Raw genomic sequence first — 56,311 nt, 5'->3', positions numbered from 1 at the left:
GCACCGTTCCGCAAATTTTTGTCGGTGATGATCATGTCGGAGGTTGTGACGATCTTTTTGCCTTGGAACGTCAGGGTAAACTGGATGCGCTACTGGCTGCCTGATGAAATCCGCCCTGCTGCAACTGAACGTCGGGGATGATCCGGCGGCTAATTTGATCGAGACCACGGCACTTCTGCGTGCAGCCGTGGCTGATGGCGCGCAGTTTGTGTTGACGCCCGAGGTGACAAACTGCATCTCGACCAATCGCGATCGCCAGCGGGCAGTTTTGCAGGACGAAGCATCGGATATCACGCTGGCCGGTCTGCGGGCCGAGGCCGTCACGCTTGGCATTTGGCTGCTGATCGGCTCGCTTGCGGTCAAGACAGACGATCCCGACGGGCGCTTTGCCAACCGCCAGTTTCTGATCGGACCGGATGGCGGGATCCGGGCGCGTTACGACAAGATACATATGTTCGACGTGCAAATCGCAGAGGGCGAAACCTATCGCGAATCTGCGGGCTACCGGCCGGGCCGTCGGGCGGTGGTCGCTGATCTGCCAGAGCTCCGGTTGGGCATGGCCATCTGCTATGATATGCGTTTTGGTCATCTGTCGCGGGCTTTGGTACAGGCGGGTGCGCAGGTTCTGGTCTATCCTTCGGCGTTTTCGCCGGTCACGGGTGCTGCACATTGGCACAGCCTGCTGCGGGCCCGCGCGATTGAAAGCGGTGCGTGGGTTCTGGCGCCCGCGCAGACCGGCACACATCGCGCGACGTCGGGTCCCCAGCGCAGCACTTTCGGCCATTCCCTTGTGATTGACCCATGGGGCGATGTAGTAGTGGATGCAGGAACGGACCCCGGTTTCCGGGTGTTCGATCTGGAAATTGACAGGGTCGCGGACGCCCGACGCCGTATTCCGGCGCTGGAAAACGCCCGTGAATTTGACGGACCATGATGTACCAGTGACCACATGACCCAAGACAAGGACGCATTGGCCATCGCGCTGTTCAGCGAGGTTTTGGCCGCCGATCAGACTGTACGCAACCGTCTGGGACGGGTGCTGCCCAAAGGTATGGAAATCTCGCATTTTTCGGTTCTGAACAGTCTGGCGTGGCACCACGGCGAACGCACGCCCGCGCAACTGGCCGAGACGTTCAACGTGACACGCGGGGCAATGACCAACACGTTGCGCAAGCTGCAATGGCAGGGCTATGTCCACATTCGTCCCGACTGGGACGATGCGCGGCGCAAGCTGGTGGCGATCAGCCCCGCAGGCGCGCAAGCTCGCGAAGCGGCGGTGTCCGCCATTGCGCCGCTATTTCGCGATCTGGTGGACAAAGTGGGCGAAGAACAGGTGCGTGCGGCCATTCCCACCCTGCGCGAATTGCGCAACCAGCTGACTGACAAGGCTTAGCGTGGCTTCACGCTGGCCGTAACATAGTTCACGCTTAGATCACGTTCAGACAGCCGCCAAGCCCAAGTGAGCGGGTTGAAAACGAATCCCTGACGATCCACAGGATCAAGCCCCGCCTGCTTCAGCAAATCAAACAGCTCGTCCGGTGTGATGAACTTGGACCATTCGTGGGTGCCCTTGGGCAGCCAGCGCATGATGTGTTCGGCCCCGATGATCGCCATCGCAAAGGATTTCGGGTTGCGGTTCAACGTGGAACAAATGTGCAAGCCGCCGGGTTTCAGCAACGCGTGGCACGCGGTCAGATAGGCCAGCGGGTCCGATACGTGTTCGACCACTTCCATGTTCAATACGGCATCGAACTGTTCACCCGCCGCCGCCATATCCTCGGCGGTGGTGTGGCGATAGTCGATTTGCAATCCCGATTGCTGGGCATGAACCTGTGCCACGGGTATATTGCCCGCAGCGGCATCTGCACCCACAACCTCGGCCCCAAGCCGTGCCATCGGTTCGGCCAGCAATCCGCCACCACAACCGATGTCCAGAATGCGCAGGCCCGCAAAGGCGTCGGGCATATTCAGATCGCGGTCGAATTCGGCGGCGATCTGGGTGGTGATATAATCCAGCCGGCAGGGGTTCAGCATGTGCAGTGGCTTGAATTTACCCGTGGGATCCCACCACTCGGCGGCCATTGCCTCGAATTTAGCGACCTCTGCGGGATCTACGGTGCCGTGATGCGCTTGCATTCTGCTCTCCATATGCTCAATTGTTCCTTGCACCCTATATAGGACGGTCATGGACAAGTACCCGGATCAAAAACGCGCAGTGCAATATCTGTACCCGCCGGTTGACCCGTTCGACCATCGGATGATGGATGTGGGCGACGGGCACAAGATTTATGTCGAGCAATGCGGCAATCCGTCAGGGATTCCTGTCGTTGTTTTGCATGGTGGTCCCGGTGGCGGATGCAGCCCTGCGATGCGGCGGTATTTCGATCCTGCTGTGTTTCGTGTGGTGCTGTTCGATCAGCGTGGCTGCGGGCGGTCGCGCCCCTATGCAGCGATCGAAAACAACACAACATGGCATCTGGTGCGCGACATCGAAGTGATCCGTAGTGCACTGGGCATCGACAACTGGATCGCCTTTGGTGGCAGTTGGGGTGCCACGCTGGCGCTGATCTATGCGCAGACCCATCCCGGCCGCGTCCGCGATCTGGTGCTGCGTGGCGTATTCACCATGACCAAGGCCGAGATCGACTGGTTCTACGGCGGCGGCGCAGGCAAATTCTGGCCCGAGGTTTGGGCGCGGTTCATCGCCCCAATCCCCGAGGACGAGCGGGGCGATTTGGTGGCGGCCTATCACAAGCGGCTGTTCAGCGGGGACCGGATGGTGGAAACCAAATTCGGGCGTGCTTGGGCATCGTGGGAAAATACGCTGGCGTCGATTCACAGCACTGGCACCGGTGGTGAAGCGCCGGGAGAATATGCGCGGGCGTTTTCGCGGCTTGAGAACCACTATTTCATAAACAACGGGTTTTTAGAGTTCGATGGCCAGATTTTGGCCAATATGGACAGGATTGCCGATATCCCGGGCACCGTGGTGCAGGGACGATATGACATGATCTGCCCACCGCAAAGCGCCTATGCCATCGTGCAGAAGTGGCCCAAGGGCAATCTCAAGATGATCCGCAATGCGGGGCATGCGCTGTCCGAGCCCGGGATCAGTTCGGAGCTGGTGCGCACAATGGATCGTATCGGCCAGACGGAGCAGCACGTATGAAACGCATGGACCGTCGTGCATTGTTTGCTTCGGGTGCGGCTGCCGCGTTGCTGGCGGCGACAGGCGTGCAGGCGCAGATTGTGCCGCGCTCTGGTGGTCGGTTGCGGGCGGCCCTTTCGGGGGCGTCGCGCAATGATGGTTGGGATTTGGCGCCAAACGGTTTGTTCATGATGGCCGCGCAGCACACGGTGTTCGAGGCGCTGACCGAAGTGGCCGCTGATGGCAGTTTGCGCGGTGCGCTGGCGACCGGTTGGTCGGGTTCGGATGGCGGCCAGACTTGGGCGTTTGATCTGCGCCCGGGTGTGATGTTTCATGACGGCAATCCGCTGCGGGCGCAGGATGCTGTGACCAGTTTGGCGCCATACGTGGACGGCAGTGTGCGCGCCGATGGCACGACGCGCGTTGTAGTGCGGCTGGTGCAGGCGCAGGCCGATCTGCCCTATGTTTTGTCAGGTGTGCTGATCCGTCCGGTGGATGCCGATGCGCGGGCGCAGGGTGTGGGCACAGGGCTGTACCGCGTGCAGAAATTTGATGCGGGCCGCCAGTTCATCGGCGCGCGGGTGCCCGACCACTACAAGAGCGCACGCGCGGGGTGGTTCGACACGGTCGAGTTTGTGTCGATCCCCGCCCAAGAGGTCCGCGCCGAAGCGCTGCGAGCCGGTCTGGTGGACGCCGCCGACGTGTCAGGCGCAGATGTGCTGGCGGACGACCGCGCCTTTATGCACCTGCCCGATGCCGCGCGCTGCCAGCAAATCGTGCATCGCGACATTGGTGTTCCGGCGGAAATTGGCACACGGCACGCGCTGGATGATCTGCGCATGGCCGAACGCTGGTGGCGGGTGTAGATCAAGGGGGCTTGCAGTTGCGGCCACCTCGGCGTATATGCCCTTCAACAGCGGCGCGCTGGGGTCCAAACCCGACGCTCCACCGAGAAAGAGCAACGGGCCGCGCGCCCGTTTTTTTGTGTCCGCTTGAATGTGCTTGGAAATGATCACGTGACCGTAAATGACCTGATAGCCAAAGCCGCCATCGACCGCCGCATGGCCGAGATCATCACTCCGGTGATCGAGGATTTGGGGTTTGAACTGGTGCGCGTCCGTCTGATGAGTGGCAAGGAATCGATTCTGCAGATCATGGCCGAACGTCCCGAAGGCGGGATCGAGGTGGATGATCTGGCTGAAATCTCGACCGCCGTCAGCGCCACACTGGACGTCGAAGACCCGATTCTGGATACCTACACGCTGGAAGTCTCCAGCCCCGGTATCGACCGCCCGCTGACCCGCCTGAAGGACTTTGCGACCTTCGAAGGCTATGAGGCGAAGCTGGAAACCGACGAGCTGATCGACGGTCGCCGCCGCTTTAAGGGCGAGTTGGCCGGTGTCGAGGATGACGAGGTTCTGATTAACATCGAAGAGGGCACGATCGGCCTGAAGTTTGAATGGCTCAGCGATGCCAAACTGGTGCTGACCGACGACCTGATCAAAGAGATGCTGCGCCAACGCAAACAGGCGGGCGTTCTGAATGAAGATGCATTTGACGATATTGAGACCGAAGGGTCCGATGAGGAGAAAGACTGATGGCTATTACATCTGCAAACCAGCTTGAGCTGCTGCAAACCGCCGAGGCTGTTGCCCGCGAAAAGATGATCGACCCCGGTCTGGTCATCGAGGCGATGGAAGAGTCGCTCGCCCGTGCTGCCAAAAGCCGCTATGGCGCAGAGATGGACATTCGTGTTGCCATCGACCGCAAGACCGGTCGCGCCACCTTTACCCGTGTGCGTACCGTGGTCGAAGAGGATGATTTGGAAAACTACCAGTCGGAATTCACGGTCGCGCAAGCCAAGGAATACATGGACGACCCCAAGGTCGGTGACACTTTTGTCGAAGAAGTGCCCCCCGTAGAAATGGGTCGGATCGCTGCGCAGTCTGCCAAGCAGGTGATCCTGCAAAAGGTCCGCGAAGCCGAACGTGACCGCCAGTACGAAGAATTCAAAGACCGCGCAGGCACGATCATCAACGGTCTGGTCAAGCGCGAGGAATATGGCAACGTCATCGTCGATGTCGGCGCAGGCGAGGCGATTTTGCGCCGGAACGAAAAGATCGGCCGCGAAAGCTATCGCCCGAACGATCGTATCCGCGTCTACATCAAGGACGTGCGCCGCGAGCAACGCGGGCCGCAGATTTTCCTGTCGCGGACCGCGCCCGAGTTCATGGCCGAGCTGTTCAAGATGGAAGTGCCCGAAATCTATGATGGCATTATCGAGATCAAGGCAGTCGCCCGCGACCCCGGTTCGCGCGCCAAGATTGCCGTGATAAGCTATGATAACTCGATTGACCCTGTCGGTGCCTGCGTTGGTATGCGCGGCAGCCGTGTTCAGGCCGTCGTGAACGAGCTTCAAGGCGAAAAGATTGATATTATTCCGTGGAACGACGACCAGCCCACATTCTTGGTGAACGCGCTGCAACCGGCAGAAGTGTCCAAAGTGGTTCTGGACGAAGAAGCGGGCAAGATCGAAGTTGTGGTTCCTGAAGAGCAACTGAGCCTGGCCATTGGCCGTCGTGGCCAGAACGTGCGTCTGGCCTCGCAGTTGACCGGTCTGGACATCGACATCATGACCGAAGCGGAAGAATCGGCCCGCCGTCAGGCCGAGTTCGAGCTGCGCACCAAACTGTTCATGGACACGCTGGATCTGGATGAATTCTTTGCCCAGCTGCTGGTCGCCGAAGGGTTCACCAGCCTCGAAGAGGTCGCTTATGTCGAGCAGGACGAACTGCTGGTCATCGACGGCGTCGATTCGGACACCGCAAACGAGCTGCAAGCCCGTGCGCGTGACGTGTTGGCCGAGCAGAACAAAGCCGCACTTGCAGCGGCCCGTGAGCTGGGTGTTGAAGACAGTCTGGTTGAATTCGAAGGCCTGACACCCCAAATGATCGAGGCGCTGGCCAAAGATGACGTCAAAACGCTGGAAGACTTTGCTACCTGCGCTGACTGGGAACTGGCTGGTGGCTGGACCACGGTGAATGGCGAGCGTGTCAAAGACGATGGCGTGCTTGAGCCCTTTGATATCAGTCTGGAAGAAGCGCAGACCATGATCATGACTGCGCGCGTTTTGCTGGGCTGGGTTGACCCGACCGAACTGGAGTCTGACGAAGAAGAGTCGGACGATACAGACGAGGAGGCCGAGGCCTGATCGCGGGTCTCGGGATTAGCTGATGGGACGCGGTGGCGCCTCGAAAGACCGAGAAGACGGTCCGGAACGCAAGTGCATTGCCACGGGCGAAGTCCAACCTAAATATGGGTTGGTCCGGTTCGTGGTTGGTCCGGATATGCAGATTTTCCCGGATATTGCGGGCAAACTGCCGGGCCGTGGCATTTATGTCGCGGCAGATCGGGACGCGATACAAAAGGCCGTGACCAAAAAACTGTTTTCGCGTGGTGCGAAAATGCAGGTCACGGTGCAGGAAGATCTGGTAGACGAGGTTGAGCGTCAGTTGGCGCGGCGTGTCGTCGACCTGATTGCGCTGTCCCGCAAGTCCGGCCGTGCGGTCGCGGGCTATGAAAAGGTTAAAACCTGGCTTCAAACCGAAGAGGCCGAAGTGTTGATCCAAGCTGTGGACGGATCGGCCCGTGGCAAGACTAAATTGAGCACTCCGCACTACGGCAGCTACATTGGCTGGCTTAGTGCGGATGAATTGGGTTTGGCATTCGGACGTCAAACTGTGATACATGGGGCGCTCGCCTCTGGTGGACTCACGCAACGTGTTGTAGAGGAAGCCCGAAGGCTGAAGGGTTTGCGCCCAAACGCATAGATGGCAGGGGCCATCTGGAAGGATAGACGAGCTAGATGAGCGATACAGACGGTAAGAAGACATTGGGACTGCGCGGAGGCGCGCGTCCGGGGAATGTGAAACAGAGTTTCAGCCACGGGCGGACCAAGAACGTCGTCGTCGAAACCAAACGCAAGCGCGTTGTGGTGCCCAAGACAGGTGCGTCCAAGGGAGGCGCCAGCGGTGCTTCGCTGGGTGATCCTGCAAAACGTCCCGCAGGTATTACCGATGCGGAAATGGAACGTCGCCTGAAGGCCGTTCAAGCTGCACGGTCGCGCGAGGTCGAAGAGGCCGCTGCACGCGAAGCGGAAGAAAAGGCACGCGCTGAAGACCGCGAGCGCCGCCGCGCCGAGCAGGAAGCGAAAGAGCAAGAAGAGCGCGATCGCGAAGAAAGCCTTAAGGCGAAGGCCGAAGAGGAAGAGCGCAAGCTGCGCGAGGCTGAAGCCGCCGCACAAGCGGCTGCCGCACCGGCGCCTGCTGCTGCCGAACAGCCGCAGCGCGCTGCGCCTTCGCGCCCCGCGCCGCAGGATGCAACAGCCCGCAAGAAAGATCGCGACGCCGATCAGCGCAACAACCGCAACAAGGGCGCTGACGATGGTCGCCGCTCTGGCAAGCTGACGTTGAATCAGGCTCTGTCCGGTGGTGAAGGTGGCCGTCAACGTTCGATGGCCGCAATGAAGCGCAAGCAAGAGCGTGCGCGTCAAAAGGCGATGGGTGGTTCGGTCGAGCGTGAAAAGGTTACGCGCACCGTCAATCTGCCCGAAGCTATCGTTGTGTCCGAGCTGGCCAACCGTATGGCAGAGCGCGTGGGCGACGTTGTGAAGTCGCTGATGCAGATGGGCATGATGGTTACACAAAACCAGACCATCGACGCCGACACAGCCGAACTGATCATCGAAGAATTTGGCCACACCGTGAACCGCGTGTCCGACGCCGACGTCGAGCAGGTGATCCACGAAGTCGAAGACAAACCCGAAGATCTGCAACCGCGTCCTCCGGTCATTACGATCATGGGCCACGTTGACCACGGCAAGACATCGCTGCTGGATGCAATCCGCAACGCCAAGGTTGTCGCAGGCGAGGCCGGTGGCATCACCCAGCACATCGGTGCCTATCAGGTTGTGACCGACACCGGTGCTGTCCTGTCGTTCCTCGACACACCGGGTCACGCGGCGTTTACGTCGATGCGTTCGCGCGGTGCTCAGGTGACGGACATCGTGGTTCTGGTGGTTGCCGCAGATGACGCCGTGATGCCGCAGACGGTCGAGGCGATCAACCACGCCAAGGCCGCTAAGGTTCCGATGATTGTTGCGATCAACAAAATCGACAAACCGGGTGCAAACCCTGACAAAGTGCGCACCGATCTGTTGCAGCACGAAGTCATCGTCGAGAAAATGTCGGGCGAAGTGCAGGACGTTGAAGTGTCGGCCATCAATGGCGACGGCTTGGACGATCTGTTGGAAGCTATCGCGTTGCAGTCCGAACTGCTGGAGCTGAAAGCAAACCCGAATCGCGCCGCCCAAGGTGCCGTGATTGAGGCGCAGCTGGACGTGGGCCGCGGCCCTGTTGCCACGGTTTTGATCCAGAACGGGACATTGCGTCAGGGCGACATCTTTGTTGTGGGCGAGCAGTACGGCAAGGTCCGTGCGCTGATCAACGACAAGGGCGAGCGTATCAAGGAAGCGGGCCCATCGGTGCCTGTCGAGGTCCTGGGCCTGAATGGAACACCCGAAGCGGGTGACGTTCTGAACGTGACATCGACCGAAGCCCAAGCGCGCGAAATCGCTGAATATCGCGAGAAAGCCGCCAAGGACAAACGGGCCGCCGCCGGTGCCGCCACGACGCTGGAACAGCTGATGGCGAACGCCAAGGAAAACGAGAATGTCAGCGAATTGCCGATTTTGGTGAAAGCAGATGTTCAGGGCTCCGCCGAAGCGATCGTTCAGGCAATGGAGAAAATCGGCAACGACGAGGTGCGCGTGCGCGTGCTGCACTCGGGTGTTGGTGCCATCACAGAGACCGACGTGGGTCTGGCCGAGGCATCGGGTGCGCCGATCATGGGCTTTAACGTGCGGGCCAACGCATCGGCACGCAACACCGCCAACCAAAAGGGCGTCGAGATCCGCTATTATTCGGTGATCTATGACCTTGTGGACGATGTAAAAGCGGCCGCCTCCGGCCTGCTGAGCAACGAGATCAAAGAGAACTTTATTGGCTATGCCAACATCAAAGAGGTCTTCAAGGTCACGGGTATCGGCAAGGTCGCGGGCTGTCTGGTCACCGAAGGCGTCGCACGTCGCAGTGCTGGTGTGCGTCTGCTGCGCGACAACGTTGTGGTTCACGAGGGCACGCTGAAAACGCTGAAGCGCTTCAAAGACGAAGTGTCCGATGTGCAGTCCGGTCAGGAATGCGGTATGGCGTTCGAAAACTACGACGACATTCGCGAAGGCGATGTGATCGAGATTTTCGAGCGCGAAGAGGTGACACGCACACTTGCGTGATCCATCTGCTCAAACAAATAAAAAAAGGGGCCTATATACTTAACTAGCCACGAATGCGGGTTCGACTTACGCCATAACGGCTAGAACGGTTTCTCTGGACAGTCGAGTCCTCGTTTTGTACTCATTTTGTTAAGAGGTGACGGCTACCATCTTCTTACAAGCGTCTAGGGCTGCAACCCATTAACGACGCGGCCAAGAGCGGCAATGCGAAATTACGCGCTCCCATCTACCCAACCGGAACCGGATATATGAGCATACACTCACCGGTTTCGGCCAACTGCAAGTTACCATCTAAGGCACCTCCTATGTGGATTGTTGGAAAGCAGTCCAACGCTCCGAAGGCGCACCCTACGCCCTCGCCGCGCATCAAGGGCGGTTCAGGTGCTAAGGAGTATGACGGTAGCCGTCTTCCTTCTTGTATCGAATCGGCAGTCAGTGAGTCGAGTCTCTTTTTGTTCTCCATTAATTAATCTTCCCCTAGGTCGAATTCCATCTGGTCGCCATACGCGCGTTTAAACAGCGCTTTAAATGCGCTTGGATTGTTTGCAGGTGAGGCACGCAAAAGCGCCATCACGCCAGCCAGTTGGGATTGAAGGTGGTTTTTCCCCACGTCCACCGTCAGGTGCTGAAAGTGCTTTCTCTTCCGTTGATAATTGCTGTCCGTAGGGTTTTCCTTGTCCAACTGGGGCAGCACGGGGTCAGGGAGTTGTTCATAGATAAGCTGTCGTAGAAGTTTGCCCGCGTATCGCGGTCCCCGGTTGTCCGAACGTCTCTCCCAGCCGTAAACGCGATACAACTCATCGAAGAACTCTTTTGGAACGCTTTGCAGATATGGGCGATGTTCTGGCAATACGTAAGCCGATAGAATTTGCTGTAGGGCGTCATGGCGCCTGATCTCTTGATAACCCGTCGCCTCGTCGATCAATGCGACGATGGCGACCTCATCAAGTCCTTCAAGCAATCTCTTCGCTTGCTGCCCTATGTGGTATTGGACAGGCTTTAAGGCGCCAGCATCATATGCTTCCTGCCAGACCCTGAGAACCTTGGGAAAGGCAGTAGCCAACAATCCGTTACCTATGGCGCCTGACTTGGTGGCTTTGTACTGAACGGGATGGGTCAGTATGTATATCAAATCATTGGGAATAAATGGCCTTAGGTTGTTAGCGGATAGATAAGGCGGCAAGTTTAAGGCGCCATCCTCTTTCTTGCGAAGCCAGTGAGAACCGCCACGCTTAGTTCCCATCGCCTTGCTTACGCCACGGTCGGATATTAGCCGCGTCTCATCAGCTAGAACAACGCAGTCAATCTCGACGTCTGCGATACTCATTTTACCCTTAACGATTGCAACGGGAACCTCATCAGGCATATCGAATGCGGGCAAAGGCGTTGGCGCCTTCATCTTTCCGTTGTCAGCCTTAGGTGCCACGGCATCAACAACATCCTCGAAAGCGGCGTCTATTGGGTCAATCTTTTCTGGGATTTTAGCCATTAATCAGGTCCTTATAGGTCAGACGCTTATCAACCATCCGGTCAATCGTCATGTTGATGAAGTTAATTGTGCCAACCTTGGCAGTGTTGTGGCGGAACGAGAACTCATTGATATAGCGGTGCAGATGGTCTTCGCTCATGTAGTGGTAAACGCCGATGTAGCCGCGCTTAAGCAATGACCAGAAGCTTTCAATGCCGTTTGTGTGGGCCATATCACGAACATACTCACCAGCGGAGTGACGAACTGTCTTGTGGGTGTAGCCCTTGGCGGCAAGGCCATTGTAGGCGCGGAATTCATCTGTGACGACTTCGCCGCCTACGGGTGCGTTGTCCTGCACGAAGCCAACCAGCGTTGCGGCATCGGTGCGCTTTACCGGATTGGCGCGAACCACGCCATTCTGGTCACGCATACCGACCACTGCGGTCTTGCCGACAGCGCCGCGACCAGCGTGAAGCTTCTTGTCGGCGTGTTTGTTCTTTTCTTTGCCGCCAACATAGGTTTCATCGACCTGAACCTGACCGTCCATTTTGTCGTTGTTGCCGTTCATCCATGTTTCGCGGATGCGCTGTGCAAGGAACCATGCGGTTTTCTGGGTGACGCCCAATTCGCGGGCCATCTGGGTGCTGGGGATACCCTTGCGGGCACTGGTGAGCATGTAGATAGCCAACAGCCACTTGAGTAGGGGAAGGCGGCTCTCTGCCAACACGGTGCCTGTGCGGACGCTGAAATGTTTGCGGCAATCCTTGCAGCGATAAGCCATTGGCTTGTGATCTTTGCACTCCGTAACGGAGACTGAACCGCAGTGACCGCAGACAGGTTCATCATTCCAGCGGCGCTTTTCGAAAAAGAGACGGGCCGCTTCCTCATTCGGGAATTTCTGGAAGAACTCAAATGTGCTAAGTGTATCAGTCATGGGCCTAATCTCTCTTGTTGAGATTAAACTAGCCAAGAGCCGATCTTGCGTCAAGCCATTTTTGGCTAGTTAAGTATATAGGCCCCTAAAAAAAGGGACGGCCCGCAAGAGCCGTCCCTTTTTCTTTTTCGTGAGTTCGGTTCAGATTGCGGGGCTGACCGGCGCACCCGAAAAAACGCGCCCATCGACATCCACGCTCATGCGGCCATCTGGCAGCATCGCCACAAATCTGCCCTGAACGAACACGCAACTGCCCAGCAAAATCGTTTTCAGCATAATTTTCTCTCCCCCGTGTTAAACACAGCTCTATTAAGAGGCAGTTTTTAAATTATGTCATGAGAAAATTACAAAAAATGAAAAAAGGGGTGATCCTTTCCAAATCGATGACATTTGGCCCCGTTTTTTACAGCCAATCGCGTAAAATCGGGATCAACGGAACGTCAGCAGCGGGCATTGGATAGGATTTAAGGTCATTTGGCCTGACCCATTTCAACGCTTGGTTCTCTTTTGACATCGGTGTTCCGCCCCACTTGCGGCAGGCGAACAGCGGCATCAGAAGGTGGAAATCGTCATAGCTGTGGCTGGCAAAAGTCAGGGGAGCGAGACAGCTTTGCCATGTCTCGATCCCCAACTCTTCGTATAATTCACGGATTAGGGCCGCCTCGGGCGTTTCGCCCGTTTCGACCTTGCCGCCCGGAAATTCCCACATACCAGCCATCGATTTACCCTCTGGACGCTGTGCCAACAGCACGCGCCCATCCACGTCGATCAGGGCAACAGCCGAAACAAGCACAACCTTCATCTTAGGACCGGTAGTCGGCGTTGATGTCGATATAGGCGTGGGTCAGGTCGCAGGTCCAGACGGTGGCCGTGGCCTCGCCCAGACCCAGATCAACGGCGATGTTGATCTCGTTGCCCTTCATGTGCGCGGCGGCGTCAGCTTCGGAGTATTGCGGGCTGACCCAGCCATCTTCGGCTACGACCACGTCGCCAAATCGGATGCTCAGCAGGTCGCGGTCTGCCGGTGCGCCGGATTTTCCGATGGCCATGACAACGCGGCCCCAGTTGGGATCTTGACCTGCGATCGCGGTTTTCACCAGCGGCGAGTTTGCGATGGCCATCGCGTGGATTTTGGCATTGGCGGAGGTGTCTGCGCCAGACACGGTAATTTCAACGAACTTGGTAGCCCCTTCGCCGTCACGGACGACCTGAAACGCCAGATCCTGCATCAGCCGGTGTACGGCGTCGGCAAAGCTGGCGTCACCTGTCACGTCGACGCCCGAGGCGCCGGTGGCTGCCATTATCACGCTGTCGGACGTGGAAGTGTCACTGTCTACGGTGATGCAGTTGAACGTCAGGTCGGAGGAGGTGGACACGATTGCTTGCAGGTTGTCCTGTGCGATCCGTGCATCTGTAAAGATATAGACCAGCATCGTCGCCATATCGGGCGCAATCATGCCCGATCCTTTCGCGATGCCCACGATGGTAATGGTCTGACCGTCCATCTCGATGGTTTCCACAGCACCCTTGGGGTAGGTGTCCGTGGTCATGATCGCGCGGGCAGCGTCCGAGATGCCGTCCTCGCGCAATGCGTCGTTCAGATCGGGCAGTTTGTCCACCACGCGGTCATGGGGCAGCGGTTCGCCTATGACTCCTGTAGACGAAGTAAAGACACGCACAGAGGGCACGCCACAATTGATTGAGACGGCCTCGACGATGGCAGAGACAGATTCAGCGCCATGTTTGCCGGTAAATGCATTGGCATTGCCCGAGTTTACAAGGATGGCCGCACCGCCAGCCGGATCACCACCCAGTTTTGCCTGACAATCCAAAACCGGCGCCGCGCGGGTCGACGAACGGGTGAACACGCCTGCGATGGTCGTGCCGGGCACCAGTTTGGCCAGCATCACGTCGGAGCGTCCGGCATATCGGACGCCGGCGGCGATCGTGGCAAAAGTCACACCGTCCACCACAGGCAGATCGGGAAAGCGTGCGGGCGCTAGCGGGGACAGTGCGGTTTTGCCAGCCATCGTTATTCGCCCAATGTCAGAGTGCTGAGAACCGATGGGTCGATACCGTCGGCGCCATCGCGGTTCACATCGGCGTCGGCCACAAGCGCATCAACGGCGGCTGTCACCGCCTCCGAGCGCACTTGCTGCTCAAGTTCGGTGCGGACGTCTTCCATTGCGGGTGCTTCGGCGTTGCGCACTTCATTCAGTTTGATCACGTGCCAGCCAAACTGTGTCTGTACCGGATCGGAAATCTCGCCCGCTTCCATTGTCGCAACGGCAGTTTCGAATTCGGGCACCATCGCGCCCGGCCCGAACCAACCCAGCGAACCGCCACCGGGCCCCGACGGGCCTGTTGATTTTTCGCGCGCTGTGGCTGCGAAATCGGCGCCGCCTTTCAGCTCTTCAACCAACGCTTTGGCTTCTTCTTCGGTTTCTACCAGAATGTGGCTGGCGTTGAATTCTTTGGTCGGCTCGGCGTTGGCATATGTCGCGTCATATGCGGCTTGTAGTGCTTCGTCGGTTACGGCTGTGGCCAGAATTTTCTCGATGGCTTCGCCCGCGACCAGCGAACGGCGCTCGTTTTCCATCGACAATTCAACGCGCTTGGGCAGGTCACCCTCAAAGCTTTGTTCCAGCGCGGTCTGCTGGACCAATTGGTCGAGGATGCCGGGAAACAGCACTTCGTCGGGCAGTTGCTGGTATTGCTGGGGCAGGGTGGCCTTGGCCACCAGCATGTGGCCCAAGGTGATTTCGACGCCGTCTACATTGGCGACCACGGTAGACAAGGAAGGTGTTTCATCCTGCGCGTGCAGCGGTTGGGATAAGGTAAGTGCGACCGCAATGGCGGGCAGAATGGCAAAGCGTTTCAGCATGGAATGGTCCTGTTCAGTTGTTGCCGCGTGTTCTGCGACCCCTCGTGGCCGGACGCGACATTGACACGGTTTCATGTGACCCTTACATCGCCCTATGGGCGCGGCCAGGATCGGCTTGACCCTGTATCTATGGGCTGCACGTGGCGCCGACAAGCAGATGCTGCGCAACCTGACACAAGATCGGCTGGAGAACGCATGCTCGGTATCGGAACAATCGCCAAAAAGGTCTTTGGCACGCCCAATGATCGCTTGATCAAATCGGTGCGGCCGCTGGTCGAGCAGATCAACGCGTTGGAGCCTGAATTCGAGGCGCTGAGCGACGAAGGTTTGAAGGATAAAACCGAAGCACTGGCCAAACGGGCGCTTGAGGGCGAAAGCCTTGATGACCTTCTGCCCGAAGCCTTTGCAAACTGCCGTGAAGCGGCCCGTCGTGCTCTGGGCTTGCGGGCCTTCGATACCCAGTTGATGGGTGCGATTTTCCTGCACCGCGGCAATATCGCCGAACAAAAGACGGGTGAGGGCAAGACCCTGACTGCCACCTTCGCGGCCTATCTGAATGCGCTGACAGGCAAGGGCGTGCATGTGGTGACGGTTAACGAATACCTTGCCAAACGTGACGCCGAATGGATGGGCAAGGTGTTTACCCACCTCGGCCTGACCAGTGGCTGTGCCTGGAATGGGATGGGCGAAGACAACAAACGCGCGGCCTATGCCTGTGACGTGACTTACGCCACCAACAACGAACTCGGGTTCGATTATCTGCGCGACAATATGAAAAGCGAGCTGAATCAGATGGTCCAGCGTGGTCACAATTTCGCGATTGTGGACGAGGTCGACAGTATTCTGATCGACGAAGCACGCACGCCGCTGATTATCTCGGGTCCGTTGGATGACCGGTCGGAACTGTACCAGACCATTGACGCCGTGATCCCGTTGCTGGACCCCAGCCACTATTCGGTCGACGAGAAAACCCGCAATGTATCCTTCACCGAAGAAGGCAACGAGTTTCTCGAAGAGCAGCTTTTGGCGCGTGGTCTGATTGAAGAGGGCATGACCCTTTATGATCCGGAAAGCACCTCGATTGTGCACCACGTCAACCAGGGTTTGCGGGCGCACACCCTGTTCCAAAAGGACAAAGATTACATCGTGCGCGACAATGAGGTCGTGCTGATCGACGAATTTACCGGCCGTATGATGTCGGGCCGTCGTCTGTCCGAGGGGCTGCATCAGGCGATCGAGGCCAAAGAAGGCGTCAAAATCCAGCCTGAGAATGTGACGCTGGCCAGCGTGACCTTCCAGAATTATTTCCGTCTGTACAACAAGTTGGCAGGCATGACCGGCACCGCCCTGACAGAAGCCGAGGAATTCCGTGAAATCTATGGTTTGGGTGTAGTCGAAGTACCGACAAACCGTCCAATTGCCCGCGTTGACGAAGACGACCGCGTATACCGCACTGGCACCGAAAAGTCTGCAGCCATGATCGAAGAGATCAAAGCGGCCCACGAAAAAGGCCAGCCCGTGCTGGTCGGCACCACGTCGATCGAAAAATCCGAGATGTTCAGCGCGATGCTGACGGAAAAGGGTATTCCCCACAATGTCCTGAACGCGCGCCAGCACGAACAGGAGGCGCAAATTATCGCGGATGCCGGCAAGTTCGGCGCAGTGACCATTGCCACCAACATGGCCGGACGCGGCACCGACATCCAGCTGGGCGGCAACGTCGATCTGAAAGTACTTGAAGCGCTGACCGCAGACCCCGACGCCGATCCCGAAGCGATCCGCGCGCGGATCGAGGCCGAGCACGAAGACGAGAAGCGCAAAGTGCTGGATGCGGGCGGGCTGTTTGTTCTGGCATCGGAACGCCATGAAAGCCGCCGCATCGACAACCAGTTGCGGGGCCGTTCGGGTCGTCAGGGTGATCCGGGGCGCACGTCGTTCTATCTGTCACTCGAAGACGACCTGATGCGTATTTTCGGTTCGGACCGTTTGGACAAGGTTCTGAAAACCCTCGGGTTGGAAGAAGGCGAAGCGATTATTCACCCTTGGGTGAACAAATCACTGGAACGCGCGCAGGCCAAGGTCGAGGGCCGCAACTTTGACATGCGCAAACAGTTGTTGAAGTTCGACGACGTGATGAACGACCAGCGCAAAGTGGTCTTCACCCAACGCCGTGACATCATGGAAGCCGACGACCTGTCCGAAATCACGTCGGATATGCGCGAACAGGTGATCGACGATCTGATTGACCAGTATATGCCGCAGGGCACTTATGCCGATCAGTGGAACACCGAAGGGCTTTATGCCGACGTTATCGAGAACCTCGGCGTGGATGTGCCGGTGATGGCATGGGCCGAAGAGGACGGCGTGGACGACGAACAAGTCCGCGAGCGTTTGATTGAGGCCACCGAAAAGCTGATGGCACAAAAGATCGAACAATTCGGCCCCGAAAACATGCGCATGATCGAAAAGCAGATTCTGCTACAGGCGATTGATGGGAAATGGCGTGAACACCTGCTGACACTGGATCACCTGCGCTCGGTCGTCGGTTTCCGAGGCTATGCACAGCGCGACCCGCTGAACGAATACAAGAACGAAGCCTTTCAGTTGTTCGAAGTGATGCTGGACAGCCTGCGCGAAGACGTGACCCAGAAACTGGCGCAAATCCGTCCGATGACGGAAGAAGAGCGCGCCGAGATGCTGGCACAGGCCGCGGCGCAACAGGCCGAACTGCAAAAGGCTGCACAGCAGGCACAGGATGCGCAAATACCCGCCCCCTCTGCTGAAGCTGTCGCAGACGGTTTCGACGAGAACGATCCGACCACATGGGGCAACCCGGGCCGGAACGAACCCTGTCCATGTGGTTCGGGCAAGAAGTTCAAACATTGCCACGGGCGTCTGACCTGACCGCAAAAAAGCTGCGCGCGTCACATTGACGCCGCAATGACTCCGCAACCGGGCCATAAGTCGGCCCGGTTTCTCTGCCAGAAACGATCCGGACCCAAAAGTATAAGGGATTGGATCAATGGCCTATGTTAAAGAAATCGCGACTGCAGCTGGTACGCTGATTTGTGCCGTTGGTATCGGGTTCATCATGCAAAGCGGTGACACGGCGCAGGAACTCTATGGCTCCGGTGAGACCGTCGAGACGCCGGTTCAGGCACCCGTTGCGACGCCCGCCGCCGAAATCTCGGCGCTGGACGGGCCGGTTCTGGTTGTGCAAGACATCACTTTGACATCCGCATTGGATCACGACGTGTCAAAGACACAGGACACAGTGGTTGCACTGGCGCCCGCAGACATGCTGGACGCACCAGACACCAGCGACGCGGCCCCCGGTCAATCGTGCAGCGTGTCGGCCACGGCCACACCTTCGGGGCTAGGGTTGGTTGATCTTACTGTGACGGCCCCCTGCTTTCCCAATGAACGTCTGACCGTGCACCACAGCGGCCTGAAAGTGACCGAGACAACAGATGCAGACGGCACCCTTGATATGTCGGTGCCTGCGTTGGTTGACCCGGCCGTGATTGTCGTTGCCTTTGCCAATGGCGACGGGGTCGTCGCACAAACCGATGTTCCCAGTTTGGCTGATTTCGAACGTGTCGCCCTGCAATGGAAAGGTGCTGCGGGTTTTGAAATTCATGCGCGCGAATTTGGCGCGGACTATGGCAGCCGGCGCGATATCTGGGCGGGCGCGCCGGGCGATCCGATCGAGGCGATCAGCGGCGAGGGTGGTTTCCTGATGCGATTGGGTGACGAAACCGCGTCGGATGCGTTGATGGCCGATGTGTACACTTTCCCTTCGGGTGCGTCGCGTTACCAAGGCGTTGTGGACCTGAGCGTTGAGGCCGAGGTTAGCCTGTTCAACTGCGGTTTGGACATCGAAGCCCAATCGCTGGAAATACGGAATGGCGAAGTCATCAGCCGTGATCTGACGCTGGCGGTGCCGGGCTGCGACACGATCGGAAGCTTTCTGGTATTGAACAATCTGATCGAAGACCTGAAAGTCGCGCAAAAGTAATTCGCGTCACGGGGTTTCATCATGGTTTTGAAGCGTGCGGCGGCCTTCGCCGCACTTTTCCTTTTTGGCTGGTCGTTTTCTGCGCTGGCGCAGGATGTCACGCTGACCTCGCGCAGTGGCGGGGTTGAACTCAGCGGGACCCTGCTGGGTTTTGACGGTGAATTCTACCGGCTGGAAACCGACTATGGTGAGTTGACGGTAGACAGCTCTGGTGTGCTGTGCGACGGCCCGGCGTGCCCCAATTTGCAAGACTACGTTGCCGAACTGGCCCTGTCCGGGTCCACCACGATGGGTGCGGTGCTGATGCCTGCATTGGTCGAGGGGTTCGCGCAACGCGCAGGTTACGAGGCCACCCGCAAGGATGAGGATGAGACCCGCTTTACCTATCTTCTGACCAACACCGAGACAGGCAAGCTGGCCGCGCGCTTTCGGTTTCGGGTGACCACCACCGACGAAGGCTTTGCCGATCTGCTGGCCAACGAGGCGGACATCGTCATGGCCCTGCGCGAAATCCGCCCCGGTGAACGTCAACGCGCGCGTGAGGCCGGGATGGGCGATATGACCGGACTGCACCGCAGTCGGGTTCTTGCGCTGGATGCCGTGGTGCCTGTGGTGGCACCGGGCAATCCGGTGCGCAGCATATCGCCGCTTGATCTGGCGCGTGTGTTTGCCGGACTGGTGACCAACTGGCAGGATCTGGGCGGTGTGGATGCACCGATCTCTCTGCATTTGCCACTGGCGGGAACGGGGTTGGGTCAGGCTGTGGCTGATCAGGTGATGCAGCCCGTGCGGCTGGAGATTGCAGACACTGTAGTGCGGTACCCATTGGGCGCGGCGCTGGCAGAGGCGGTAGCAGATGATCCCTTTGCCATCGGAATTGCCAGCTATGCCGAGACGGGTAATGCGGTGCCGCTGGTGCTGACCGGTGCGTGCGGCTTTGCGCTTGAGGCGGGGCGGCGCACCATCAAGACCGAAGATTACCCCCTGACTGCGCCCATGTTTTTGTACCTGCCCGCGCGGCGGCTGCCTCAGATTGCGCGGGAATTTCTGGCCTTTACCCGTGGCCCAACGGCGCAAGTGGTGATCCGCCGTGCCGGATTTGTTGATCAATCTCCCGAAGAGGTATCCATCGACATGCAGGGCAACCGGTTCGCCAATGCGATCAGCACCGCAGGCACCGAAGTCCCACTGGCAGAATTGCAGCGCATGGTGCGCACGCTGGACGGCATGGCGCGGCTGACCACGTCGTTCCGGTTCGAGGCAGGATCGATCCGGTTGGACGCGCAATCGCGCAGCAATGTGCAGCAGCTGGCCCGCGCGATGGAGGTTGGCACCTATGACGCGCGGCGCATCCTGTTTGTGGGGTTCAGCGACGGCGAAGGGCCATCCGAAGCCAATCGTAACATCGCCCTGCGCCGCGCCGATGCGGTGCGCCGCGCCATCACCGAGGCTGCGCAAACCGAAGATACCAAGCGCGTGACGCTAGATGTCGATGCATTTGGCGAGGCGTTGCCAATGGCCTGCGATGACAGCGAATGGGGCCGTCAGGCCAACCGGCGCGTCGAGGTTTGGGTGCGTTAGAGATACCCCTCTGATTTGAAGCTGAGTTCGCGTGATTTGCCAACGATCAGGTGATCGTGCAGCGACAATCCCAGCGTGATACAGGCCGCTTCGATTTGCTGGGTCATGGCAATGTCAGACTGGCTTGGCGTTGGGTCGCCCGATGGATGATTGTGCACGAGAATCAGCGCGGATGCGTTTAGTTCAAGTGCCCGTTTTACCACCTCGCGCGGATAGACTGGCACATGATCAACGGTGCCCTTGGCCTGTTCCTCGTCCGCGATCAACACGTTTTTACGGTCCAGATACAGCACGCGAAACTGCTCGGTCTCGCGGTGGGCCATTGTGGTGTGGCAGTAATCAATCAGGGCGTCCCAACCGGAAATCGCATGTTGGTTCAATACCTTGGCGCGTGCCATCCGGTGGGCGGCGGCCTCGACGATCTTAAGTTCGACAACCACGGCATCGCCCACGCCTTTGACTTCGCGCAGGCGGGGTTCCGGCGCGGTGACGACGCGGTTGAAGTCACCAAATTTCTCCATCAGAGCATGGGCCAGGGGTTTTACGTCACGCCGCGGGATGGCGCGGAACAGGACCAGTTCCAGCATTTCGTAGTCGGGCATGGCCTGTGCGCCACCCGCCATGAAGCGCGTGCGCAAACGGGCGCGGTGGTCGGCAATATACGATGGAGGAGGCCCCACAGGCAGAGGCGTGGGCGTCGTCTCGTCAAAATCAAAGGGCAGGGGTTGTTCGGCAAAGCTGGGCATAGGGTCAGCTTGCAGCAGCGACAGTTACCAGGTGGTTAACGGCATCTGTGTGCGAGGTGGGGGCTGCCCCACCTCGCGGGTTTTACCCCTTCATCGAATCCCAAAAGGATTTAACGGACGAGAAAAAGCTGCTGGATTCGGGATTGTTTTCTTCCGAAAGATCTTCGAACTCGCGCAGCAGTTCCTTTTGGCGACTGGTCAGGTTTACCGGTGTCTCGACGGCCAGTTCGATGAACATATCGCCGGGACCACCGCCACGCAGTGCAGGCATCCCCTTGCCGCGCAGTCGCATCTGGCGTCCTGATTGCGATCCGCCAGGAATCTGTACGCGGCCACGACCACCATCAATAGTCGGAACCTCGATGCTGCCCCCAAGGGCGGCCGTGCCCATGCTGACAGGCACGCGGCAATACAGGTTGTTGCCATCCCGTTCGAACAGTTTGTGCTCCAGTACCTCGATAAAGATGTACAGATCGCCGGTTGGGCCGCCGCGCATGCCTGCCTCGCCTTCGCCAGCCAGTCGGATGCGGGTGCCGGTTTCAACACCTGCGGGGATGTTCACCGACAGTGCGCGGTCTTTTTCAACGCGCCCAGCGCCCTGACAGGCGCTACAGGGATTTTTGATGATCTGGCCTATTCCCGAACAAGTGGGGCAGGTGCGTTCAACGGTGAAAAAGCCTTGCTGGGCGCGGACCTTGCCCATGCCGGAACAGGTCGGGCACGTGGTGGGTTCGGCACCGCTTTCTGCACCTGTTCCGTTGCACACGTTACAGGCAACTGAGGTGGGTACGTTGATGGTTTTCTGAAGCCCTGAATAGGCATCTTCCAGCGACACCCGCAGATTGTATCGCAGGTCAGAGCCGCGCGCTGCACGGCGTCCGCCGCCACGTTGACCGCCCATGAAATCGCCAAACAGGTCGTCAAAAACGTCAGAGAAGGCAGACCCGAAATCGCCCTGACCGCCGCCGCCAAAGCCACCGCCGGGTCGTCCGCCACCGCCCATGCCGCCTTCGAAAGCGGCGTGGCCATAGCGGTCGTAGGCTGCCTTTTTGTCGGCGTCCTTGAGAACCTCATAGGCTTCGTTGGCCTCTTTGAATTTAGATTCAGCTTCAGGGTTATCGGCATTGCGGTCGGGGTGCAGTTCCTTGGCCTTGGTGCGATAGCCTTTTTTGATCTCGTCTGCAGACGCACCTTTTGCGACCCCAAGGACCTCGTAATAATCACGTTTTGCCATGTGTCATGTCCTTGTCTGGAACGTCGAGGGCCGGCCCGGAGATCGGACCGGCCCACTGATTGGTTCCGTAGGTGTGCTTACGCGCGTTTGTCGTCGTCGAGATCTTCGAACTCGGCGTCGACGATATCGTCATCATCGCCCCGTGGTTCGTCAGCGGCGTGCGGCGCATCTTCACCTTGGTCTTGTGCCGCTTTGTAGATCGCTTCGCCCAGTTTCATGGCCGCTTCGGTCACGTTCTGGATACCCGATTTGATCTTTTCGACGTTGTCGGTTTCTACCTCGTCCTTCAGTGCCGCGATGGCCAGTTCGATCGCTTCGACCGTGGTCGGATCGACCTTGTCCGAATGCTCTTCTACCGACTTTTCGGTCGAATGGATCAGGCTTTCGGCTTGGTTTTTCGCTTCGATCAGGCTGCGACGTTCTTTATCCGACTCAGCATTCTCTTCTGCGTCCTTGACCATTTTCTCGATGTCCTCATCGGACAGACCACCCGATGCCTGGATCGTGATCTTTTGCTCTTTGCCGGTGCCCTTATCCAAAGCGCCGACCGACACGATACCGTTGGCGTCGATGTCGAAAGTCACTTCGATCTGGGGCATACCGCGCGGAGCAGGCGGGATGTTTTCAAGGTTGAAGGCACCAAGGATCTTGTTGTCGGCTGCCATTTCGCGTTCGCCCTGGAAGCACCGGATGGTCACGGCGTTCTGGTTGTCTTCGGCGGTCGAGAAAATCTGCGATTTTTTCGTCGGGATCGTAGTGTTGCGGTCGATCAGACGGGTGAACACGCCACCCAGCGTTTCGATACCAAGGCTTAGCGGTGTGACGTCCAGCAGAACCACGTCTTTGACGTCGCCCTGAAGAACACCGGCCTGAATGGCAGCGCCAAGGGCCACAACTTCGTCAGGGTTCACACCCTTGTGCGGCTCTTTGCCGAAGAATTTGGTCACTTCTTCGATCACGCGGGGCATACGGGTCATACCGCCGACCAGAACGACCTCGTCGATGTCGGATGCTGACAGGCCCGCGTCTTTTAACGCAGCGGCGCAGGGTTTCATCGACGCCTTGATCAGGTCACCGACCAGTGACTCCAGCTTGGCACGGGTCAGTTTCATGACCATGTGCAGTGGCTGGCCGTTTGCGCCCATCGAAATGAACGGCTGGTTGATCTCGGTCTGCGAGGACGAGGACAGTTCGATCTTGGCCTTTTCAGCAGCTTCTTTCAGACGCTGCAGGGCCATCTTGTCCTGTGTCAGATCGACGTTGTGTTCTTTTTTGAACTCGCCCGCCAGATAGTTGACGATGCGCATGTCAAAGTCTTCACCACCCAAGAAGGTGTCGCCGTTGGTCGATTTCACTTCGAACAGGCCGTCGTCGATTTCCAGAATGGTCACGTCGAACGTACCGCCGCCAAGGTCATAGACCGCGATGGTTTGTGTGTTCTCTTTGTCCAGACCATAGGCCAGCGCGGCGGCTGTGGGTTCGTTAATGATCCGCAGCACTTCCAGACCGGCGATTTTGCCTGCGTCTTTGGTGGCCTGACGCTGGGCGTCGTTGAAATATGCCGGAACGGTAATAACCGCTTGGGTCACTTCTTCGCCAAGGTAGGATTCAGCGGTCTCTTTCATCTTCCCGAGGATGAAGGCCGAAATCTGGCTGGGCGAATATTTCTCGCCTTTGGCCTGAACCCATGCGTCACCATTGCCGCCGTCGATGACGGTAAAGGGCAGGTTCTTTTTGTCTTTTGCCAAATCCGCGTCGTCATTGCGACGGCCGATCAGACGCTTGACGCCAAAGATGGTATTATCAGGGTTGGTCACGGCCTGCCGTTTGGCGGGCTGGCCGACAAGACGCTCGTCGTCTGTGAACGCAACGATAGAAGGTGTTGTACGTGCGCCTTCCGCGTTTTCGATTACGCGCGGTTGGCTGCCATCCATGATGGCGATGCAGCTGTTTGTTGTTCCAAGGTCAATACCGATGACTTTAGCCATATTTTCGATCCCTTTTTCTACTCAAGGCGATGACACGAGACGTGGGCCCGTTTCGGCACCCAAGCCCCGAATGATGTGTCACGAAGCGGAGTGCTTCGTGCGGTTCGAAGGGTATATAAGGAGCGCAAAAGCACGCTGCAACCGCTCTTGGGGTGGCTTTAATGCGAATTTTCATGGTTTGGTGCGGATATGACGAAGTTGATCCTGCGGGACGTCGAAATTCACAAAGGTTTTCTGGATCGCGCGGCGCAGGCAGAAGTTCTGGGTTCGGTGCGTGAAGTGGTGGCTGCGGCCCCGTTGTTCCGGCCTGACACGCCGTATGGTAAACCAATGTCAGTGCGCATGACGTCGGCGGGGCGCTATGGCTGGTTTTCGGACCGCAGCGGCTTTCGCTATGCCAAGCAGCACCCGATGGGGTGCGCGTGGCCGCCGGTGCCGCAACCGGTGCTGAATATTTGGGAAAAGTTGACGGAATTGCAGCGGCAGCCAGATTGTTGCCTGATAAACTACTATGGCGAAGGCGCACGCATGGGGTTGCATCAAGATCGCGACGAAGCTGATTTTTCATGGCCGGTGGTGTCGGTTTCGCTGGGCGATCCGGGTCTGTTTCGCGTTGGCAACCGGACGCGCGGCGGCAAAACCGAATCGATCTGGTTGGAAAGTGGAGATGTAGTGGTGTTGGGCGGCGCTGCGCGGCTGACCTATCACGGGGTGGACCGGATCAAATTTGGTGTGGGGTCATTGCTGCCCAAAGGCGGGCGGATCAACCTGACACTGCGCGTAGTGGATTAGGGTGCGAGTGAGCAGCAACCGGTTAGATAGCGGGGGTCATCGCCACCGATCAGCACCAGCCCGATGCTCAGGCCATAAGCGCGATCCGACATACCGTCCGAGCATTGGGTGGCATCCACGGTCGCAACCATCCGGCTTTGGGGATTATGGCCCAGAATGGCGATGCTGTTGGTGTTACTCGGCGAGGTCAATTCGGCTGTGGCTCGGTAGGGCAGCGAACCGTTCTGGGGTTCGCGAAAGATATGGGTGGCGTCCAGCGACAGGCTCCAAAATGGTTCGGTCCCAAAGCACTCTGCGCGCAGCGGGCGGGTTGGAGTGTTGATAGGTTGCAAGAATCGCATCGCCGCCCAGCCCGAAGTTTCGCCAACATTGACGCGGCCCCATCTGCCATTGCCCGAAAGGGCCACGACCTCGACACCGGATTCGTTGTGCAAAAGCTCTCCTGTGATGGCGCTTTGAACTGTGGGTTCTGTGCGGACGTTCAGCACATCGGCTTCTGCCACGTCGATGACCCGATAAAGCGCAGGCAGATCAAAGGCCCAGCACGCTTGTGCCAACCAAAATAAAAGGGCCAGTCCGGTGGCCAACGCCCGCATCATCGCCGCGCGCCCCAGCTAAGCGAGGCGTGGCGGCGGGTGTAGAATTCGCCCATCAGGCCGATCATCACCAATACGATGCCCACGTATATCGGGTATTCGATGCTGCTGTAGCGCGGTGCATAATTGATGAAGGCAAAGCCGCGCGCCTGATCGATGCAGTGAAACAGTGGGTTCCAGTCAAACATCGCCAGCATGAAACTGGGCAGAGTATTGGCCACAAACATCTTGCCCGACGCGATCATGTTGGCGCGTTGGTAGATGGTTGTGAAAATGCTCACAAAATTCGGAAACCAGGGTTTGATCGACAACAGCACCAGCCCCAGCGCAAGGCCAGTAAACCATGCCAGCAGCAACATGCCAAAGGCGGCAATCGGTTTGTCGATCTCAAGCGGGACAAAGGCCACGTGATAGATGAACAGGATCATGAACAGCGACAGCACCTGGATATACAGTGTGCCCAGCGCCGCCGATGCAATCGAAATGATCGTGTTCATCGGCGCGTGTTGCATCATCGGACTTGCCGGCCCTTCCGAGCCTACGACCGCGCCCAGCGTTTTAGTGTGGGTCATGTAAAGGAAGATCCCCGACATGATGTAAACCAGAAAATCGCCGCGAAGCGCGGAGCCACGCAAACCCAGAACCGAGAACATCACATAGAAGGCCAACACAAAGATCACGGCCTGTAGCATGTTCATGCCGATGGCCATAAATGCATTGTTGTGCGTCTTGCGGACGTTTCGCACAATCGAATGATAAACCAGTTCGGCTATCAGGATCGCTGTGCCAAAGCCTGACTGCGGCTTGCGCGTAGATTGGAACATGTGCCGTTGTGCCTCTGATGGTGCAAAAGTCGCAGGGAATTCTTGCCGTTCCGTTACCTCCACACCATAAGGTGATACCGCACGCATTTCAATCTGGGCCGAGCAAGGGAACAATTTCATGAACTACGAGACATTGGTGCCATTGATGCGCAGGCTGGCGCTTGAGGCGGGCGACAAGATCATGGAGATTTACGAGGCTGACGATTTCGAGGTGAAAACCAAGTCGGACAACAGCCCCGTAACCGCCGCCGATGAAGCTGCCGATGCGATCATCTCGGACGGTTTGCGCGAAACCTTTCCCGACGTGATGCTGGTGACCGAGGAGCAATCGGCCACTCATGACACCTCGGGCGACACATTTCTGATTGTCGATCCGCTGGATGGCACCAAGGAGTTTGTCCACCGTCGCGGCGATTTTACTGTGAACATTGCATTGATCGAAGGCGGCAAGCCGACACGCGGCGTGGTTTATGCCCCTGCCAAGAATCGGATGTTCTTTACGCAGGCCAATGGCCAGGCTGTTGAAGAAGCAGGCCCCTTTCAAAAAGATCTTATAGGTTCGTTGACGCCCCTGACCGTATCCAAGCCGGACAATGATGCGCTGATGATTGTGGCTTCGAAATCGCACCGCGATCAGGCAACCGACGAGTACATCAACAAATACGCTGTCAAAGACATGACTTCTGCCGGTTCGTCGCTGAAATTCTGCCTGATCGCCACAGGCGAAGCAGACTTGTATCCCCGTCTGGGCCGCACGATGGAGTGGGACACCGCCGCAGGACACGCCGTTCTTTTGGGCGCGGGCGGCAAGGTTGTGCGCTTTGATGACCACAGCGATCTGACCTATGGCAAAGACGGCTATGAAAACCCGTTCTTTATCGCCTACTCGCCTACAGTGGCGTTGAAGTCCGCCTGATGTCGGTTCTGGTTGTCATCCCTGCCCGCTACGCTTCGACCCGCTACCCCGGCAAGCCTTTGGTGGCGCTGACAGGGGCCAGCGGCGTTGCGTCCACGTTAATCGAACGCAGCTGGCGCGCAGCCATGTCGGTGCAAGGTGTGGACCGCGTGGTTGTGGCCACGGATGATGACCGGATCGCGCAAACTGCGCAGGCTTTCGGGGCCGAGGTCGTGATGACAGCGCCCGAATGCGCCAATGGCACCGAACGCTGCGCCGAGGCGCATGCGGTTTTGGGCGGTGGCTATGATGTGGTTGTGAACCTTCAAGGCGATGCGCCCCTGACGCCGTCCTGGTTCGTTGAGGCGCTGATCGAGGCAATGCAGGCCTCGCAGGATGCCGACATCGCTACGCCGGTTTTGCGCTGTGACGGTGCGACGTTGAACGGCTTTTTGGTGGATCGCAAAGCGGGCCGCGTTGGTGGCACTACTGCGGTTTTCGACGGCAACCGCAAGGCGCTGTACTTCAGCAAGGAAGTGATCCCCTATATTGGCACGAGTTTCGCGGATGATGCTGCCGAGACACCGGTGTTTCACCACGTTGGTGTCTATGCATATCGCCCGGCGGCGTTGGCGGCCTATCCCGGTTGGACAGTTGGCCCGCTGGAGCAACTAGAAGGGTTGGAGCAGTTGCGCTTTATGGAAAGTGGCGGCGCGGTTTTATGTGTCGAAGTCGATGCACGCGGACGCCAGTTCTGGGAGCTGAACAACCCCGAAGACGTGCCCCGCATCGAGAAAATGATGGCTGAAATGGGTCTGGAATGACCCAACTGCCGGTCAGCGTGGTTATTGTTAGCCGCGGTCGACCGGATGCGCTAAGCCTATGTCTGACGGGATGTATGCAACTGCACTATGATCCGTTCGAGATTGTGGTGGTGGCAGACCCCGCAGGCGTTGCAGCGGCGGAAGCGCTGCCATTTGCCAAACAGATCAAGATTATTGGGTTTGACGAGGCGAATATATCGGCGGCGCGCAATGTGGGTATTTCGGCCGCAGCGGGCGACATCGTGGCCTTTGTCGATGACGATGCGGTGCCGGAACCTACGTGGCTGACCCATCTGACACAGGCGATGCAGCAGGGTGGTGTCGTGGTTGCGGGCGGATACGTGCGCGGTCGCAACGGGATTTCCTATCAGTGGAAGGGCCGCACGCTGAACGCGACGGGCGAGACGATGGATTTGCCTGTCTCGGGGCTGGACCCGGTTGTGGTGCAGCCCACGTCCGAGAGGGCCGCAAAGACCGAAGGCACCAATATGGCGGTGCGCCGCGATGTGCTGGTGGAGTTGGGCGGATTTGACCCTGCCTATCACTATTTTCTGGATGAAACCGATTTGAACATGCGACTGGCCAAGGCAGGGCACGCCTGTGCCATTGTGCCGCGAGCGCAGGTGCATCACGGCTTTGCCGCAAACAAACTGCGCCGTGCCGACCGTGTGCCGACCGACCTGTTCGACATCGGGGCCAGTTGGGCCGTGTTTCAGCGTAAATTTATTCCCCGCGAAAAACGCCTTGATCACTGGCGCGCTATCCGGAAATCCGAGCGTGGGCGTGCCATCCGTCTGATGGTCAGCGGCCATATCGAACCTCACGCCGTTACCACGTTGATCGCACGGCTGGATCAGGGTTACGGGCAGGGCATTTCACGGGGACTGGGCGATGGCTTTGTTGCCGATGTGCCCAATGCTCCGTTCAAGCGAATCGCACCTTTGACGAAGGCACCGACCTACATCGCAACTCGCAGTTTTGGCGCGGCCAAGGCGCGCACAGACGCAGTGCGTAGGGTGAAAGACAACCAAGTGGTCACCTTGATCATTTTGACACATACGGCGTTGTATCATCAGGCATGTTTTCATCCGGACGGATATTGGGAACAGTGCGGAGGCCTGTTCGGAAAAAGCGATCGCAACCAGTCCGCGTTGCGCCCGTGGCGCTTTGCTAAGCGGTTCTCCGCAGAAGTTTCGAGAATTGCGGCAATTCGCGGTGGAGCTGTTTAAAAGAGGTGGGAATTCGTGCAGAATTTGAATAGCTGGTCAATTGCACAGGGCGGACATAAGGCGAGGCTGGGTTAACGGCGCAATTCTCGTATCTGTTATGTTACTTCAACCGACGCCAGCCTGTGCGAACATTATGGGAACTAAGTATGAGAAAAAAAGTAACTAAAGCCATTTTTCCGGTGGCGGGTTTGGGCACACGTTTTTTGCCAGCGACAAAATCGGTTCCAAAAGAAATTATGACATTGGTCGACCGTCCGCTAATCCAATATGCGATCGACGAAGCACGGGCTGCCGGTATTAAAGAATTCATTTTTGTTACCTCGCGTGGCAAAGGCGCGCTTGAGGATTACTTTGACCACGCGCCCCAGTTGGAACAAGAGCTGCGCAAAAAAGGCAAAACCGAGCTTTTGGAAATTCTTAAGGGCACCAACATGGATTCGGGCGCCATCGCCTATATCCGCCAGCACAAGGCGCTGGGTCTTGGTCACGCGGTCTGGTGCGCGCGCCGTCTGGTGGGTAATGAACCCTTTGCCGTGATCCTGCCCGACGATGTCATCGCCGCCGAAAAGCCCTGCTTGCAGCAGATGGTCGAGGCCTATGAGGAGACCGGTGGCAGTATTGTTGCCGCAATGGAAGTGCCGCCCGAAAAGGCTTCTTCCTATGGGGTCCTAGAAACCAGCGAAGACATGGGCGATCTGGTCAAGGTCAAAAGCATGGTCGAAAAACCTGCGCCCGGAACCGCCCCGTCCAATCTGGCGGTTATTGGCCGTTACATCCTGTCCCCGAACGTTCTGTCCAACCTTAACCGGATCAAATCGGGTGCGGGTGGTGAAATCCAGCTGACCGACGCTATTGCGGACGAAATCTCGCAGGACAAGGCTGTGTACGGTTTCCGTTTTCGCGGGCAGCGCTTTGACTGTGGGTCCAAGTCCGGCTTCCTTCAGGCCACGGTTTCCTTTGGTCTGGCGCGTGAGGAATTGCGGGATGATCTTTATGCGTACATCCGTGACATTGTGAACATGGATAAGGCCGCAGAATAACGCGGGCCGGGGGTGCAATTGGACAATCACGTATTGGTAACAGGCGGTGCGGGCTATATCGGGGCGCACGCCTGCAAGGCACTGCGCAAGGCGGGCTTTGTGCCAGTCACCTACGACAATCTGGTGACCGGTTGGCAGGATGCGGTCAAGTTTGGCCCGTTTGAAAAGGGCGACTTGCTTGACCGGACGCGGCTGGATGAAGTTTTTGCCAAATATGAACCCGTTGCAGTCATGCACTTTGCCGCCCTTAGTCAGGTGGGCGAAAGCATGTCGCAGCCGGGCCGGTACTGGCGCAACAATGTCGGCGGTTCGCTGAACCTGATCGAGGCGGCAGTTGATGCAGCCTGTATGAATTTTGTGTTCTCCTCTACCTGCGCCACCTACGGCGATCAGGACAATGTGGTGTTGGACGAAAACAGTGATCAGTATCCGATCAACGCCTATGGCGCGTCCAAACGTGCCATCGAAGACATCCTGCGCGACTTTGAGGCGGCGCACGGGTTGCGCCATGTGATCTATCGCTATTTCAATGTGGCTGGTGCCGACCCCGAAGGCGAGGTAGGCGAATTCCATCAGCCCGAGACGCACCTGATCCCGCTGATGCTGGATGCCATCGACGGTAAACGTGACGCACTGACCATCTTTGGCACCGATTATGATACACCCGACGGCACCTGCATCCGTGATTACGTGCATGTCTGCGATCTGGTGGATGCGCATGTTCTGGGTTTGAAGTGGTTGCAGGATGGCAAAGGCAGTCGGGTGTTCAATCTGGGCACCGGCTGCGGCTTTTCTGTACGCGAGGTTATTGACCAGTCGCGCGCCGTAACCAACCGTGCGGTGCCGATCAACGAAGGTGCGCGGCGTGCGGGTGACGCAACCAAGCTGGTGTCGGGTTCGTCCCGCGCCAAGGCGGAACTGGGCTGGAAGCCCGACCGATCAAATCTGAACACCATGATCGCCGATGCATGGAGATGGCACCAAACTGGGCACTTTGACAAATAACCCGCCAGCGCGCCTGCTGGATCTGACGCGACTTGTGCGTCGGGCCGGGCGTGTTTTGACGGGTGTGGATCGTGTCGAGATGGCCTATTTGCGCAGGTTGGTGGGTGATGATGTGCCTGCCTTTGCGTTGGTGCGTACGCCGCTGGGGTATTTGCTGTTGGATCGCGGGGGAATGTTGGCGCTGGCACAACGGCTGGACGGCGCAGTGGCTTGGTCTGCTCCCGGCCTGCTGTCGCGTTTGACGCAGGGGCTGACAGATGTGCAACGGGTGGCGCTTGCCGATGCGCGCAGGTTGTCGGTTGCACGGACGCTGCCGCGCGGGCTGGCTGCGATGCTGCGCAGGCACCTGCCGCAAGGCACCAATTATCTGAACACAGGCCACTCCAACCTGACCGACCGCGTGCTGCGCGCAGCAGCAGGCATGGGCGGGCGCACAGCGGTTTTTGTTCACGACGTGATCCCGTTGGACTTTCCGCAGTATCAGCGCGTCGAGACGATTGAGCCTTTTCGTGCCAAGATGCGGCGTATGCAGGCCTGTGCCGATGTGATTATCTGCAATTCCGCCGATACGCTGGAGCGGGCGGCGCGGGTGATGGCACAGTGGGGGGCTGTGCCTGAAGGTATTGTCGCCCATCTGGGAACAGACCTGACCACCCCACAGCCCGATCTGGTGCCTGCCGATCTGTTGCCCCCTGCGCCGTATTTCATCAGCGTCGGTACTATTGAGCCACGCAAGAACCACGCGCTGCTGTTGGACTTGTGGGACGCGATGGGTGCCGATGCCCCGACGCTGTTGATTTGCGGAGCGCGGGGCTGGAACAACGAAGCAGTATTTGCCCGTCTGGATGCCCGTACTGACGGCAAGGTGATTGAGCGCGCGGGCCTGTCGGACGGCGCTGTTGCGGCCCTTATGGCCGGATCGTGCGGACTCTTGTTTCCCAGCTTCGCCGAAGGCTATGGCCTGCCTCCGGTTGAGGCCGCAGCCCTGGGGGTGCCAGTGCTCGCGAATGATTTGGCGGTAATTCGAGAAATCCTTGGAAATATTCCCGTTTACGCGCCAGTCGATGATCGGTATCTGTGGGAAAACACGATAAAAATAATGGCTGGAGCAGGGCCACAGGTTCGGAAAAAGCTAGCTTTTCAGGCGCCGGACTGGTCCGATCACTTCAACACTGTATTAAGATCGCTTTGATAAGCGCATAGGGGTCGGATATTTTCCGGCGGGGAGAGGGCAAACAGTTTGGGCGTCTGGCAGTCATACAGACTCAGGTTGCAACGCAAGCGATGGCGTATCCGCGCCATTCGAAAACGTCGTGAACTGTCCCGTGTGGCCGACCGTACAAGCGTGATCCGCCCCAATGACATCTTGCTGTTCTCGACCCAGCGGAACGAGAAAATCCGCCTGCCGTACTTTCTGGATTACTATCGCGATCAAGGGGTTAACCATTTCCTGATCGTGGACAATGACAGCACAGATGGTTCGGCAGAGTATCTGGCCGATCAAAGCGATGTGTCAGTATGGTCGTCGAAAGCCAGCTACAAGAAATCCCGATTTGGCGTCGACTGGCTGAACTGGTTGCAGATGAAATATGCCCACGGGCACTGGTGCCTGACAGTCGATCCCGATGAATTCCTGATCTATCCGTTTTGCGACACGCGTCCGCTGCGCGCGCTGACCGACTGGCTGGATGCGTCTTCGATCAAATCCTTTAGCGCCATGCTCTTGGATATGTACCCCAAGGGGCGGCTGGACGCGCATCCATATCAGCCGGGACAGAACCCGATCGAAATCGCAGGCTGGTTCGACAGCGGTAACTACGTGATGTCGCGTAACCGGAAGTTCGGCAACCTGTGGATACAGGGCGGCCCGCGTGCGCGCGCGTTTTTTTCCGACCAACCCGAGAATGCGCCTGCGTTGAACAAGGTGCCTTTGGTCAAGTGGGACAAGAAATACGCCTATGTCAGTTCGACCCATATGCTGTTGCCGCGCGGGTTGAATCAGGTCTATGACGAATGGGGCGGCGAAAAGGCCAGCGGTGTGCTGTTGCACGCCAAGTTCCTTGATACGTTCACATCCAAAGCCGCAGAAGAACTGAGCCGTGGCCAGCACTATAGCGCGTCAGTCGAATACAAAGCCTATGCCGAAAGCCTGAAGGACGATCCCGACCTTTGGTGCAAATGGTCCGAGAAATACATCAACTGGCGACAGCTTGAGATTTTGGGCCTGATGTCGAAAGGCAACTGGGCATGACCGTTGGGATCATCATGTTGGTCCACACAGCACTTGGCCGTGCCGAACAGGCCGCGCGGCACTGGGCTGCTGCGGGCTGTCCGGTGGTGATCCATGTCGACAAAAGCGTGCCGCGCAAAACCTACGAGCTGTTCGTGGCTTCCTTGGCGGATATAAAGGATGTCGAATTCAGTACGCGCTATCGCTGTGAGTGGGGCACTTGGGGCATCGTGGCCGCGTCGCAATCCGCGTCAGAGCTGATGCTGGAGCGGTTTCGTCAGGTGCGCCACGTTTATTTGGCCTCCGGGTCTTGCCTGCCGCTGCGCCCCGTCGAAGAGCTGATCGAATACCTTGAGGCGCGCCCGCAAACCGATTTCATCGAAAGTGCCACTACCGCCGATGTGCCGTGGACGGTGGGTGGTTTGGACCATGAACGCTTTACCCTGCGGTTCCCCTTTTCGTGGAAGCGTCACCGGTTTTTGTTCGATAAATACGTCGAGTTTCAGCGCATATTCCGGCTGCGGCGCAAGATTCCCAACGGGTTGACTCCGCACATGGGGTCGCAATGGTGGTGTCTGACGCGTCAGACCCTGTCGGCGATACTGCAAGATCCGGATCGCGCCGAGTATGACAGGTATTTCCGTCAAGTCTGGATTCCTGATGAAAGCTATTTCCAGACGCTTGCACGGCAATATTCGATCAAGATCGAAAGCCGGTCGTTGACCCTGTCCAAGTTCGACTTTCAGGGCAAGCCGCATATTTTCTATGACGACCACCTGCAATTGCTGCGCCGGTCCGATTGCTTTGTCGCCCGCAAGATCTGGCCCCACGCCGACCGTCTATACGAGGCATTTTTGACTGACCCCGCAGGTGCGATGAAGCGGACAGAGCCGAACCCCGGCAAGATCGACCGCATCTTTGCCAAGGCGGTGGACCGGCGGACACGTGGCCGCCCGGGTCTGTATATGCAAAGCCGCTTTCCCAACGAGGATTGGGAAAACGGCGTGACAGCCGCGCCCTATTCGGTGTTCTGCGGTTTTACCGAAGTGTTCGAAAATTTCGATCCGTGGCTGGCCAAGGCCACAGGTGCGCGGGTGCATGGCCATCTGTTCGCACCGGACCGTGCCCATTTCGCCGAAGGCCAGACCACGATCCACGGCGCATTGGGTGAGGCACCGAAGTTGCGCGATTATAACGCGGCGGCATTTCTGACCAATCTGATCTGGAACACGCGGGGCGAGCGGCAGTGTTTTCAGTTCGGCCCCGCAGACAATCAGGCGATCAACTGGCGTTTGGCCAAAGATCCCAACGCGCAGATTTCGGTGATCAGTGGCGCGTGGGCGGTGCCGTTGTTCCGATCGAACCGCAACTTTATGGACATCCGAAAAGAGGCCGCTGCATTGCAAAAGATCGAAAGTGATTTTTTGAACGTGCTGCGCTCTCCTTTTACCAAGGCGCGGGTGCGTATCTGGATGATGGCCGAATTCATCGAGGCCCCGATGGAGCCCCTGCAGGGCATTTTGGATGAAATCGGCCCGACCCAACAGCGCCGTCTGTCCGAGGTGCCGAAGATGGTGGACCTGAACGGCTTTGGCCAGTTCCTTCAAAACCTGAAGAATCAAGGGATGCACCCCTATCTGATGGGCGATTTTCCGGTCGAGCGCACGGTCGAAACACAACCCGAAGCCCCGCGAAAACCCTATTTGGTAAGATAAACGATGGCGCAGAAATTCGACTATTTCGTGGTGTTCGCAGAGATGCGCACTGGCTCTAACTTTCTTGAAACGAACCTGAACGCATTCGATGGCATCACCTGCCACGGCGAGGCGTTCAATCCGCATTTCATCGGCTATCCCAATGTGACCGGGATCCTTGGCGTGTCACAGGCCGCCCGTGATGCTGACCCCAACGGGCTGATCAAGGTGATCCGCAAGGAATCTGACGGGCTGGGCGGGTTCCGGTATTTCCACGACCACGATCCACGCATCTTTGATGCAGTGGTGGACGATCCGAAATGCGCCAAGATCGTGCTGACCCGCAATCCGGTTGACAGCTACGTGTCTTGGAAAATTGCGCAGGCGACAGGGCAGTGGAAGCTGACGGACCTCAAACGTCGCAAAGAAGGCGCTGCCGAATTTGATTCGGTCGAGTTCGAGGCCCACCTTGAAGCATTGCAACGATTTCAGGTGACGCTGATGAACCGGCTGCAAGTGTCAGGGCAGACCGCGTTTTACGTGGCCTACGAAGATCTGCAAAGCGTCGAGGTTATGAACGGTCTCGCCGCCTACTTGGGCGTCGATAGTCGTTTGCAGGGGCTGGATCAAAGCCTGAAAAAGCAAAACCCCAGCCCGATCACCGAAAAGGTGACCAATGCAGACGAAATGGCGCAGGCGTTGAACAGTCTGGACCGGTTCAACCTGACCCGCACGCCCAATTTCGAGCCGCGCCGTGGACCTGTGATCCCGACATATGTCGCGGCAGCCAAGACGCCGTTGCTGTATCTGCCGATGCGCAGCGGACCCGAGGATCAGATATTCGACTGGCTGGCTGCGGTGGACGGTGTCGGCGCGGATGAACTGCTGCGCAAGATGAACCAAAAAGACCTGCGCCAATGGAAGCGCCGCAATCGCGGGCACCGCAGCTTTACAGTGCTGCGCCATCCGGTGGCGCGGGCGCACCATGCGTTCTGCCACCGCATCCTGAATCCCGGGCCTGCATGTTATGATGCCTTGCGCCAAACATTGATCCGCCGCTATGGGCTGCCCTTACCTGAGGGGGCGCCCGACGCAAGTTATGATCGTACGGCACACCATCGCGCCTTCACGGCTTTCTTGAACTTTCTCAAGGGAAACCTTGCAGGCCAAACCGCGATTCGCGTCGATGCTGCGTGGTGCACGCAGGCGCAGGCCGTTCAGGGATTCGGCGAGTTTGTGTTGCCCGATCGTATCATCCGCGAAGATGAACTTTTGTCCGAGCTGGGCCAACTTGCGGCGCAGGTGGGTGTGACGCAGATACCCGAGGTGCCGCAGGTGTCGGAACCCGGACCGTTCACGTTGAAAGACATTTACGATGACAGCATCGAATCGCTGGCGTCAGATGTTTATCAGCGGGATTATATGATGTTCGGTTTCTCGCGCTGGGCTTGATCAGGCGGCTTGGGCTGACTGCGCTTCGGACAGGATTGTGTAAAGCGTGCTGGCGTCATGATTTGCCCGCAGTTTAGTGCAGATTGAGGAATCGCGCAGGGTACGTGACACCAATGCCAATGCTTTAAGATGCTCAACGCCCGCGTCTTCGGGGGCAAACAGGGCAAAGGCGATGTCGACAGGCTGACGGTCCACCGCATTAAAGTCGATGGGTTTGTCCAGCACCACAAAGACCCCGACCACTTCGTTCACACCATCTAGCCGCGCATGCGGCAGGGCCACGCCACGGCCGACACCGGTGGGCCCCAGCGCTTCGCGTGCCATTAGGGCTTCGACCACATGGCCAGCGTTCAAGTCGTAAGCGCTGTGCGCGAGATCAGAAATCTCGTGCAACAGACGTTTCTTGCTGGAGGCCGAGGTTAACACCTTGACGGCCTCCGGCTTCAGAAGCTTTGCAAATTCCATTTTGGCTCGCACTGCTCTCTGGCGCTCTTGCGCCGTTAACTCTTATGGATCAATCCAGCCAATATTGCCGTCTTCGCGGCGATACACGACATTCAACCCATCCTGTCCATCTTTCCGGAATACAAGAACAGGCGCACCCGCCAGTTCCATCTGCATCACGGCCTCGCCAACACTTAGCGATTGTATCTTGGTCTCCATCTCCGCCACGATCATCGGTTGCAGCGAATCCGGCTCGGGTGATGTGTCATCCACCTCGGAAGCGAGGATATAGGAGGAAGCGCCAAAGAGTTCAACCGGCACAGGGCGATCCTTGTGATGGTCCTTCAGACGACGCTTGTAACGGCGCAATTGTTTTTCCATTTTCTCACTACAGGCATCGAAAGCGGCATAGATTTCTGTGCCGCGTGCCTTGGCGGTGGCAGTCAGCCCTGTGGACAGGTGAACGGTTGCCTCGCAGACAAACTCGTGACCGGATTTTGAGAAGACTACCTGTGCATCAGTGGGGCGTTCGGCATATTTTCCGACCGCTGCGCCCAATTCGGTTTGAACATGTGTTTGCAGTGCTGTGCCGATATCGATCTGTTTTCCGCTGATTTGGTACCGCATTGTCTCTCCTCACGGTTAGGGATCCGGACAGGCGACGACAGGCCACTTGGGGCCCGTCGCGGGCCTAGATCTGGATCTCGGGAAAAGGCAAAGCGTTGAGATGCAGCATCGTCGCTTGATTGCTCAAGGCGCAGGTCACAGCAGTCTCAGAAAGCGCTTTTGCCATGCCCTATTGAGCGCTCAAACACCTGCTGCTGTCAATCAAAAGCGCCGTGATATGGGTGAAGTTTTGCCGACAAGTCACTTTAATCGGCTAAGAAACGCGAAAATTTTCGCCAAGATAAACGCGGCGTACATTCTGATTCTCGACCACCTCTGCCGGGGTTCCAGACATCAGCACCTTGCCTTCGTGCAAAATATAGGCGCGGTCGACAATCTCTAGCGTTTCCCGTACGTTATGGTCGGTGATCAGCACGCCGATGCCGCGTTTCTTCAGGTCGGCGACCAAATGGCGGATGTCGCCCACGCTGATCGGATCGACTCCGGCAAAGGGTTCATCCAGCAACAGGAACTTTGGATTCGCGGCCAGACAGCGCGCAATTTCGACGCGGCGGCGTTCGCCGCCGGATAAGGCCAGCGCAGGCGCGCGCCGCAGGTGTTCGATTGAAAACTCCGACAACAGTTCTTCAAGACGTTCGCGCCGTTTGTGGCGGTGTGATTCTGTGATGTCGAGGATCGCCGAAATGTTGTCTTGCACGCTGAGGCCGCGAAAGATGCTCATTTCTTGGGGAAGGTATCCAATGCCCATCTGGGCGCGGCGGTACATTGGCAGGGCGGTCACATCCGTGCCGTCAACCTTGACGCTGCCTGCCTCGGGAGTGACCAAACCGGCAATCGAGTAGAATGTCGTTGTCTTGCCCGACCCGTTTGGGCCCAGCAAGGCAACAACTTCGCCGCGGTCCAGATGCATGGAAAAGTCGCGAATGACGACTTTCTTGCGATAGGATTTACGCAAATGCGAGATATCAAGCCCGGAATCGGCGGTTGCGACAGTCAGTTCGGGGCCGGACATTAGTTGTTTCCGGTTTGCAGGATCGTTTTGACCCGGCCTGACATGCGCGCGGTGCCAGTGCGCAGGTTTACAAACATTTTTTCCGATGTCAGCGCGCTAGCCCCTTGGGTCAGCAGCACGTCGCCGGTCATTTCAATCTCGCCGGTGTCGATGTTGTAATCGGCCCGATCCGCTTCGGCGGCATCCGCACCGGTCACCAGTGTGACACCGCCCGTGGCCTGAAGCTTGGCGATGCCCGCGTTCTGCGACCGATAGGTAACAAGCACCCGTTGCGCAGTCAGGCGCATCTCACCCTGACCGATCAGGACGTCGCCGGAGAACACAGCAGTCCCCGAAGACTGATCGACTGAAAGGTTGTCGGCGGTCACTTCGACGGGCAGCGTCGTGTCCTGGGTTATCGCTCCAAACGCGACATTTGTGCCCTGCGCCAGAACGGGGGCGGCACCGGAAAGCAACATGGCGGTTATCAAGGCACGAAGGGTGGTCACAATAGGTTACTCATCTGTTTGTTTCGGATCGTATACCAGCTTCACGCCATTTGTGAAAATCAATTGGGCAGGGCCGTTGCTACGGCTGGAAGATAGCACCATCTGACCCGCTGTCAGGTCGCCAATGCCGCTGGCCGCCTGAACTTGTCCGGGCGATGTCAGCGTGGCTGTTTCCAGATTGGCCTTCAACACATCAGACGTGATTGTATATCCTGTTGATGTGGTGATGACGACGTGGCCGGACAAGTCCATCTGGGACGCAGGAAGATCAAGGCGGGCAGTATCCGCCACCAGATCAATACGGGTGCCGCCGGCCAGATCAACCTTTGCAGTCACATCGGTGGCCTCGTTGCGTTGATCTGCGCCGGTTGTCAGCTTGCCTGCGGCAAAGGACAGACTGTCGCCTGCCTCGGTCGCGCCAGAGAAAAACGGGCCGGTGATCTGCTGGCCTTTCATCCGGGTTTGCACCTCTTCTTCGGCGAATGGAATCGTGCTGACCGGATCGACGGTGCGTGACAGTAAGAACAGGGTCGACAGCAGCGCCAGAGCGGCCAGAGGCAGCAGCACCTTGAGCGTGGCGACCAGTTTTGAATACCAGTCCATGGCGCCGCCTCAGCCCAGACCGACGCGCAGGCAGTCGTGGATGTGCAGCAAACCCAGCGGCGTGGGCGTGTCTTTCTGATCGGTGACGAACAGGCAGGTGATCTTGCGGGTGTTCATCATACCCACTGCCTGTTCGGCCAGAGCATCTGGGCCGATGGTCGTAGGGCCCGCAGTCATCACGTCGCGGGCGGACAGGGCCATCAGGCCGTCAAGATGGCGGCGCAGGTCGCCGTCGGTGATAATGCCAGCCAATGTGCCGTCCGGTCTGGTCACACCGACGACACCAAAGCCTTTACGGCTGATCTCGATCAGCGCCTCGCCCATGCTGGTGTCTTCGGACACCAAGGGCAGCGCGTCGCCCGCGTGCATCAGATCGGCCACGCGGCTAAGTTGCGCACCAAGCTTGCCACCGGGGTGAAAGCCGCGAAAATCTTCGGCGGTAAAGGCGCGATGTTCCATCAGGGCCACCGCCAGCGCATCGCCCAGCGCCAGAGTCATGGTGGTGGATGACGTCGGAACGACACCTGTGCCACATGCCTCTTCGGCGCGGGGCAGGGTGACGATGATATCGCACTGCTTGCCCAGTGCGCTTTCGGGGCGGCTGGTGATGCCGATCAGCGGAATGTCAAAGCGGCGGGTATAGGCGATCAGATCGGCCAGCTCGGGTGCCTCGCCGGAGTTCGAGATGGCAATAACCGCGTCGTGGCTGGTGACCATGCCCAAATCGCCGTGGCTGGCCTCGGCGGGGTGGACAAATTGGGCAGGCGTGCCAGTGCTGGCCAGTGTCGCCGCAATCTTGTGTGCGATATGGCCGGATTTGCCGATGCCGGTGACAATCACCCGACCTGTGGTTTTCAGCAGTTGCTCGACCGCACGGGAAAAGTTGCCATCCAGCGTATCGTGCAACTGGTTCAGCGCCTGCATTTCGATTGCGATGACACGGCGGCCCGTGTCCAGAAAGGGGGTGTTGGTATTCATAAGTGGGCAAAAATATCCGTGTCGGGCCAGCCTGCAATGTCCAGTTTGGCGCGGGTTGGCAGAAAGTCAAAGCAGGACTGGGCAATATCCATCCGGTCCTCGCGCTGCAGCCGCTTGTTCAGCGCCTCGCGCAGACGGTGCAGGTACAAAACATCGGAGGCGGCATAATCCAACTGTGCGTCGGTCAGTTGGGCGGCACCCCAGTCACTGCTTTGCTGATGCTTCGAGATGTCGATGCCCAGCAGCTCTTGCAGCAGATTTTTCAGCCCGTGACGGTCGGTATAGGTGCGGACCAGCTTACTTGCGATCTTGGTGCAATAGACGGGCGCGGTTACTGTGCCAAAGGCATTCAGCATCGCGGCGATGTCAAAGCGGCCAAAGTGGAACAGTTTCAGTACATCGGGGTTTTCCAGTAACGCGCATAGGTTCGGCGCCTCGGTCTGGCCTTTGGCAATTTGCACCATATGGGCATTGCCGTCTCCGCCCGACAGTTGCACCACGCACAGCCGATCGCGGTGCGGGTTCAGGCCCATCGTTTCACAATCAATCGCGACAACCGGACCAAGGTCCAGATCGTCGGGCAGATCGGATTTGTACAAATGATTTGTCATGCCAGTGCTATAGCGCGCCAATGCACGGCGGGAAAGCACATGCCGCGCATTTGCGCCAGTTTGCGCCTTAGTCGTGCAGGTCGTTCAGCGCGGGGCGTGGCAGACGGGCCAGCAGGCCGGTGACCAGCGCGCGGCAGTCATGCCCACGCCACGCGTCGGAATAGACATCGCGCGGCAGGTCGGGGTGTTTCAATACCAGCCGCCGCCAGCCGTGTACGATCAGCGACCGCAGCACACCGATTTGCACAGGGCTGAGGGCGGCGGCATCCAGTTTCAACGCGTCAATCGCCATCAGACGTTCGTGCAGGGCGGCGTAGTCCTGGCTTAGATCTTTGGGTTCGAATTGCGCGCCCAGCCAGCGCGGTGCGGTATCCGCAGGCAGCGCCAGCGCCCCGTCGGGGGCCATCAAATTGTCCGCTCCGATGTAAAGACGCGGCGCCAGCAGGGCAAAGCCCAGCGTCTCCATGTCTTCGCGCGATTCAGAGGTGGCGGTTTCCAGCAGCACCAGTTGCCATCCTTGGGCGGTCTCCTCTGGCGTGCTGTAGATACGCGCACTGGCGGCAAGGCTCAGGCGGCGGCCCGTGCGCGTCAGGCTGTGGTGACTGGTACGGCCTGATTTTACGGATGTGATCCAGTCGTCATTGCGCAAACGGTGCAGCGCGACGCGGGTCGCTTCGGGTTTGATCTGGGCCTCGGCCATCAGGGCGGTCAGCACGGGGCCGTCGATACCTTCGCCTTCGTGTCGTGCAAGATCACCAAAGACGCTGACCAGAACCGACCACACCCGCTGGGTCGCGGTTGCGGTCAGAATGTCCAGTGCGTTGGCGTAGGGATCAGAAGGCATTCATTGTCAGCAGCTCGTATTCTGCCACCTGTTCGTCATCCTGATTGGTCAGGGTGACATGCCAGCGCACTTCGCCGTATTCATCGTTGCGGGGGGTTTTTACCTTGACGCTCAGGCGCACCTTAATGCTGTCGCCAGCTTGTACCGGCTTCATAAACCGCAGGTTGTCCAGCCCCGTGTTGGCCAGAACCGGACCGGGATCGGGTTGAACAAACAGACCCGCTGCAAAGCTGAGCAGCAAATATCCGTGTGCAACGCGTCCGGGGAAGAACGGGTTCGCCTTGGCGGCGGTGTCGTCCATGTGGGCATAGAATGTGTCGCCGGTGAAATGGGCAAAGGTCTCGATGTCATCCAGCGTGATTTCGCGCGCAGGCGAATTGAATGTATCGCCCAGTTCCAGATCGCCGTAGACCCGCGTGAACGGGTGCGGCTTGTCAGCATGTTCGGCAGCACCGGGCACCCAGCGGTTGCCGACGGCGGTCAGAATGTCGGGGCTGCCTTGGATGGCAGTGCGCTGCATATAGTGCATGACGGCGCGGCTGCCGCCCAGCTCTTCACCGCCGCCTGCGCGGCCCGGTCCGCCGTGAACCATGTGTGGCAGGGGCGCGCCGTGGCCTGTCGCCTCGGCCATGCTGTCACGGTTGTTGAAATACAGTCTCCCGTGGAATGCGCCCGCGCCCATCGCCACGGCGCGGGCCACGTCGCCGTCATGGGTGATAACGGATGCGACCAGCGAGCCTTGGCCGCGATTCAGCAGGGCAATGGCGTGGTCCAGATCGCTGTAGCCCATGATGGTTGAAACGGGACCGAACGCCTCGGTGTCATGCACGCGGTTGGCGTTGTCGGGGTTGGCGCAATGAAACAGCATCGGCGGCACGAATGCGCCCTTGCTGTCGGACATTGCGAAATTATCAGGGTCGCCAAAGACACGGGTGGCTTCGGTGCCGATGGCGGCGGCCTTCTCCAGCACGTCGCGTTTCTGTGCGCCGGACACCAGCGGGCCCATGCCTGTCGCGGTATCCCGTGGGTCACCGCTGGTGACATTGGCCAGACCGGCCGAGATCGCCTCGATCACCGCTTGTTCTTGCGCCTGCGGGACCATGATCCGGCGGATGGCGGTGCATTTCTGACCGGCTTTTGCGGTCATCTCGCGTTGGACTTCCTTGACGAACAAATCGAACTCGGGCGTGCCAGGCACCGCGTCGGGGCCCAGTAGAGAAGCGTTCAGGCTGTCCTGTTCGGCGGTGAACCGGACGCTGTTGGACAGGATATTCGCATTTCCGCGCAGTTTCAGCGCGGTGTCGGCGGAACCTGTGAACGTCACCACGTCCTGACAGTCCACATGGTCCAGCATATCGCCCAGACCGCCCGAAACCAGTTGCAACGCCCCCGCAGGCAGCAGGCCGCTGTCCAGCATCAGGCGCACGCAGGCTTCGGTCACATAGCAGGTGGCGGTGGCGGGTTTGATGATCGCGGGCAGACCGGCCAGCAGGGTCGGGGCCAGTTTCTCCAACATGCCCCATACGGGAAAGTTGAATGCATTGATGTGCACCGCGACGCCTTGCAGCGGGGTGCAGATGTGCTGACCCATGAAGGCACCCGACCGGCCCAGTTGTTCGGGCACGCCGTCCAGATAGACATGCGCATCGGGCAGATCACGCCGCCCTTTCGAGGCATAGACCAGCATCGTGCCGATGCCGCCATCGACGTCGATCTGGTGATCGGATCTGGTCGCGCCGGTGTTGTAACTGACACCATAAAGCGCGGGACGATGTTCGCGCAAGTAAAGCGCCAGCGCCTTGAGCATCTTGGCACGGTCGTGGAACGTCATCGCGCGCAAAGCAGGGCCACCCACGTCACGGCCATAGGCCAGCATCCCTTGCACGTCCAAGGCATCGTTGCCCGCATCTGCGATCACATCGCCGGTGATGGCCGACGCGATAGACCGCGCACCGGATCCGGGGGCGATCCACTGACCGGCGGCAAAAGAATGAACGTGTTGCATGGGAAACCCCTGTTAATGCTGGTCGTAGTCCACGACCAATGTGTCGCTGAGCGCATAGCACTGGCAGGTTAGGACAAAGCCTGCCTCGACCTCATAGTCTTCCAGCGCGTGGTTGGTCAGCATTTCATATTCGCCCTCGATCACCTTGGCCTTGCAGGTCGAGCAAACGCCCGCCTTGCAGGAAAAGGGCGCGTCAAGATCGTTGGCCAATGCTGTTTCCAGCACCGATTGATCCTTGGGCATTTCGAACTGGTGGCCCGTGCCGTCGATGATCACGGTGGTGTGCGTGCCTGCCTGACCCTTGGCGCGTTCTTTCAGCTCTTGTTTGGCCAGTTGGCCCTTCTGGCTTTCGCTGAACAGTTCGAACTTGATCTGCCCGTCAGCCAGCCCGTGGGTTTTCAGCGCCTCGGCGATGGCCAGCATCATCGGTTCGGGCCCGCAGATGAACGCGGTGTCGATGTTGCCGATGTCGATCCAGCTTTTAAACAGGGCGGCGCATTTGTCTTGGTCCACGCGGCCGGTAAACAGGTCGATGTCCTGACCGGTTTCCAGAACGTGAATCAGGGTCAACCGGCCCATATAGCGGTTCTTCAGGTCTTCCAGCTCTTCGCGGAACATGATCGTGCCAACCGCGCGGTTGGCATAGATCAGGGTAAAGGTGCTTTCGGGTTCACGGGTCATCACCGTGCGCAGGATCGACAGCACCGGCGTCACGCCAGACCCGCCTGCAAACCCAAGATAGTTCTTTGCCTTTTCCGGTTCGATCGGTGTGTTGAAACTGCCCGAGGGCGGCATGGCGAGCAGCGTATCGCCAACCCTGAGCTCGGTGTTGACAAAGGTCGAAAAAGCGCCGCCATCGACACGTTTGATGCCAACCTGCAACTTGCCATCGTCCAGACCGGTGCAGATCGAATAGTTGCGGCGCAGTTCGGTGCCGTCGAAATCCTGCTTGAACGTCAGGTACTGGCCTTGAGTAAAGGCAAAGGCATCCGGATTTTCCGGTTGCAGGGTCAGAACCACCGCATCGCGGATCGTGTGATGAATGTCGGTGACAGTCAGGGGAAGAAATTGCGCCATTGGGTCAGCCTAGATACATTTGAAATAGTCGAAGGGTTCAAGGCAGTCGGTACAGCGCCATTGCGCCTTGCACGGGGTCGAGCCGAACTGGCTGATCCGCTCGACGGCCTGCGATTTGCAATGCGGACACTGCTGTGGCCCGCCTGCGGCTTGTGGCGGTGCGATGCCGTAGTCTTCCAGCTTGGCGCGGCCTTTGTCGGTCAGCCAGCCGGTGGTCCATGCGGGAGAAAGCTGGCGTTTCAGCTGCAACTTGTCGATGCCGTGTTCACGCAGAGCGGTTTCGATATCCAGATTGATGATCGTCGTCGCAGGGCAGCCTGAATAGGTGGGCGTCACGGTCACGATCAACGTGTCGTCCTGCCATGCCACATCGCGGATGATCCCCAGATCCACCAGTGAAATCACCGGAATCTCGGGGTCGGGGACGGCATCCAGCCACTCCCACACATCCGCGACAGAAGGTTGGACAGTTACCATTTTGCGTCCGGATAGGCACGCGGCAGGAACTGCATCACGGCCAGCATGTGGCCCAGATGTTCGGTGTGGCGCACGCCGGTCTTGCCGCCCTTGTGGGCGAAATCACTGTCGGGGCGGGTCAGGGTCGCCTCGGCCAGAACCGCATTCACGCGGGCATCGAACGCTTCGCGCAGTGGTGCAGGGTCGCAGACGGCGCGGTCGGTCTCGTCAGACAGAAACATCTCGCCCACATAGGGCCACAGACGGTCCAGTGCGGCCTGCATCCGCTTGTGGCTTTCCTCGGTGCCGTCGCCAAGTGCTATCACCGTGTCGGCAGAGCGTTCGGCGTGATAGGTCACCTCTTTCAGCGATTTTTCGGCAATCGCAGAGATCTGTTCATTGTCGTGACCCTTGAGCGCGCGCAGCATTTCGATGTGCCATGCGTCGAACAGGAACTGCCGCATCATCGTGTGGCCAAAATCGCGGTTGGGCTGTTCGACCAGCAGAAGGTTGCGGAAATCCATCACGTCACGGCGATAGGCCAGCGCATCGGCGTTGCGGCCTTGGCCCTCGATCTCGGCTGCGAGACCCAGCCACAGTTGCGTCTGGCCGATCAGGTCGAGCGCGGTGTTGGCAAGGGCTATATCCTCTTCCAGCACGGGCGCATGGCCGCACCATTCGGAAATGCGGTGGCCCAGAACCAAGGTGTTGTCGCCCATGCGGCATGCCCATTCGAACAGTTGTGCGTCACGGGCCATCACATGGTCCCCACTTCTTCGGGTATGTCGAAGAAGGTCGGGTGGCGGTACACTTTGTCATCTGCAGGATCGTACATATGCCCCTTGTCGTCAGGCGACGAGGCGGTGATCTTGCTGGCCTCGACGACCCAGATGCTGACGCCCTCCTTGCGGCGGGTATAGACGTCGCGGGCGTTCTGCATTGCGCGTTCCGCGTCGGGGGCGTGCAGCGATCCGACATGGCGATGGCTCAGACCGTGCTGGCCACGGATGAAGATTTCAAACAGGGGCCATTCGGTGCGGCGCGCGGCACCGTGGGGGGCCGCTTCGGTTGCATTGTAGGCGCTGGATTCAGGGCTGCTCATATCGGTTACTCCGCTGCGAGTTTGGCTGCGCGTTTCTTGTCGGCGTGGGCCAGCATGGCCTCGCGGACCCAGCGGCCTTCGTCCCATGCGCGGTTGCGGTCTTCCAGACGCTCGACAGAACAGGGGCCGTTGCCCTTGAGCACGTCAAAGAATTCGTCCCAATCGGGTTCGGAAAAGTCGTAGCCGCCTTTTTCTTCGTTCCATTTCAGATTTTCGTCGGGAATTGTCAGGCCCAGATAATCGGCCTGCGGGGCTGTCAGGTCGACAAACTTCTGACGCAGCTCGTCGTTCGAGTTCATTTTGATCTTCCACGCCATCGACTGCGCCGAGTGGACCGATTCAGCGTCCGACGGGCCGAACATCATCAGCGACGGATACCAGAACCGGTTCAGCGCATCCTGCGCCATGCGTTTTTGTTCGGGCGTACCCTTGGCCATCTTCATCATGATGTCAAAGCCCTGACGCTGGTGGAACGATTCCTCTTTGCAGATGCGTACCATCGCGCGGGCATATGGGCCGTAGGACGTGCGCTGCAACGGCACCTGATTCATGATCGCGGCACCGTCGACCAGCCAGCCGACGGCGCCCATGTCGGCCCATGTCAGAGTGGGATAGTTGAAGATCGACGAATACTTCATCTTGCCCGACAGCAGATCGCGGGTCATCTGGTCGCGGGTCACGCCCAGCGTTTCCGCCGCGCAATAGAGGTAGAGACCGTGACCGGCCTCGTCCTGTACTTTTGCCAGCAGGATCGCCTTGCGTTCAAGCGTGGGCGCGCGGGTGATCCAGTTGCCCTCGGGCAGCTGACCGACGATTTCGGAATGGGCGTGTTGCCCGATCTGGCGGATCAGCGTCTTGCGATAGCCGTCCGGCATCCAGTCCTTCGGTTCGATCTTGCCGCCTGCGTCGATACGCTCCTGAAAGGCGCGTTCCTGCGGGTCCATCTGATCGAGGGAGCGGACGCCCTCGCCTGTGGATTTCACCATTTGTGCATACATCGTTCAAACCTTTCGTCGGTCAGAAGGGCGGGGGGTTATCAGACCCGCTCGAGGATAAGCGCGACACCTTGGCCGACGCCCACGCACATGGTGCACAGCGCATAGCGCCCGCCCGTGCGTTTCAATTGATAGGCTGCCGTCATCACCAGACGTGCACCTGACATGCCCAGCGGGTGACCGATTGCAATCGCGCCGCCGTGGGCGTTCACGCGCGGATCGTCGTCGGCCACACCCAGCGCACGCAGGGTCGCGAGACCTTGGGACGCAAAGGCTTCGTTCAGTTCGATCACATCCATTTGGTCGATGGTCAGACCGGCGCGTTTCAGAACCTTTTCACAGGCCGGAATCGGACCGATGCCCATCACGCGCGGCGCGACCCCTGCAGCGTTCATCGCCACGACGCGTGCCATCGGTGTCAGGCCGTTCTTCGCCGCCGCTGCTTCTGATGCCAGCAGCAGCGCCGCAGCGCCGTCATTCACGCCAGAAGCATTGCCAGCCGTCACGGACAGGTCGGTGCCGTTAATCGGGCGCAACTTGCCCAGCGCATCCAGCGTAGTGCCGGGGCGGGGGTGTTCGTCGGTGTCGACGACGATTGCATCGCCCTTGCGCTGCGGGATCGTTACGGGACTGATTTCATCGGCGAAAAGACCGGCTTCCTGTGCTGCGGCCCAGCGTTCTTGCGAACGGGCGGCAAAGGCGTCCTGATCGGCACGGTTCACATCGTAATCGGCGGCGACGTTGTCGGCGGTCTCGGGCATCGAGTCGACGCCATATTGCGCCTTCATTTTGGGGTTCACAAAACGCCAGCCGATGGTGGTGTCGAAAATCTCGGCGGCGCGGCTGAAGGCGCTGGTGGCTTTGCCCATGACAAAGGGCGCGCGGCTCATGCTTTCGACACCGCCTGCGATGGCCATGTCCAGATCGCCCGCCTTGATGCCGCGTGCGGCAAGGCCCACGGCATCCATGCCAGAGGCGCACAGGCGGTTGATCGTCGATCCGGGCACATCCACGGGCAGACCTGCCAGCAATGCGGCCATCCGCGCCACGTTCCGGTTGTCTTCGCCTGCTTGGTTGGCGCAGCCAAAGATCACATCATCGACGCTGGCCCAATCCACATCGGCGTTGCGCGCCATCAGCGCGGCAATGGGTGCCGCAGCCAAATCGTCGGCCCGCACGGCCGACAGTGCGCCACCGTATCGTCCGATGGGTGTGCGCTGTGCGTCACAGATGAAAGCAGTCATGGAAGTCTCCCAAGGTGTTAATTTCAACCTAACCAAACCGGCGATTCGAAGCAATGTAAATGTTACCGAAGATGTATGGGTGTCGATAAATCCGTAACGTATCGGCTTGATGCTGAAACATGGAACATGCAAAGCGCGGTGCAAGCGGCTGCACAACAGAGGCATATCAGCGCCAAAGGTGATGTTGTCAGGCTGATCGCGCCAAGGGTAACCGTGTGATATGCAGGTTCTCAGGCGAAAAAGGCGGATAATATGCCAAATAACGCACTGGTTTCAGCGTGCTTGCATCAAGGTAATATGTTTGGGAAAAGTGGTGCCCAGAAGAGGACTCGAACCTCCACGTCCTTGCGGACACTAGCACCTGAAGCTAGCGCGTCTACCATTCCGCCATCTGGGCACGGGTGGTGTCGCGTCGTTTAGGCAAGGTCTGGGTGGGTGTCAAACAGATTCTCGTCGGAATTTCAGGTTCAGCCCTGAAGTTTTCGCGAAATTCGCCCGCCGACAGTGAAACCGTGCCAATTTGCCGTCTTGTCTGGCGGGGGCCCGCCCGTTAGACCCGAATGCAACGAATTGCCCTAAGGAGCTTTTGCGATGTCCAAGCTGGTCACTATCTACGGCGGGTCCGGATTTGTCGGGCGCTATATTGCGCGTCGCATGGCCAAGGCGGGGTGGCGCGTCCGCGTCGCTGTGCGCCGTCCGAATGAGGCGATCTTTGTCAAACCCTATGGCGTTGTAGGTCAGGTCGAACCGGTGCTGTGCAACATCCGCGACGATGCGTCAGTGGCCGAAGTGATGATGGGGGCCGATGCGGTGATCAACTGTGTGGGTATTCTGACGCCCAACGGCAAGAACACCTTTGACAGTGTCCAGTCGGAGGGTGCGGCCCGTGTGGCGCGCATCGCGGCGCAGCAGGGCGTCAGGAAGATGGTCCAGATTTCGGCCATTGGTGCCGATGCAGATGCCGACAGCGACTATGCCCGTACCAAGGCCGAGGGCGAGGCTGGCGTGCTTGAGCATTTGCCTGATGCTGTGATCCTGCGCCCTTCTATCGTGTTCGGCTCCGAGGATGACTTCTTTAACAGGTTTGCTGGCATGACCCGCATGAGCCCGATCCTGCCTGTTGTGGGCGCTGATACAAAATTCCAACCGGTCTACGTCGAGGATGTTGCCCGCGCCGCCGAGGCCGCGTTGACCCGTGATGATGTGTCGGGCGTGTATGAACTTGGCGGGCCGGATGTGGATACGTTCCGCGAGTTGATGACCCAGATGCTGGAGATCATCCGCCGTCGCCGCATCGTTATGAACATGCCTTTTGGCATTGCGCGCATCGTCGCCTTCTTTGCGGGTTTGGGGCAAACGCTGACTTTGGGCATCGTCAAGGCGCCGATCACCGCCGATCAGGTCAAGAACCTGCGCAATGACAATGTTGTCAGCGATGGTGCGCGCGGCTTTGCCGAACTGGGGATCGAACCTATGGCGATGGAATCGGTGTTGCCAGACTATCTGTGGCGCTTCCGTCCGTCGGGCCAGTACGATGCGATCAAGGAAAGCGCGAAGAATCTGCGCGCTTAACTATACGCCCACCACAGCAGGAACAGCCCGAAGACGATGCGGTAGATCACGTAAGGTGTGAAATCGACGCTTTTCAGCAGGCGCATCATCAGCTTCAGCGACAAAAGGGCCGCGACAAAGGCAAAGGCGGCGGCAATGCCGCCATCTCGGGCCAGCGCCCAATCGGCCTGATCCACCACATCGACGCCCAAAAGCACGCCGGACGCCATGATTGTCGGAATCGACATCAGCATTGACAGGGTGGCTGCCGATTTACGGTCATAGCCCAGCTTGCGCGCTGCCGTGATGGTGATGCCCGAACGCGATGTGCCCGGGATCAGGGCGATCACCTGTGCCAGTCCCATTTTTATGGCATCGGGCAACGTCCATTCTTCCTTGATCTTTGTCGTCTCGCCGGTGCGGTCGGCCCAATAGAGTACGATCCCGAAGCCGATCATCGTCCAGCCGATGACGGCAACAGACCTCAGCGCTTCGTCCAGACCTGTGACCTTGATGGCCAGCCCGACGATCATCACCGGAATGGTCGAGATAATCAGGCAAAAGGCAAGAAATGCGCCGGGGGTGTCGATCTTACCGCGTGCCAGCCGGCCCAGACCCACCAAGGCGCTGCGCACGTCACCCCAAAAGAACAGGATTACCGCAAGCAAAGTCCCCAAATGCACGGCGACATCAATCGCGAGGCCTTGGTCCTCTGCACCCGAGAGCGCGGGCAGCAGGATCAGATGGCCCGAGCTGCTGATGGGAAGGAATTCGGTGATGCCCTGGATGACGGCTGCGATCAGCAAATAGTACAATGACATGGTCGTCCCCAATGGCCGCGATGAGGGTGGTATAAATGGTGCGAATCAAATTGAAAGATGCTTTTTAGGTCCGAATCGGAACTAAAAAGGCTTAGTTGCTCACCGATCGCCGCGGTGGAGGTCAAAAAATACATATATAAGTCAGCAATGCTGCCTTTTAATGCCCAAGCAGTTCCTTTATGACGCCCGCAGAGGACCCCAAGCAAGGTAGGTAATCCATGGCCAAGCAGCCGATGCTGAAATTCGTGACCGTTGAACGGGACATGCCGGAAAAGCGTGCAGCCGAACAGCGCCGCGAAGATTTCAATGAAATCTACGCCGAGTTTGCACAATCCAAGGCCAAGGAACAATCGGGCCGTTGCAGCCAGTGTGGTGTGCCATATTGCCAGACGCATTGTCCGTTGCACAACAACATCCCCGACTGGTTGCGGTTGACCGCCGAGGGACGACTGAAAGAGGCCTATGAGATCAGTCAGGCCACAAACACCTTTCCCGAGATTTGCGGCCGCATCTGCCCGCAAGACCGTCTTTGCGAAGGCAACTGCGTCATCGAACAATCCGGCCACGGCACCGTCACCATCGGAGCGGTCGAAAAATACATTACTGACACCGCGTGGGAAGAGGGTTGGGTTCTGCCGATCAAACCAGCGCAGGAACGTGCCGAAAGCGTTGGCATCATCGGCGCAGGCCCCGGTGGTCTGGCGGCGGCGGATGTGCTGCGCCGTGCAGGTGTGCAGGTCACGGTATACGACCGCTATGACCGCGCGGGCGGATTGATGACCTATGGCATCCCCGGCTTCAAGTTAGAAAAAGACGTGGTGATGCGCCGCAACGACCAGCTGGCCCAAGGCGGTGTGACGTTCGAATTGAATTGTAATGTGGGCGAAGACATCAGCTTTGCCGATCTGCGTACCAAGCATGACGCGATCATCATCGCCACAGGTGTTTACAAAAGCCGTGATCTGACCGTGCCCAACAGCACGTCCAAGGGCGTGGTGCGCGCGATTGATTTCCTGACCGCCAGCAACCGCAAAAGCTTTGGCGACGCCGTGCCGGAATTTGACAGCGGCGCGTTGAATGCCCAAGGTAAGCGTATCGTGGTTATCGGCGGTGGCGACACTGCGATGGACTGTGTCCGCACGTCGATCCGTCAGGGTGCGACGTCGGTGAAATGTTTGTATCGCCGCGATCGCGTAAACATGCCGGGCAGCCAGCGCGAAGTGCAAAACGCCGAGGAAGAAGGCGTGGTGTTCGAATGGTTGAGTGCGCCCAAGGGCTTTACCGAAGATGGTGGCAAGGTCAGCGGTGTGATGGTTCAAAAGATGCGTTTGGGGGCAGCCGATGCCACAGGCCGTCAGTCACCCGAGATCATCGAAGGTGCCGACTACGTTGAAGACGCTGACATCGTTATCATGGCGCTGGGCTTTGAACCCGAGGCGCTGCCGACATTGTGGGACCAGCCCGAACTGGAAGTGACCCGTTGGGGCACAGTCATGGCCGAATTTACCTCGGGCAAAACTGCGATGAACGGGGTCTATGCCGTTGGTGACATCGTGCGCGGCGCGTCGCTGGTGGTTTGGGCCATCCGTGACGGACGCGATTGTGCCAACGCAATTCTGAATGAACTGGCGACGCCTAAACAAGTTGCAGCAGAATAAACGCTGTAACAGTTCGCACGGCAAGCCAGCCTGTCAATATTCAATACCAGTGCAGGACGACCGTCAGCGTCGTCCGGACACGCCCCAGACAATCGCGATTTTCGCGCCCGTAGAAGGAGACGACCAATGACCAAATATGATGCAGACTGGGTCCGGGCCGAGGAAGCCAAACGCAAATTCATGGCCGAAAATGGTCTTTATACCGAGGAAGAAGAACATTCTTCCTGCGGCGTTGGTCTTGTGGTCAACATTGATGGCTCGAAAAGCCGCGCGGTTGTTGAAAACGGCATCGCCGCACTGAAAGCGATCTGGCACCGCGGTGCTGTTGATGCTGACGGTAAGACAGGTGATGGCGCGGGCATTCACGTACAAATTCCCGTGCCGTTCTTCTATGACCAGATCGAGCGCACCGGCCACCGTCCGCGCAAAGACCAGTTGATTGCCGTCGGTCAGGTGTTCCTGCCGCGCACCAACTTTGCCGCTCAGGAAACCTGCCGTACGATCGTGGAATCCGAAGTGCTGCGTATGGGCTACAACATCTATGGATGGCGCCACGTTCCGGTGAATGTCGCTTGCCTGGGTGAAAAGGCCAACGCGACCCGCCCCGAGATTGAACAGATCCTGATTTCGAACAGCAAGGGCGTGGATGAAGAGACGTTCGAGCGCGAGCTTTACGTGATCCGTCGTCGCATCGAAAAGGCGGCGCTGGCAGCGCAAGCACCCCAACTTTATATCGCGTCGCTGTCGTGCCGCAGCATCATCTACAAAGGTATGATGCTGGCCGAGCAGGTCGCCGATTTCTATCCCGACCTGATGGACGACCGCTTTGAGAGCGCCTTTGCGATCTATCACCAGCGCTATTCCACCAACACGTTCCCGCAGTGGTGGCTGGCGCAGCCGTTCCGCATGTTGGCCCACAACGGCGAGATCAACACGCTCAAGGGTAACCTGAACTGGATGAGAAGCCACGAGATACGGATGGCTTCCAGCACCTTTGGCGAGATGGCAGAAGACATCAAGCCCATCGTGGCAAGCGGTTCGTCCGACTCAGCCGCGCTGGATGCTGTGTTCGAGGTGTTGGTGCGCGCGGGGCGCAACGCGCCGATGGCGAAAACCATGTTGGTGCCTGAATCATGGTCCAAACAGGCGGTGGAACTGCCGCAGGCATGGCGCGATATGTATTCCTACTGCAACTCGGTGATCGAACCTTGGGACGGCCCCGCCGCTCTGGCGATGACCGATGGTCGCTGGGTCTGTGCCGGTCTGGACCGCAACGGCCTGCGCCCGATGCGCTATGTCGTAACCAACGATGGCATGGTCATTGCAGGCTCAGAAGCGGGCATGGTGCCGCTGGACGAATCCCGCATTGTACGCAAGGGCGCGCTGGGTCCGGGCCAGTTGCTGGCTGTCGACATGACCGAAGGCAAACTGTTCGACGATGCCCAGATCAAGGATCAGTTGGCGGCCTCGCAGCCCTTTGGTGACTGGGTCGGCAAGATCAAGGAACTGGGTGACAGCTTTGGCGCGGTTGATGAAAAGGCGCTGTTTGCCGGGGGTGAATTGCGCCGTCGCCAGATTGCTGCCGGTTTCAGCGTCGAAGATCTGGAGCAGGTTCTGGCCCCGATGGCCGAAGATGGCAAAGAGGCGCTGGCGTCGATGGGCGATGATACGCCGTCTGCTGTACTGTCGAAAATGTACCGCCCGCTCAGCCATTTCTTCCGCCAGAACTTTAGTCAGGTGACAAACCCGCCCATCGACAGCCTGCGCGAATTCCGCGTGATGAGCCTGAAGACGCGGTTCGGCAACCTTAAGAACGTGCTGGATGAAGACAGCAGCCAGACCGAAATCCTGACGCTGGACAGCCCTTTTGTCGGCAACGCGCAATGGGACGAGCTAACGACGCATTTCAACGCCAATCTGGTCGAGATCGACTGTACCTTTGCACCCGGTGAAAACACATTGAGTGCCAATCTGGCCCGCATCCGCGCCGAGGCCGAGGACGCGGTGCGTTCGGGGGCCGGCCACATCGTTCTGACTGATCATCACAGCAATGCTGAAAAAGTGGCGATGCCGATGATTCTGGCGACTTCGGCTGTTCACTCGCACCTGACCCGCAAGGGTTTGCGCACATTCTGTTCGTTGAACGTACGGTGTGCGGAATGTATGGATGCGCATTACTTCGCGGTTCTGGTCGGGTGCGGCGCGACCATCGTCAACGCCTATCTGGCCGAGGATTCCATCGCCGACCGCATTGAGCGTGGCCTGCTGGACGGCAATCTGACGGAGGCCATCGTGCGCTACCGCGAGGCGATCGACCAAGGGTTGCTGAAAATTCTGGCCAAAATGGGCATTAGTGTTGTGTCGTCCTATCGCGGGGGCCTGAATTTCGAGGCCGTCGGGCTGAGCCGCGCGATGTGCGCCGAATATTTCCCCGGAATGACCAGCCGGATCAGCGGCATTGGTGTTACCGGTATCCAGTCCAAGGTTGAAGAAGTTCACGCACGAGGCTGGCTGAGCGATGCAGTTCTGCCCATCGGTGGCTTTTATAAAGCCCGCACATCCGGTGAGACCCACGCATGGGAAGCCACGTCGATGCACATGCTTCAAATGGCGTGTAACCGCGCGTCGTTCGAATTGTGGAAGCAATACAGCGCCAAGATGCGAAGCAACCCGCCGATTCATCTGCGCGACCTGCTGGACATCAAACCACTGGGCAAACCGGTTCCGTTGGAAGAGGTCGAAAGCATCACCTCGATCCGCAAACGGTTTGTGACGCCTGGCATGTCGCTAGGCGCCCTGTCACCCGAGGCGCACAAGACCCTGAACGTCGCGATGAACCGCATCGGTGCAAAATCCGACAGTGG

52 protein-coding genes, 1 tRNA gene and 1 pseudogene (2 of these 54 only partly in view) are annotated in these 56,311 nt (G+C 58.6%); 25 read left to right on the top strand and 29 right to left on the bottom strand.

Going from position 1 to position 56,311, the window contains the following annotated elements; translation table 11 throughout:
* The 3 genes in view from grxC to SULPSESMR1_RS15415 are tightly spaced (at most 15 nt apart) and all read left to right on the top strand, a layout consistent with a single transcriptional unit that may run on beyond the window.
* Positions 1–104 carry the 3' end of a glutaredoxin 3 gene (gene grxC, locus SULPSESMR1_RS15425; RefSeq protein ID WP_089421667.1) on the top strand. The gene continues 154 nt to the left of window position 1, outside the view, so only the last 104 of its 258 coding nucleotides appear in the window; the start codon falls outside the window, past its left edge; it ends in the stop codon at positions 102–104.
* Positions 104–934 (top strand): carbon-nitrogen hydrolase family protein, encoded by an 831-nt coding sequence (locus tag SULPSESMR1_RS15420; protein WP_089421666.1) that lies wholly within the window; start codon positions 104–106, stop codon positions 932–934. The genes grxC and SULPSESMR1_RS15420 overlap by 1 nt, the downstream gene beginning before the upstream one ends.
* A 15-nt stretch (positions 935–949) precedes the next feature.
* The gene (locus SULPSESMR1_RS15415) at positions 950–1,393 is read left to right on the top strand and encodes a MarR family winged helix-turn-helix transcriptional regulator (protein WP_089421665.1); all 444 of its coding nucleotides are present in this window, start codon (positions 950–952) and stop codon (positions 1,391–1,393) included.
* On the opposite strand, the gene ubiG is transcribed toward SULPSESMR1_RS15415, so the two are convergent.
* Positions 1,390–2,136 (bottom strand): bifunctional 2-polyprenyl-6-hydroxyphenol methylase/3-demethylubiquinol 3-O-methyltransferase UbiG, encoded by a 747-nt coding sequence (ubiG, locus tag SULPSESMR1_RS15410; protein WP_089421664.1) that lies wholly within the window; start codon positions 2,134–2,136, stop codon positions 1,390–1,392. The genes SULPSESMR1_RS15415 and ubiG overlap by 4 nt on opposite strands.
* A 49-nt stretch (positions 2,137–2,185) precedes the next feature.
* On the opposite strand from ubiG, the gene pip reads away from it, so the two are divergent.
* The 6 genes and pseudogenes from pip to infB all read left to right on the top strand — a co-directional run bounded on the left by pip (position 2,186) and on the right by infB (position 9,497).
* On the top strand, positions 2,186–3,169 hold the full coding sequence (pip, locus tag SULPSESMR1_RS15405) for a prolyl aminopeptidase (protein WP_089421663.1): 984 nt from the start codon (positions 2,186–2,188) through the stop codon (positions 3,167–3,169).
* Entirely contained in the window at positions 3,166–4,014 is an 849-nt protein-coding gene (locus tag SULPSESMR1_RS15400) for an ABC transporter substrate-binding protein (protein ID WP_089421662.1), read from the top strand. Before pip ends, SULPSESMR1_RS15400 begins: the two co-directional genes overlap by 4 nt.
* 195 nt (positions 4,015–4,209) lie before the next feature.
* A complete protein-coding gene (rimP, locus tag SULPSESMR1_RS15395) occupies positions 4,210–4,746 on the top strand; it encodes a ribosome maturation factor RimP (protein ID WP_240311482.1) in 537 nt (178 codons plus the stop codon).
* The gene (gene nusA / locus SULPSESMR1_RS15390) at positions 4,746–6,359 is read left to right on the top strand and encodes a transcription termination factor NusA (RefSeq protein ID WP_089421660.1); all 1,614 of its coding nucleotides are present in this window, start codon (positions 4,746–4,748) and stop codon (positions 6,357–6,359) included. Before rimP ends, nusA begins: the two co-directional genes overlap by 1 nt.
* A 22-nt stretch (positions 6,360–6,381) precedes the next feature.
* Positions 6,382–7,004 (top strand): annotated as a pseudogene (locus SULPSESMR1_RS15385) (RNA-binding protein).
* Positions 7,005–7,013: 9 nt separating this feature from the next.
* Positions 7,014–9,497 carry a translation initiation factor IF-2 gene (gene infB, locus SULPSESMR1_RS15380; RefSeq protein ID WP_089421658.1) on the top strand — a complete coding sequence of 828 codons (2,484 nt, stop codon included), beginning with the start codon at positions 7,014–7,016 and terminating at the stop codon, positions 9,495–9,497.
* A 466-nt stretch (positions 9,498–9,963) separates the two neighbouring features.
* Here the strand turns inward: infB and SULPSESMR1_RS15375 are convergent, their stop codons facing one another.
* From SULPSESMR1_RS15375 to SULPSESMR1_RS15355, 6 genes are all read right to left on the bottom strand, one after another.
* On the bottom strand, positions 9,964–10,986 hold the full coding sequence (locus SULPSESMR1_RS15375) for a P63C domain-containing protein (RefSeq protein WP_089421657.1): 1,023 nt from the start codon (positions 10,984–10,986) through the stop codon (positions 9,964–9,966).
* Complete coding sequence (locus SULPSESMR1_RS15370) at positions 10,979–11,899, bottom strand: IS1595 family transposase (RefSeq protein WP_089421656.1); 921 nt, start codon at positions 11,897–11,899, stop codon at positions 10,979–10,981. Before SULPSESMR1_RS15370 ends, SULPSESMR1_RS15375 begins: the two co-directional genes overlap by 8 nt.
* A gap of 141 nt (positions 11,900–12,040) precedes the next feature.
* A complete protein-coding gene (locus SULPSESMR1_RS25730; protein ID WP_275888369.1) occupies positions 12,041–12,175 on the bottom strand; it encodes a hypothetical protein in 135 nt (44 codons plus the stop codon).
* Between the two features lie 127 nt (positions 12,176–12,302).
* The gene (locus tag SULPSESMR1_RS15365) at positions 12,303–12,701 is read right to left on the bottom strand and encodes a (deoxy)nucleoside triphosphate pyrophosphohydrolase (protein ID WP_089421655.1); all 399 of its coding nucleotides are present in this window, start codon (positions 12,699–12,701) and stop codon (positions 12,303–12,305) included.
* A gap of 1 nt (position 12,702) precedes the next feature.
* Entirely contained in the window at positions 12,703–13,929 is a 1,227-nt protein-coding gene (gene argJ / locus SULPSESMR1_RS15360) for a bifunctional glutamate N-acetyltransferase/amino-acid acetyltransferase ArgJ (protein WP_089421654.1), read from the bottom strand.
* 2 nt (positions 13,930–13,931) lie between these two features.
* Entirely contained in the window at positions 13,932–14,783 is an 852-nt protein-coding gene (locus SULPSESMR1_RS15355; RefSeq protein ID WP_089421653.1) for a peptidylprolyl isomerase, read from the bottom strand.
* 195 nt (positions 14,784–14,978) lie between these two features.
* Here SULPSESMR1_RS15355 and secA point away from each other — a divergent pair, with 195 nt between their 5' ends.
* From secA to SULPSESMR1_RS15340, 3 genes are all read left to right on the top strand, one after another.
* Positions 14,979–17,687: a preprotein translocase subunit SecA gene (gene secA, locus SULPSESMR1_RS15350; protein ID WP_089421652.1), complete on the top strand. Its 2,709-nt coding sequence runs from the start codon at positions 14,979–14,981 to the stop codon at positions 17,685–17,687.
* A gap of 118 nt (positions 17,688–17,805) precedes the next feature.
* Positions 17,806–18,801, top strand: a complete 996-nt coding sequence (locus SULPSESMR1_RS15345; protein WP_089421651.1) for a hypothetical protein — start codon at positions 17,806–17,808, stop codon at positions 18,799–18,801.
* A 21-nt stretch (positions 18,802–18,822) separates the two neighbouring features.
* Positions 18,823–20,382 carry a substrate-binding domain-containing protein gene (locus tag SULPSESMR1_RS15340; RefSeq protein WP_089421650.1) on the top strand — a complete coding sequence of 520 codons (1,560 nt, stop codon included), beginning with the start codon at positions 18,823–18,825 and terminating at the stop codon, positions 20,380–20,382.
* Here SULPSESMR1_RS15340 and radC read toward each other — a convergent pair.
* The 3 genes from radC to dnaK form a co-directional block, all read right to left on the bottom strand.
* Positions 20,379–21,128: a RadC family protein gene (gene radC / locus SULPSESMR1_RS15335; RefSeq protein WP_089421649.1), complete on the bottom strand. Its 750-nt coding sequence runs from the start codon at positions 21,126–21,128 to the stop codon at positions 20,379–20,381. The genes SULPSESMR1_RS15340 and radC overlap by 4 nt on opposite strands.
* 82 nt (positions 21,129–21,210) lie before the next feature.
* Complete coding sequence (gene dnaJ, locus SULPSESMR1_RS15330; protein ID WP_089421648.1) at positions 21,211–22,362, bottom strand: molecular chaperone DnaJ; 1,152 nt, start codon at positions 22,360–22,362, stop codon at positions 21,211–21,213.
* A gap of 77 nt (positions 22,363–22,439) precedes the next feature.
* On the bottom strand, positions 22,440–24,350 hold the full coding sequence (gene dnaK, locus SULPSESMR1_RS15325; RefSeq protein WP_089421647.1) for a molecular chaperone DnaK: 1,911 nt from the start codon (positions 24,348–24,350) through the stop codon (positions 22,440–22,442).
* A 189-nt stretch (positions 24,351–24,539) separates the two neighbouring features.
* On the opposite strand from dnaK, the gene SULPSESMR1_RS15320 reads away from it, so the two are divergent.
* A complete protein-coding gene (locus SULPSESMR1_RS15320) occupies positions 24,540–25,142 on the top strand; it encodes an alpha-ketoglutarate-dependent dioxygenase AlkB family protein (RefSeq protein ID WP_089421646.1) in 603 nt (200 codons plus the stop codon).
* Here the strand turns inward: SULPSESMR1_RS15320 and SULPSESMR1_RS15315 are convergent.
* Both SULPSESMR1_RS15315 and SULPSESMR1_RS15310 read right to left on the bottom strand, forming a co-directional pair.
* Complete coding sequence (locus tag SULPSESMR1_RS15315) at positions 25,139–25,741, bottom strand: COG3650 family protein (protein WP_089421645.1); 603 nt, start codon at positions 25,739–25,741, stop codon at positions 25,139–25,141. The two genes, SULPSESMR1_RS15320 and SULPSESMR1_RS15315, sit on opposite strands and share 4 nt — an antisense overlap.
* On the bottom strand, positions 25,738–26,562 hold the full coding sequence (locus tag SULPSESMR1_RS15310; protein ID WP_089422353.1) for an ABC transporter permease: 825 nt from the start codon (positions 26,560–26,562) through the stop codon (positions 25,738–25,740). Before SULPSESMR1_RS15310 ends, SULPSESMR1_RS15315 begins: the two co-directional genes overlap by 4 nt.
* Before the next feature lie 118 nt (positions 26,563–26,680).
* On the opposite strand from SULPSESMR1_RS15310, the gene cysQ reads away from it, so the two are divergent.
* From cysQ to SULPSESMR1_RS15265, 9 genes are all read left to right on the top strand, one after another.
* The gene (gene cysQ, locus SULPSESMR1_RS15305) at positions 26,681–27,478 is read left to right on the top strand and encodes a 3'(2'),5'-bisphosphate nucleotidase CysQ (RefSeq protein WP_089421644.1); all 798 of its coding nucleotides are present in this window, start codon (positions 26,681–26,683) and stop codon (positions 27,476–27,478) included.
* Positions 27,478–28,281, top strand: coding sequence for a 3-deoxy-manno-octulosonate cytidylyltransferase (locus tag SULPSESMR1_RS15300; protein WP_089421643.1), 804 nt, complete (start codon positions 27,478–27,480; stop codon positions 28,279–28,281). The genes cysQ and SULPSESMR1_RS15300 overlap by 1 nt, the downstream gene beginning before the upstream one ends.
* Positions 28,278–29,510, top strand: a complete 1,233-nt coding sequence (locus tag SULPSESMR1_RS15295; RefSeq protein ID WP_089421642.1) for a glycosyltransferase family 2 protein — start codon at positions 28,278–28,280, stop codon at positions 29,508–29,510. The genes SULPSESMR1_RS15300 and SULPSESMR1_RS15295 overlap by 4 nt, the downstream gene beginning before the upstream one ends.
* 146 nt (positions 29,511–29,656) lie before the next feature.
* Entirely contained in the window at positions 29,657–30,550 is an 894-nt protein-coding gene (galU, locus tag SULPSESMR1_RS15290) for a UTP--glucose-1-phosphate uridylyltransferase GalU (RefSeq protein WP_089421641.1), read from the top strand.
* Between the two features lie 18 nt (positions 30,551–30,568).
* The gene (gene galE, locus SULPSESMR1_RS15285; protein WP_089422352.1) at positions 30,569–31,555 is read left to right on the top strand and encodes a UDP-glucose 4-epimerase GalE; all 987 of its coding nucleotides are present in this window, start codon (positions 30,569–30,571) and stop codon (positions 31,553–31,555) included.
* Positions 31,545–32,747, top strand: coding sequence for a glycosyltransferase (locus SULPSESMR1_RS15280; RefSeq protein ID WP_157729028.1), 1,203 nt, complete (start codon positions 31,545–31,547; stop codon positions 32,745–32,747). The genes galE and SULPSESMR1_RS15280 overlap by 11 nt, the downstream gene beginning before the upstream one ends.
* Before the next feature lie 48 nt (positions 32,748–32,795).
* A complete protein-coding gene (locus tag SULPSESMR1_RS15275; protein WP_089421639.1) occupies positions 32,796–33,806 on the top strand; it encodes a glycosyltransferase family 2 protein in 1,011 nt (336 codons plus the stop codon).
* Entirely contained in the window at positions 33,803–35,500 is a 1,698-nt protein-coding gene (locus SULPSESMR1_RS15270; protein WP_089421638.1) for a DUF5927 domain-containing protein, read from the top strand. Before SULPSESMR1_RS15275 ends, SULPSESMR1_RS15270 begins: the two co-directional genes overlap by 4 nt.
* 3 nt (positions 35,501–35,503) lie before the next feature.
* Positions 35,504–36,931 carry a sulfotransferase family 2 domain-containing protein gene (locus tag SULPSESMR1_RS15265; RefSeq protein WP_089421637.1) on the top strand — a complete coding sequence of 476 codons (1,428 nt, stop codon included), beginning with the start codon at positions 35,504–35,506 and terminating at the stop codon, positions 36,929–36,931.
* Here SULPSESMR1_RS15265 and SULPSESMR1_RS15260 read toward each other — a convergent pair whose 3' ends face one another.
* The 16 genes from SULPSESMR1_RS15260 to SULPSESMR1_RS15185 form a co-directional block, all read right to left on the bottom strand.
* Entirely contained in the window at positions 36,932–37,396 is a 465-nt protein-coding gene (locus tag SULPSESMR1_RS15260; protein ID WP_089421636.1) for a PTS sugar transporter subunit IIA, read from the bottom strand.
* Positions 37,397–37,438: 42 nt separating this feature from the next.
* Positions 37,439–38,002 (bottom strand): ribosome hibernation-promoting factor, HPF/YfiA family, encoded by a 564-nt coding sequence (gene hpf / locus SULPSESMR1_RS15255; protein ID WP_089421635.1) that lies wholly within the window; start codon positions 38,000–38,002, stop codon positions 37,439–37,441.
* Positions 38,003–38,255: 253 nt separating this feature from the next.
* Positions 38,256–39,014: an LPS export ABC transporter ATP-binding protein gene (gene lptB / locus SULPSESMR1_RS15250; RefSeq protein ID WP_089421634.1), complete on the bottom strand. Its 759-nt coding sequence runs from the start codon at positions 39,012–39,014 to the stop codon at positions 38,256–38,258.
* A complete protein-coding gene (gene lptA / locus SULPSESMR1_RS15245; RefSeq protein ID WP_089421633.1) occupies positions 39,014–39,472 on the bottom strand; it encodes a lipopolysaccharide transport periplasmic protein LptA in 459 nt (152 codons plus the stop codon). The genes lptB and lptA overlap by 1 nt, the downstream gene beginning before the upstream one ends.
* Before the next feature lie 36 nt (positions 39,473–39,508).
* A complete protein-coding gene (gene lptC / locus SULPSESMR1_RS15240; RefSeq protein ID WP_089421632.1) occupies positions 39,509–40,105 on the bottom strand; it encodes an LPS export ABC transporter periplasmic protein LptC in 597 nt (198 codons plus the stop codon).
* Positions 40,106–40,114: 9 nt separating this feature from the next.
* Positions 40,115–41,083, bottom strand: coding sequence for a KpsF/GutQ family sugar-phosphate isomerase (locus SULPSESMR1_RS15235; RefSeq protein WP_089421631.1), 969 nt, complete (start codon positions 41,081–41,083; stop codon positions 40,115–40,117).
* Complete coding sequence (locus SULPSESMR1_RS15230) at positions 41,080–41,694, bottom strand: ribonuclease D (protein ID WP_089422351.1); 615 nt, start codon at positions 41,692–41,694, stop codon at positions 41,080–41,082. The genes SULPSESMR1_RS15235 and SULPSESMR1_RS15230 overlap by 4 nt, the downstream gene beginning before the upstream one ends.
* Before the next feature lie 67 nt (positions 41,695–41,761).
* Positions 41,762–42,538, bottom strand: coding sequence for a PaaX family transcriptional regulator C-terminal domain-containing protein (locus SULPSESMR1_RS15225; protein ID WP_089421630.1), 777 nt, complete (start codon positions 42,536–42,538; stop codon positions 41,762–41,764).
* Complete coding sequence (gene paaZ / locus SULPSESMR1_RS15220; protein ID WP_089421629.1) at positions 42,528–44,543, bottom strand: phenylacetic acid degradation bifunctional protein PaaZ; 2,016 nt, start codon at positions 44,541–44,543, stop codon at positions 42,528–42,530. Before paaZ ends, SULPSESMR1_RS15225 begins: the two co-directional genes overlap by 11 nt.
* Before the next feature lie 12 nt (positions 44,544–44,555).
* Complete coding sequence (locus SULPSESMR1_RS15215) at positions 44,556–45,620, bottom strand: 2Fe-2S iron-sulfur cluster-binding protein (RefSeq protein WP_089421628.1); 1,065 nt, start codon at positions 45,618–45,620, stop codon at positions 44,556–44,558.
* 9 nt (positions 45,621–45,629) lie between these two features.
* Positions 45,630–46,097, bottom strand: coding sequence for a 1,2-phenylacetyl-CoA epoxidase subunit PaaD (gene paaD / locus SULPSESMR1_RS15210; protein WP_089421627.1), 468 nt, complete (start codon positions 46,095–46,097; stop codon positions 45,630–45,632).
* Positions 46,091–46,834, bottom strand: coding sequence for a 1,2-phenylacetyl-CoA epoxidase subunit PaaC (paaC, locus tag SULPSESMR1_RS15205; protein ID WP_089421626.1), 744 nt, complete (start codon positions 46,832–46,834; stop codon positions 46,091–46,093). Before paaC ends, paaD begins: the two co-directional genes overlap by 7 nt.
* Entirely contained in the window at positions 46,834–47,178 is a 345-nt protein-coding gene (gene paaB / locus SULPSESMR1_RS15200; RefSeq protein ID WP_089421625.1) for a 1,2-phenylacetyl-CoA epoxidase subunit PaaB, read from the bottom strand. The genes paaC and paaB overlap by 1 nt, the downstream gene beginning before the upstream one ends.
* 5 nt (positions 47,179–47,183) lie before the next feature.
* Positions 47,184–48,176, bottom strand: a complete 993-nt coding sequence (gene paaA / locus SULPSESMR1_RS15195) for a 1,2-phenylacetyl-CoA epoxidase subunit PaaA (protein ID WP_089421624.1) — start codon at positions 48,174–48,176, stop codon at positions 47,184–47,186.
* A 38-nt stretch (positions 48,177–48,214) separates the two neighbouring features.
* Complete coding sequence (gene pcaF, locus SULPSESMR1_RS15190) at positions 48,215–49,417, bottom strand: 3-oxoadipyl-CoA thiolase (RefSeq protein ID WP_089421623.1); 1,203 nt, start codon at positions 49,415–49,417, stop codon at positions 48,215–48,217.
* Positions 49,418–49,728: 311 nt separating this feature from the next.
* Positions 49,729–49,814 (bottom strand) — tRNA-Leu (locus tag SULPSESMR1_RS15185).
* Between the two features lie 194 nt (positions 49,815–50,008).
* Here SULPSESMR1_RS15185 and SULPSESMR1_RS15180 point away from each other — a divergent pair.
* Complete coding sequence (locus SULPSESMR1_RS15180) at positions 50,009–50,989, top strand: complex I NDUFA9 subunit family protein (RefSeq protein WP_089421622.1); 981 nt, start codon at positions 50,009–50,011, stop codon at positions 50,987–50,989.
* Here the strand turns inward: SULPSESMR1_RS15180 and SULPSESMR1_RS15175 are convergent.
* Positions 50,986–51,789, bottom strand: a complete 804-nt coding sequence (locus SULPSESMR1_RS15175) for an undecaprenyl-diphosphate phosphatase (protein ID WP_089421621.1) — start codon at positions 51,787–51,789, stop codon at positions 50,986–50,988. The two genes, SULPSESMR1_RS15180 and SULPSESMR1_RS15175, sit on opposite strands and share 4 nt — an antisense overlap.
* A 218-nt stretch (positions 51,790–52,007) precedes the next feature.
* Between SULPSESMR1_RS15175 and SULPSESMR1_RS15170 the strand changes: the two genes are divergently transcribed.
* On the top strand, positions 52,008–53,447 hold the full coding sequence (locus tag SULPSESMR1_RS15170) for an NAD(P)-dependent oxidoreductase (protein ID WP_089421620.1): 1,440 nt from the start codon (positions 52,008–52,010) through the stop codon (positions 53,445–53,447).
* A 126-nt stretch (positions 53,448–53,573) separates the two neighbouring features.
* Positions 53,574–56,311, top strand: the 5' portion of a protein-coding gene (gltB, locus tag SULPSESMR1_RS15165; protein ID WP_089421619.1) for a glutamate synthase large subunit. Its footprint extends 1,792 nt past the window's final position; the window shows 2,738 of its 4,530 coding nt (coding positions 1–2,738); the start codon lies at positions 53,574–53,576; its stop codon lies off the right edge, out of view.

It is taken from the genome of Pseudosulfitobacter pseudonitzschiae, from assembly GCF_002222635.1.
GTDB lineage: Bacteria > Pseudomonadota > Alphaproteobacteria > Rhodobacterales > Rhodobacteraceae > Pseudosulfitobacter > Pseudosulfitobacter pseudonitzschiae_A.
This window is presented reverse-complemented; position numbering and strand designations above follow the sequence as displayed.

Excerpts from the sequence above, each read along its gene's own strand:
- SULPSESMR1_RS15420 (WP_089421666.1), top strand. The coding sequence starts at position 104 with ATGAAATCCGCCCTGCTGCAACTGAACGTCGGGGATGATCCGGCGGCT.
- SULPSESMR1_RS15415 (WP_089421665.1), top strand. The coding sequence starts at position 950 with ATGACCCAAGACAAGGACGCATTGGCCATCGCGCTGTTCAGCGAGGTT.
- ubiG (WP_089421664.1), bottom strand. The coding sequence starts at position 2,136 with ATGCAAGCGCATCACGGCACCGTAGATCCCGCAGAGGTCGCTAAATTC.
- pip (WP_089421663.1), top strand. The coding sequence starts at position 2,186 with ATGGACAAGTACCCGGATCAAAAACGCGCAGTGCAATATCTGTACCCG.
- SULPSESMR1_RS15400 (WP_089421662.1), top strand. The coding sequence starts at position 3,166 with ATGAAACGCATGGACCGTCGTGCATTGTTTGCTTCGGGTGCGGCTGCC.
- rimP (WP_240311482.1), top strand. The coding sequence starts at position 4,210 with ATGGCCGAGATCATCACTCCGGTGATCGAGGATTTGGGGTTTGAACTG.
- nusA (WP_089421660.1), top strand. The coding sequence starts at position 4,746 with ATGGCTATTACATCTGCAAACCAGCTTGAGCTGCTGCAAACCGCCGAG.
- infB (WP_089421658.1), top strand. The coding sequence starts at position 7,014 with ATGAGCGATACAGACGGTAAGAAGACATTGGGACTGCGCGGAGGCGCG.
- SULPSESMR1_RS15375 (WP_089421657.1), bottom strand. The coding sequence starts at position 10,986 with ATGGCTAAAATCCCAGAAAAGATTGACCCAATAGACGCCGCTTTCGAG.
- SULPSESMR1_RS15370 (WP_089421656.1), bottom strand. The coding sequence starts at position 11,899 with ATGACTGATACACTTAGCACATTTGAGTTCTTCCAGAAATTCCCGAAT.
- SULPSESMR1_RS25730 (WP_275888369.1), bottom strand. The coding sequence starts at position 12,175 with ATGCTGAAAACGATTTTGCTGGGCAGTTGCGTGTTCGTTCAGGGCAGA.
- SULPSESMR1_RS15365 (WP_089421655.1), bottom strand. The coding sequence starts at position 12,701 with ATGAAGGTTGTGCTTGTTTCGGCTGTTGCCCTGATCGACGTGGATGGG.
- argJ (WP_089421654.1), bottom strand. The coding sequence starts at position 13,929 with ATGGCTGGCAAAACCGCACTGTCCCCGCTAGCGCCCGCACGCTTTCCC.
- SULPSESMR1_RS15355 (WP_089421653.1), bottom strand. The coding sequence starts at position 14,783 with ATGCTGAAACGCTTTGCCATTCTGCCCGCCATTGCGGTCGCACTTACC.
- secA (WP_089421652.1), top strand. The coding sequence starts at position 14,979 with ATGCTCGGTATCGGAACAATCGCCAAAAAGGTCTTTGGCACGCCCAAT.
- SULPSESMR1_RS15345 (WP_089421651.1), top strand. The coding sequence starts at position 17,806 with ATGGCCTATGTTAAAGAAATCGCGACTGCAGCTGGTACGCTGATTTGT.
- SULPSESMR1_RS15340 (WP_089421650.1), top strand. The coding sequence starts at position 18,823 with ATGGTTTTGAAGCGTGCGGCGGCCTTCGCCGCACTTTTCCTTTTTGGC.
- radC (WP_089421649.1), bottom strand. The coding sequence starts at position 21,128 with ATGCCCAGCTTTGCCGAACAACCCCTGCCCTTTGATTTTGACGAGACG.
- dnaJ (WP_089421648.1), bottom strand. The coding sequence starts at position 22,362 with ATGGCAAAACGTGATTATTACGAGGTCCTTGGGGTCGCAAAAGGTGCG.
- dnaK (WP_089421647.1), bottom strand. The coding sequence starts at position 24,350 with ATGGCTAAAGTCATCGGTATTGACCTTGGAACAACAAACAGCTGCATC.
- SULPSESMR1_RS15320 (WP_089421646.1), top strand. The coding sequence starts at position 24,540 with ATGACGAAGTTGATCCTGCGGGACGTCGAAATTCACAAAGGTTTTCTG.
- SULPSESMR1_RS15315 (WP_089421645.1), bottom strand. The coding sequence starts at position 25,741 with ATGATGCGGGCGTTGGCCACCGGACTGGCCCTTTTATTTTGGTTGGCA.
- SULPSESMR1_RS15310 (WP_089422353.1), bottom strand. The coding sequence starts at position 26,562 with ATGTTCCAATCTACGCGCAAGCCGCAGTCAGGCTTTGGCACAGCGATC.
- cysQ (WP_089421644.1), top strand. The coding sequence starts at position 26,681 with ATGAACTACGAGACATTGGTGCCATTGATGCGCAGGCTGGCGCTTGAG.
- SULPSESMR1_RS15300 (WP_089421643.1), top strand. The coding sequence starts at position 27,478 with ATGTCGGTTCTGGTTGTCATCCCTGCCCGCTACGCTTCGACCCGCTAC.
- SULPSESMR1_RS15295 (WP_089421642.1), top strand. The coding sequence starts at position 28,278 with ATGACCCAACTGCCGGTCAGCGTGGTTATTGTTAGCCGCGGTCGACCG.
- galU (WP_089421641.1), top strand. The coding sequence starts at position 29,657 with ATGAGAAAAAAAGTAACTAAAGCCATTTTTCCGGTGGCGGGTTTGGGC.
- SULPSESMR1_RS15270 (WP_089421638.1), top strand. The coding sequence starts at position 33,803 with ATGACCGTTGGGATCATCATGTTGGTCCACACAGCACTTGGCCGTGCC.
- SULPSESMR1_RS15265 (WP_089421637.1), top strand. The coding sequence starts at position 35,504 with ATGGCGCAGAAATTCGACTATTTCGTGGTGTTCGCAGAGATGCGCACT.
- SULPSESMR1_RS15260 (WP_089421636.1), bottom strand. The coding sequence starts at position 37,396 with ATGGAATTTGCAAAGCTTCTGAAGCCGGAGGCCGTCAAGGTGTTAACC.
- hpf (WP_089421635.1), bottom strand. The coding sequence starts at position 38,002 with ATGCGGTACCAAATCAGCGGAAAACAGATCGATATCGGCACAGCACTG.
- lptB (WP_089421634.1), bottom strand. The coding sequence starts at position 39,014 with ATGTCCGGCCCCGAACTGACTGTCGCAACCGCCGATTCCGGGCTTGAT.
- lptA (WP_089421633.1), bottom strand. The coding sequence starts at position 39,472 with ATGTTGCTTTCCGGTGCCGCCCCCGTTCTGGCGCAGGGCACAAATGTC.
- lptC (WP_089421632.1), bottom strand. The coding sequence starts at position 40,105 with ATGGACTGGTATTCAAAACTGGTCGCCACGCTCAAGGTGCTGCTGCCT.
- SULPSESMR1_RS15235 (WP_089421631.1), bottom strand. The coding sequence starts at position 41,083 with ATGAATACCAACACCCCCTTTCTGGACACGGGCCGCCGTGTCATCGCA.
- SULPSESMR1_RS15230 (WP_089422351.1), bottom strand. The coding sequence starts at position 41,694 with ATGACAAATCATTTGTACAAATCCGATCTGCCCGACGATCTGGACCTT.
- SULPSESMR1_RS15225 (WP_089421630.1), bottom strand. The coding sequence starts at position 42,538 with ATGCCTTCTGATCCCTACGCCAACGCACTGGACATTCTGACCGCAACC.
- paaZ (WP_089421629.1), bottom strand. The coding sequence starts at position 44,543 with ATGCAACACGTTCATTCTTTTGCCGCCGGTCAGTGGATCGCCCCCGGA.
- SULPSESMR1_RS15215 (WP_089421628.1), bottom strand. The coding sequence starts at position 45,620 with ATGGCGCAATTTCTTCCCCTGACTGTCACCGACATTCATCACACGATC.
- paaD (WP_089421627.1), bottom strand. The coding sequence starts at position 46,097 with ATGGTAACTGTCCAACCTTCTGTCGCGGATGTGTGGGAGTGGCTGGAT.
- paaC (WP_089421626.1), bottom strand. The coding sequence starts at position 46,834 with ATGGCCCGTGACGCACAACTGTTCGAATGGGCATGCCGCATGGGCGAC.
- paaB (WP_089421625.1), bottom strand. The coding sequence starts at position 47,178 with ATGAGCAGCCCTGAATCCAGCGCCTACAATGCAACCGAAGCGGCCCCC.
- paaA (WP_089421624.1), bottom strand. The coding sequence starts at position 48,176 with ATGTATGCACAAATGGTGAAATCCACAGGCGAGGGCGTCCGCTCCCTC.
- pcaF (WP_089421623.1), bottom strand. The coding sequence starts at position 49,417 with ATGACTGCTTTCATCTGTGACGCACAGCGCACACCCATCGGACGATAC.
- SULPSESMR1_RS15180 (WP_089421622.1), top strand. The coding sequence starts at position 50,009 with ATGTCCAAGCTGGTCACTATCTACGGCGGGTCCGGATTTGTCGGGCGC.
- SULPSESMR1_RS15175 (WP_089421621.1), bottom strand. The coding sequence starts at position 51,789 with ATGTCATTGTACTATTTGCTGATCGCAGCCGTCATCCAGGGCATCACC.
- SULPSESMR1_RS15170 (WP_089421620.1), top strand. The coding sequence starts at position 52,008 with ATGGCCAAGCAGCCGATGCTGAAATTCGTGACCGTTGAACGGGACATG.